Genomic DNA, 57671 nt, shown 5'->3' with positions numbered 1-57671 from the left:
CAACCAACAATGCCGCAGAAAGAGCTATTCGTCCAGCTGTGATATGGCGGCGTACCAGTTTTGGTACCCAAACTTTAGCAGGTAGTACTTTTGTGGCACGAATGTTGACTGTAGTTACTACCCTTAAATCTCAACAACGTAATATTTTGGAGTTTATGACAACTGCTGTTACAAATGCTCGTGAAGGTAAATCTGCTCCTTCTTTACTTCCAGAAGTCAAATACTCGTGAAAATGCTCCTTGAACTTTTAATCTAGCTTTATATAGTTAATCCTTTATTCACAATAAGTGAGGTAAGGAAATTGGTTCAATAGTCACGAGATTTTGTGCTGATGTTCTTGTTGGCTTGCACGCAGATCTGAAAAATATCGTTGCTCAAATTTCTCTTCAGGGGGTGCGCCGCAGGCGCACCCCCTGAACGGTTACCCGCTAGGGCAGTGTGTGGTAGTTCACCCAAGCTTTAATCTGTTGCCTGACTTTTCCTTTTTGATTTAGTTTCTGGAGTAGGGCTTTATGGTTGATGCGGTCAAAAGTGGGTAGCTAGCCAGCCAGGTCTCCCTATGGCTCCTTTTCCGACTAGCCCCCTGGTGAACCGTGCTTGCGAGATTTCCAGGCACACGGCTCTCCAGTATTCCTATTCCGTGATGTGCCTAAAAATAGGTTTGCCAGCATGGATGGCGTCATGGCATTGGCGACAAACGATCAAAGTCTTCCGTCTGCGTGCAGACATAATCTGCATCCAGAGCGGTTTAGACTTCCTTCCCTTTACCTTGAGGTCTTTGAGAGCGCGAACGTGGTGAACTTCAATGTCACCTTTCGCCCCACAGACCTCACACTCGTCCGCAAGGAGCCGTTTTATCAGCTCGTTTGTTTCTGGCGGCTTTCGGGTCAAGGGCAGGTCTGGAATGGTTGCTTTTGGGTTACGTTTTAGCGATAGACCACCAAAACGAGCCACGAGTGGTTTCTTACCAAGACAAAGGTTGAAAGCCCCCTCTAAGAGGGGGGATGAAAACCGGTGGCGGGTTTTAACCCGCCTGTCCCCTCACTTAGGTTCAGGGAGTTTAGCAATGATTGACCTAACGAGTTCGCAATTAGTCATCCCTCTACGAATGGCTTCTTGTCTCAACTGATTATACTCGTATTCTCTCATCCGTACTTCTACTTTTTTGGTTTTCATCATGATTTGGCGCATGACATCTGATATGATACTAGCAAGGGGGTGACACCAAATGTATGGATGCCAGCAAGTTCTGTTAAACCCCAACCAAGAGCTAGCGGCGATATTAGAATTCGTTTGTTCAGAGGCCAACAAATTAACCAACTGTGGCATCTACCATGCCAGACAAGTTTGGTTCAAGTGCCGCCGCATAATTGGCAAGTATGACTTAGAAAAAAAGTAGAAAAAGCACTTTCAGGCTTTATATTCTCAAGCTGCACAGCAGGTACTTAGGTCGGTAGCTGAAGCGTTTAAATCGTTTAGTGAACTAAACGCTTTCATCGCGGGAAATGTAGCAGATAAGCCAAAACCACCAAAGTACAAAAAGAAAGGTGGCTATTCTGTAGTTAGCTATCCCAAGCAGGCTTTGAAGCTTAAGGATGGATAGATCCGAGTACCGCTCGGAACCTTGATAAAAACCTGGTTTCAAGTAGCGGATTTTTTTGTTACCATGCCGTATAACTTAAAGTTAAATGAAATAAAGGAGTTACAGATATTGCCCAGAAATGGCTGCTTTTATGCTGAGTTTGTCTACTTGCTGCCATCAATAAAAGCTGATGTGGCTCTCGATCGGGCGTTAGGAATAGATCCTGGATTAGACAATTGGCTGACCAGGGTTTGCAATGTTGGCATCAGCTTTATTGTTGACGGACGCAAGCTGAAAAGTTTAAATCAGTTTTACAACAAGCGGGTGGCAATTCTGAAGTCAGGTAAGTCACAAGGATTTTGGAATGATGAGTTGGCACGTATTGCTGAAAAGCGAAATCGGCAAATAAGGGATGCTGTCAACAAAGCTGCTAGATTGGTTGTCAATCGTTGTTTAACTCATCGTATTGGCACTGTTGTGTTTGGTTGGAACCAGGGCAATAAAAACGGCATTGAACTGGGGAAGAAAAACAATCAAGAATTTGTCCAAATCCCTACCGCGCGACTCAAGGAAAGAATCAAGCAATTATGCGAACAATATGGAATCCGATTCGTAGAAACAGAAGAAAGCTATACAAGCAAAGCTAGTTTTCTGGAGCGCGACTTCTTGCCTGTATTCGGCTCTAAGCCGGAAGGGTGGAAGCCGAGCGGGAAGCGGTTAAAACGTGGTATGTACCAGACTAAAAACGGGCAATTTGTTAATGCGGATGCCAATGGTGCTGTAAACATCTTGCGAGTGCGACTCGTTCCGTCGAAATGGACTAAGTACCCTAGAACAGTTCAGGGATGACGGGCAAGGAAAAGAAGGGATAAAACCCAACAGAACCTTGACAACTGAATGCTCATGTAGGTGTAAGTCCTACCGCGCAGGCGCAGCGTTGAAAGCATCACCCTTGGGGTAGCGAATGGTCTTCAATCCTCAAAGCAGGGTGAAAAGGTGTCCCTACTGGAAGCCCAATCCGGTACACATCAAGCAAGAGTCCATGAGTAATGCGAAAGCGTGAAGGTACGTCTGAACCATCGTGATGTTGGACCAGCCAAATAAGGCTGACAGGCTGGAGCCAAAAGGCAAAGGTAATGGTGATGGCAAAATGTCAGTTGACCATCAAGCGCTACCAATAAACCCGATGGATAGTACCACTCTAAAGACTCAAACAATGAGCATTCGGAACGAGGTAACCCCAAGGTATCTCTCCTGAAGGTCGATTCAGGTAGTAGTCAACCTTGACGCAACATCTGGGAAACCAGGAAACCTTGGGGCAGGATTGAGTCAAAAGCGAAAGCCTTGGGTAATGCCAAGGATATGCTGACAGACTCACGATTGTTTGGAAGATAGAGGTGGAGTCAAGCAATGAATAAGCTTAAAGCCGTACAAAAGTACAGGATGAGATGGGACAAGGACATACCAATCTGTACAGGGTTCGAATACCAATATTCTACAGAATGGCGGGATATTCCCTGGAAGAAACTGGAACGACGAGTCCACAAGTTGCAAAAACGCATCTATCAAGCCTGTCAACGTGGTGACATTAAGGCAGTTCGCAGACTCCAGAAAACTCTGATCAGGTCTTGGTCAGCCAAGTGTCTCGCGGTCAGAAGGGGTAAAAACAGTTTCAAAAAACCTACCTATTTCTCCTTAAACCTACTCACTTCAGATGAGATTGAGTTGTATTGACAGTGGTAGTAGAATGTAATTACGCTTGATTAATGCGGGTTGTTAAGGCTTAGATGGCGTGAAAACCATAAAACACCTAACACAAATTAATCGTATACTACAACCCAATAGCTCATACCTCAAGGTCGCAAACTCTAACTGGGGAAAAGTGGTCAGGGCTTATGGTTGAGCGCAAGCCGAGCCATCAGCAATCCGCCATTACGCGCTTCTTTTTACCTTGAGGAAGTTACACCTTTGACTTGGACTTGCACTAATTCTGTTCGGCATGAGTAGATTTAGGTAGGTTGTTAGAAGCGGTGACACAAGACAATACTGGCCGCAAGAAGGCTGGTGTGGATGGCATCAAAAAGCTAACCCCAAAGCAACGTCTCACCTTGGTTGCCAATATGAAATTAAGCTCCAAAGCAAAGCCGACACGACGGGTTTGGATACCCAAGCCAGGAACGGATGAGAAACGACCTTTGGGGATACCCACAATGAACGACCGCGCCTTGCCAGCGCTAGTCAAACTGGCACTAGAACCAGAATGGGAAGCGCGATTTGAACCCAACAGCTATGGATTGGGACCAGGACGTTCATGTCAAGATGCGATTGCAGCAATATTTATAGCAATCAATCAGAAACCAAAGTATGTGTTGGATGCTGATATATCAAAATGCTTCGACCAAATCGACCACAAGAAACTGCTCAAAAAACTAAATAAATCTCCCACCATCAACCGACAAATTCAGGCATGGTTAAAAAGTGGAGTACTAGACCTTGGGGAGTTTCAAGAGACATCTCAGGGTACGCCACAGGGCGGAGTTATTTCGCCGTTATTGGCAAACATTGCCCTGCACGGGATGGCAGAACGGATAAAACAATACGCCGAAACCTTCAAGGGTTGCCAGCGGGATAACCGCAAGGCGCTAAACCTAATACGTTATGCCGATGACTTCGTGATTCTCGCGCGTTGACATAACCGTAGTCCAAAGATGCCAGCAAATCATTGCTGAGTGGTTAAAAGACATTGGACTGGAATTAAAACCTAGTAAAACCAGAATTGCTCACACCCTCCAAGAATACGAAAGGGAAAAACCCGGATTTAACTTCTTGGGGTTTTATGTCGGACAATACGTTGGAAAAAACCAATCGGGGACAAATGCATTTGGCAAAAAGCTAGGCTACAAAACCCTCATCAAACCAAGTAGCGAGAAAGTAAGGGAACACTACAAACAGTTGGCAGATCTTATTGAATCCCACAAAACATCATCTCAGACGGCGCTCATCAGCCGACTCAATCCGGTGATAAAAGGGTGGACTAATTACTACGCAACTGTCACAAGCTCGGAAATCTTTTCCGAATTAGACCACAAACTTTACCTGAAACTCAGAACTTGGGCATATCGTCGCCATCCCCATAAAAATAGAGGATGGATAGTCAAGAAGTATTGGCATACCATCGGCGGAGATAACTGGGTCTTCTCAACTAGGGAAAATAATAACCCTTTAAAGCTGTGGCAACACAGCGAAACCAAGATAAAGAAACACATCAAGGTTAAAGGTGAAAATTATCCCTACGACGGAAACACAGCATACTGGAGTACAAGAATGGGCAAGTACCCAGAAATTGACCCCACAGTAGCCAAACTACTTAAAAGGCAAAAAGGGAAATGCGCCCACTGCGGACTAGCTTTCAAAGAAGGAGATATCTGGGAAAAAGACCATAAAGTGCCTAAATCGAAAGGTGGGAAGCATTCGATGGAAAATCTAGAGCTACTTCACAGACACTGCCACGATGAAAAAACAAGGCAAGATGGGAGCCAAGGAGGTAGACACAAGGACAAGTCCCAAGCAATTGAGGAGCCGTGTGAGACGAAAGTCTCAAGCACGGTTTTGAAGACGAGCGGCTCTCGTGAGGGAGTCGCTTAGTTTACCAAAGTAGAGATACAGCTAGGTTTAGATCTAGCCAAGATCTGTAGGGCGTTTTTGACTGCGCCATCTTTGGTTTTTCTCTGGAACTCTAAAAAGGAAAAGCTCAGCAATGTGTCAAGAGACCATTGCTGAGCCGACCCTTAGAATCCCCCGTCATTTATGCGGGGGAGAAGTCAACTTCCCTATTGACGGTAATTTCCACCCATTTGCGCCGACCTTGTGGGAGCTTGACCGTCTTATGGTACTTGGAGCAGATTTTCGCCACGCTAGTTTTGTGTTTACAGGCGAGTGTTTTCATCAGGGAACGCCACATGACCCATTGAAGTTTTGAAAGCCATGGGATGTTCTGGGCCAGACTGTAGAATTGCACGTACCCTCTGTATTCTGACTGATAGATGCTGACGATTGTGAAGTCCTCATCATTAATCAGTTCCGGGCGATGAATGGGTTTGCCATTCCTCTTGTATTGGGCGCACTTTTCTTGCACAAAACGAGTAGGAATTCCCAGTCCAATAATGCCGTTCAGCGAACGCCTACCTTGAGTGTGCAAAAGTCCGACTGTTGAACAACGACCGAGTACCCCAAGAACTTTGCCGCTCCTTTCTGAGCATTTGTAATCAAGGTCTTTTCAGAGGACATATCGAGCTTCAAGTTATCAGCTAAGAATGTTCTCAGTTTTTCCTTGATTTCCTTTGCCTCTGCAACTGACCCTATAAAGCCAAGTAAAAAGTCATCGGCATAGCGTACATAAGACAGCCTTCTGTACTCAGGGTCACGAACATCTTTGTCAGGCATTTTCTGGTATTTTATTTCCAGTTCACGCGCTTTTAAAGTTTGTCCGGTTTTCCTGTAGTACCAAGCGAGTTTCTGGAGTTTGGCATACTCCTTATTTTCGGCTCTTCTTTGACCGCGCGTATATTCTGGAATTAGACTCTCCCAGACAAACTTATCCAACTTGTCGAGATAAATATTGGCGAGAATGGGTGAAACGATTGCGCCTTGAGGCGTACCACTGAGAGTATAATGATACTTCCATTGCTCGCAATAACCTGCTTTGAGCAGATTTTCCATCAGCCTGAGAAAGCGGTTATCTTTAATTTTCTCACGCAGTATTGACATCAAGATTTTATGGTCTATGTTGTCAAAACAACCGCGAATGTCTCCTTCGATGAACCACTTGGTTCCTTGCCAGGTACGGTCTATAGTAGTTAAAGCCGTGTGGCATCCGCGCTCTGGCTCCAAACCGTGACTGCTGTCAGAAAACTGAGGTTCGTAGTATGCCTCAAGCATCGAGCGTACCACTTCTTGAACCAGTTTGTCTATCCAAGTAGGGACACCAAGCCGTCGAGTTTTTCCATTCTTTTTGGGAATGTTAACTCGTCGTACTGGTGTCCATCGAAAGCGTTGATAGCGAATATCTTCTATGAGGATCTCAATCTTTTTGACAGACATTCCATCAGCAGTTTCCTCAGTAATTCCTCGCGTCATTGCCCCATCATTTTTGTAGATGCGACTGTACGCTCGGAGTTACAAATTCGGGTTGAATAGTTGTCTTTTGACATCTTTTCCCAGAGGCAACCCTCGTTGGCCTCTGTCGAGGATTACATTAAGAACCGTTTCGGCATCCCGCATCTCGCGTACCTCTTGGTTTTAGTGTGAGGAATACCTGTTCTCCAATGCCTGAGTGGACGGCTTTCGGGTCCTCAGACTACTATGAGAACTCTGTAGCCATAGGACTCGCGTCCTATGGCCATCCCGTGCTTCATCAACTCGGTACGTAATAGTGTGATTTAGGTGTCCCACTCATTCTTTGAGCCGTCTCATTGATGGCCGACATCGTTTGAAGAAGTTGTGTTGCTCAAATGTTTAAAACTACACACAAAAGATTATTCCTGTTAGACGTTGTAGGAATAGGCAATCGCCTATGCCGTCAGAATTGGGCTTCAAGTAGTCTAACTTTCACCTTGTCACACAAGCCTTGCAAGGCAATGGTTTAAACGTCTTCTCTCCATCCCCTGCTTTACCAACGTGCTGTTTTCCCTTTTGTCTTTCGACTCTAGTAGTTATCTTTGCTTTTGGCGGTGGCGCTTTTGGCTTGACTAGATTTCCTCACCTGTATGGATATTGAGTTGTCATTGTTAGGGGATATAAGTGCGAACTCAATCCGAAGATTACCCTAACAAAGCTCGGCATCTCCTCTTTCGAGTTTCGCCGAAACGAATCCCACGAGAACTTCCATCGCGGTACTCTGAGTGTGGGACACTTTGATCTTCCCGCTACGGCTGTTTATCGTCAGGAACAGTCCCAGGCCGACGCGCTTGATATTAATCGCGGCTTTAATGTCGCGATCTACTAGCAATTGTGCAATTTCATGCCAATATTCGCGGATTTCGCAGTCCGTGAATACTTTTTCGTCTCGATACGAGAGAAATTGAGAAGTGTAGTTTGGTTTGACTGCCACCACCTGAGCCAGTGCTTTTTCGGCTATGTATTCCAAGGTTTTGAAAAAGGTTCCTATTGCGGCATCATTCCAGGATTTGTTCAGTCCAGACTTGGCAGACTGACCATAGGGAAGAAACTTTCCGGTTTCATCCAGATGAGCTTTGTTCCGTTTGGTCAAATTCTTGAGGTCTAGATCCTCGTGAAACGTAACCGTTCAGGGGGTGCGCCTTTGGCGCACCACCCGGCAAGCAAGGTTGTAAAGATTTGAGAGTATTTGCGTGGGCTTCAAAAACCAGCGCTCAATTCTGCTAATTTGAGACTCATGGAAGATCCGCGCAAGAGCATCATAGAGCAAATCCCCCCGGATGATTGGGAGAAAACTCCAGCCAGCGTCAAAAAAATGGTGGAGTTAATGGCGCAGCGGATTGACTCATTAGAACAACAGGCTCTTGAATTACTCTCACTCCAGCAGCAACTATTAGAAAAAGTTAATAAAACATCAAAAAACTCATCATCACCACCCTCAAGTGACCCACCAGGAAAAGGCCAGAAATCCCGCAAAAAAAGTACTAAGAAACGGGGTGGTCAGCCTGGTCATGAGGGGAAAAGCCGCAACTTATATCCAGTAGAAAAATGTAGCTCGGTGATCGACCATCATCCAGTAACATGCCGATGTTGTGGAGAAAGCCTTAAGCGAGAGGATACTTTCCCCTATCGCCACCAAATAGTTGAGATTCCACCCATTGAACCAATAGTCATAGAACATCGTCTGCATCAATTGACTTGTGAGCGATGTGGAACTGCGACTCGTGCAACATTGCCCGACAACGTCAGCCCAAGTCGATACGGTGTAAGAACTGTGGCAACGGTAGCATTATTAAGTGGATTATACCGTAACAGCCACCCCATGGTACAAAGCGCCCTGGCGGACTTGTTTGGCATCTCAATTTCTTTGGGAACAGTAAACAAACTAAGGCTGGAAGCGAGTAATGCAGTTGCCGATTGTGTGAATGAAGCAAAAGTTTACATCCAGCAGCAAGAAATTGTCGCCGCGGATGAAACAGGTTTCAATCAAGCCAATATCGACGGTGGCAATCCTCAACACAGACAAGCTTGGTTGTGGGTAGCGGTCACACCGAAGCGTGACATTTTTTGAGGTGGCACTGACTCGTTGCACTACTGCTGCTCAAAACCTTTTGGGTGAAAATTTTGGCGGAATTTTAACCTCGGATAGACATGGTGCATACAACTGGGTAGACATCGAGCGTCGGCAATTGTGTTGGGGGCATCTGAAACGAGAATTTATTAAAATCTCGGAACGTCCTGGGGTATCAAAAGAATTAGGAACTAGATTAGTCCAACAACAAGAAAAGTTATTTGAGTTATGGCAGAGGGTAAGGGATGGAACTCTTGCTCGTGGTGATTTTGTGGAATTAGTCACAGATATTCGTCGCCAGATCGTATCACTGTTACAACAAGGCGCCGATTACGAGATTACATCCAAAGAAAAAACCCCTTTGGCGAAAACGGTTCGCACTTGTCGTCAACTACTTAAGGTTGAGGGTGCGATGTGGTTATTTGTGACAACTCCAGGTGTTGAGCCAACCAACAATGCTGCCCTTTGAGCTATTCGTCCGGCTGTAATATGGCGGCGTACCAGTTTTGGTTCCCAAACTAAAGCAGGGAGTACTTTTGTGGCACGAATGCTAACTGTAGTTACTACACTTAAATCGCAACAACGCAATATCTTGGAGTTTATCACAACTGCTGTTGTAAATGCCCGTGAAGGTAAATCTGCTCCTTCAAAGCTGCCAAAATTCGAATGATCGTGAAATGACGCTTGAATTTTTAACCTAGCTTAATATAGTTAGTTCCTTGCTCAGAATAACTGATGCTCTTAAATTGGCTATTGAGCCAATTTGTTTGTGATGAAGTTCTTATTGGCTGACGCCACACTCTGAAAAATATTTAGCTGACAACTCCTCTTGGGGTGGTGCGCCGCAGGCGCACCCCCTGAACGGTTACTTATTACATTTAACATCACTAAAATTTCGGTCACCGTCGTTGGGTAAGATTGTTCTAACAGTTCTTCCTTTGTTTGGCCTTTCATGTCCTTTGCTATTTCTTTTGCTTTAGGCCAACGTTCTAACTCCTCAATGATTTGTTCAACTGAGTATTTCATCACGGCTGAATCGGCTTTTTGGGCAGCAGAACTCATAATAAATTCCATTTCTTTTTCTGAGGTTTCCCTGTCAATCTTGAGGAGTTCATTAACTTGTTTTGCTAGCACTGACGTTAGTATGCCGATTACCTCTGACATCACTAAAATTCGGCTCACCGGCAATGGGTGAAATTCTTGTAACAGTTCTTCCGTTTTGTTTGTCATGTTCTTCAACCAATTTCTCAATATTTTCCATAACCGCTGATTTTTGTGGCTTTTTTTCGTAACTGCTCACCGCAACTGCGTTGCGGTATTGCCAATGATGTCAGACTTCGCTACGCACTAGAGTTATAGGTGGTATTCCAGAAAAAGTTGCCACAAGCAAGACGGAAGTTTTTGGAAAACTGGTTGATTCAATTTCTTTCAATGAAAAGATCAGTTGAATTGTAAGCCTGGAGGGCTACGACCAGCTAAAGACAGTAACTCATATAATTGTGCGATCGCGAAGCGGAAGGGAGGCATATCGCTTCCCCACCAGGCAACCGAACTGTTTCTAAAAAGCTAAACATTTGGGCTACAAACCCTCGCGCCCCAATCGCTTCGCGCTCCTCCAGTTACTTTCCGATGCACGACCACCGGACTATTGCTCGTTCAGCATCATTGTTGTCAGGTTTAACTTCTGGATAGTCTAAAAAAGTGAACCATTCTATCCAATAACGTTGAATTCGGTTGGCTAATCTTTGGGCATCGGCAGGCCATCCCTTTTCAGGTGGATTGTTTAAAACTGCAAGCAATTGAGCCTCAATTACCGGACGCTGACCAGCGATTTGAAAGCGGCTCAATTGACCAGCATGGTAGTCGCGATACCAACTTCTGGCGGTGGCTAAAATCTCACCCACAGCTTGAGCGAAGAGACGATTCTCCTCAAAACGACTGGTATTGAGCGCTTCCAAGTCACGTTCGAGATGGGTTAAACACTTCTGTGCAAGCCGCCGCCGATTGGGGATTGTAAGCACTAAAACAATCACTGCTAAGAATGCCAGAAAAATCTTCTCCCAATAGCTGTTTTAGTTCAGCACTACTACGGGTGGGAGCTAACAAAAGTACACAAACTTGGTCACTGGTTGCCACCCACAACCAATACTTAATGCCATCAATACAGTAAGTGGTTTCATCAACGCAGCGCACACCTGGTTGTTGCACGTAGCTCAACCATTGCTGATAGATTGGCTGCCAGCTTTCTTGGAAGTAACGCTGCATCTTGGCTAAACTCCCTTGAGAGATAGGAACTCCCAAGACATGTTCCACGAAATATTCTTGTTTTCGCCAAGGCAAGTTACCCCCATATCCTAGCCAACCAACCACACTACATAATCTGCCACCATAGCTGAATCCTTCCCTTACTACCGGTGGTAATTGAGAGTATCCCGACCAGCCACAATCGTTACACTGGCATAAGCGACGACGATATTCTCTAATTTCTACGGGTTGCTCTATTAGTTCGGCTACTTGTTGTACTTTCTTCTTTGCTGCTGTCACTGGATCTACTGCTGCCTGACATATCGGACATGTTTCCAGTTCTAGCTCAATGATTTTGTCCGGATCTCCAAATCCATTGCGTGTCTTGCCTGGATGGTCATATTTGGGGCCGCGTTTTTTCCCTTTTTTTCGCTTACTTTTGTCGCTGGGCTTTTTGAGCAGGTCTGCTGATGGGGGAGTCGAACTGTTTGATGAGTTGCGGTTTTTTAGCTTGTCGAGTACTTCTTTTAACTGTTCAATCTCCTGTTGCTGCTGTTCTATTAACTGCTGTTTTTCTTGGAGTTTTCTTTGTTGCTGTTGTAGCTGCTGCTGTTGCTTGAGTAGCCATTCTGCTAACGACAGCATTGCCTGCGCCATCTTCTCTACGGCAATGGCTATCTCTATCGGTTCGCTGGTCAGTGTAGCTTTCTTGAGCATGGAAGCTACTATACTCTATTTTTGCCTATTTGGCTCAAACCCTTACCAAGCTTCCTCCCTGGTCAGATATGAGCCTCCATTGGCGATACCGCAACGCAGTTGCGGTGAGCAGTTACCAAAAGTCAAAAGTCAATTCCTCATTTTCCCAATCCCCAGTCACTATTAACTCAAGTTGCTAGTTATAAGCTTTGGCCTTGCCAGCTTGCAAGCTTGCTAATTGCTAATATAAGATTTTTACCAATCTCGCCATTAGCCATTAGCCATTAGCCCCAAGCATAGAGATAACTAGCAACTTACGTTATTATGTGAAAATTGATACTAACTTGTCCGCTCCCATCCTCCCCACCCCATGTACAGTTCCTATTACCAAGTTGGTGGCTCTCTTGCCAACGATCACCCCAGTTATGTAGAACGAAAGGCAGACACAGAACTTTATGAAGCCGTAAAACAAGGGGAATTTTGTTACGTCCTCAACTGTCGTCAGATGGGCAAATCCTCTCTTGCAGTCCGCACCAGATATCGACTGCAAGAGGAAGGATTTCTCTGTACAACTGTGGATCTGACTCGCGTCGGCAGCGAAATGGTTACGCCCCAGCAATGGTATAAAGGAATCGCCACCGATTTATGTCTGGGTTTAGGTATATTTAAAAAAGTTAAGCTCAAATCTTGGTGGCAAGAGAAAGAAGAATTATCTTTACTTCAGCGATTAGGATATTTTCTCGAAGATATTTTATTAGCTCAAATCCCTGACCAGAACATCGTCATCTTCCTGGATGAAATTGATAGCATCCTCAGTTTAGGCTTTCCAGTTGATGATTTTTTTGCCCTGATTCGGTTTTGTTATAACCAAAGAAAGATAAATCCGGAATACAATCGCATCACTTGGGTGATTTGTGGAGTGGCGACTCCCAGCGATCTGATTCAAAATCGCCAGCGAACTCCCTTTAATATCGGGAAAGCCATCGATTTGCAAGGCTTTACCCTGGAAGAAGCGGAACCTTTAGTCCCAGGATTAAAAGCCTGGTTTGAGAACTCAAGGAAGATTTTGCAAGAGATATTAGCTTGGACAGGCGGGCAACCATTTCTCACCCAAAAACTGTGTAATCTACTTATAGAATTTAGCCAAAAAGCCGAGACTAATTTTAGCGAAATTGTTACGGGCAATGAAAGCTTTTGGGTAGAAAAGTTAGTCAAATCGTCGCTGATTGAAAATTGGGAAGATCGGGATGAACCGGAGCATTTGAAAACCATTCGCAACCGCCTGCTGCATAAAGAGAAGTGGGCGGGGAGGTTGTTGGGAATTTATCAGCAAATTTTACAAGGAGTCGAGATACCCCTTGACCAAAGCCACGAACAAGGCGAACTTTTAATATCAGGTTTGGTGGTAAAAAGTCAAGGATTATTGAAGGTGAAAAACCCGATTTATCAAGCAGTTTTTAACCTGGAATGGGTGGAAAGAAAATTAAATGCACTCCGACCCTATTCCCAATTATTAGAAGCTTGGGTCGCTGCCGATCGAGTCGATCCTTCCCGGCTATTACGGGGACAAGCTTTGCGGGATGCTCAAGCTTGGGCGCAAGGCAAAAGTTTGAGCGATTTGGATTATCAGTTTTTAGCAGCGAGTGAGGAATTAGACCGCAAAGAAGTACAACAGGCATTAGAAGCAGCGCGGATTAAAGAAGTAGAGGCGCGACTGATTGAAGAAGGAAAAAGACTTGCAGAAGAACAAAAAAATGCCCAAAGGCAAAAGATATTTATTGCCACACTAAGTACGGCTCTATTTATTGCCACTGGGTTAGGAATAACTGCTTTCTGGCAGTATAGGAAAGCAGTGCAGAGCGAAAATATTGCCAGAATCAACGAAATTCAGGCGTTGGCATCTTCTTCTGAAGGTCTATTTGCCTCTAATCGGCGTTTAGATGCCCTAATTGAAGCTTTGCGAGCCAGAAAAAAAATGCTGTCGTTAGGTGAAGTGGATGCTGACACGAAAAGCCAGGTGGAATTAGTCCTTCAGCAAGCTATTTTAGGAGCCGATGAATATAACCGCCTATCCAAACCTGCGTCAGGACTCTACGGTATCGCCTTTAGTCCAGATGGGAAGAAGATCGCAGCAACAGGCATAGATAATACCGTCAACCTGTGGACAAGAGAGGGTAAACTGCTGAAAATGTTTAAAGGAAATCAAGCATCAGTCAGTGGCGTTGTCTTCAGTCGAGATGGTCAACTGATTGCTTCCGGTAGTAGCGATCGCACTCTCAAACTGTGGCGACTAGATGGCACATTAATCCACACTTTCAAGGGTCATCAAGCCATCATTAATAATATTGATATCAGCCCCAATGAGCAATTTCTGGCTTCTGTGAGTGAAGATGGCACAATCAAACTGTGGCGACGGGATGGTACCCTACTGAAAACCTTGAATCTAGGTAGGGCTTTAAATTGGGCAGTTGTATTTACTCGAGATAGCCGAAAAATCCTGGTGGGGAAGGGAAATGGGGATCTCACAGTCTGGCAAGTTGACGGTCAACAGTTAGCAACCATCCCCGCTCACGCCGGGGCGATCCTGGGTATTGCCATTACCCGTCAAGGAGATACCATCGCCTCTGCTTCTACAGATGGCACGATTAAACTCTGGAAATTTTCCGGAAATATCCCTGTTCTCCTGACTACCCTGAAAGGACACAACGGCATAGTATTCGGTGTCGCCTTTAGTCCCGATGGTACACAGCTAGCTTCCGTATCTGATGACAAAACCGTGAAACTTTGGCAGCGCGTCGGTAAAACTTGGGACAATCCCCAACTCCTGCGTAGCTTTGCTGGACACAGTGCCATGATTATGGATGTCGAGTTTAGTCCCGATGGTAAAACGATTGCTTCTCAAGCTTGGGATAATACAGTCAGACTTTGGAAACCTGACAACCCGTTACTCAAATCTCTCAATGGTCATCAAGCATTGATTTTTGGCATCGCCTTCAGTCCCGATAGCCAAATGCTCGCTTCTGTTGGTATGGATAAAACCGTCAAGCTGTGGGAAATTGGGGATAGAGCTACGTTGGGTGTCATCCTACGCAGCTGGAAAACAGATCAAGGTTTGATGGGAGTCAGCTTTAGTCCCGATGGCAAACGGTTGGCTGTTGCCAATACCAATGGCATCCTGCAACTTTGGACAAGGGAGGGAAAATTCCTCGCCACCCTCACAGGACATACAGGGACAGTGAGAAGGCTCCAGTTTAGCCCCGATGGTACTTTACTTGCCTCTGGGAGTGGAGATGGCACGGTAGGATTGTGGAATGTTGCCGGGAAAACTCCGGTTTTACTGGCAAAATTAACAGGACATCAAGCCGGAGTTTGGGTGGCGAGTTTTAGTCTTGATGGTCAAATCATCGCCTCCTGTAGTGGGGATGGCACGATCAAACTCTGGACAAAAAACGGTAAGTTATTGCACACGATTAAAGCCCATCAAAGCGTGATTCGGTCAATTGCCTTTAGTCCTGATGGTCAACTCTTAGCCAGTGGCAGCGATGACAAAACCGTGAAACTTTGGCGACTTGATGGAACTCTGGTGAAAACTTTAGCAGAGCATCAGGATGCAGTGCGGACAGTCGCATTTAGTCCCGACGGCAAACTCCTCGCTGCTGGCAGTGGGGATGGCATCATTAAATTGTCGCAACCAGACGGCACTTTATTAACTACCCTGAAAGTCCATACTGGCGGCATTTGGCAGGTGGCTTTTAGTCCCGATGGCAAGCAACTCGCCTCTGCTGGCGAAGATCGTAGCGTGATGTTATGGAATGTCGAGAAAGTGCGATCGCTCGATGGCATCGTTGCCTCTGGTTGCGATTGGATACAAGATTATTTACGCACAAACGGGGAATTGTCGCAAAATCCCAGCCAACCTTTTGGCGACGGCGAAACTCGCCATCTGTGCGATGATGTCACAGGGCAGAGGGGCAGGGGAGCAGAGGGGCAGTGGAGAAAGCAATAATTAGGGCAGGGGAGCAGGGGGGCAGTGGAGAAAGCAATAATTGCCCAAAGAAACCGGGTTTCAAGGAATTATCGTCACTTTAGAGCCAGAGAGCTTCCCAGAAACCCGGTTTCTAGTAACTCTTGTGGGGTGGGCATCTTGCCCGCGGTTTCTAGTAACTCTTGTGGGGTGGGCATCTTGCCCGCCCCATCTTTTTATAGCGTTTCTAGTAACTCTTGTGGGGTGGGCATCTTGCCCGCCCCATCTTTTTATAGCGGGAAAGCGACTTGCTGGAATACAGCCTTTGTGGCGCATTTTGTATAGCGGCACCCTTAAGGGTGCCGCTATACAAAATGCGCCCGTCTACACGGGCTATTACTCCCATCCCGCTAGAAAATTATGTACTTCTTCTTTTCTCTTCCTTCCTGTTCTTCGCGTCTAAGCGCTGGCGCGCACGCTACGCGAACGCGGTTCATTCAGTACAAATTCTTCCGGCACCGAAGGGAGTAACTTACGAAAAATCAAGTGTATTCTATTAAGTCACAATCCGCTATATAGCAGATTGCAGGCGCAAGAGGTACACCTTGGCAGCAGTGTGCGGGCAGCAAAAATGGCAGCCCGCACACTGCTGCCAAAAGGCTGTACTTCACACGAAAAGCAATCCGCTGTATTTGCACCTAATTCCTAAAATAATCTTGATACAACTGACAACTCACAGTAGCCGCCGTTTCCTTGAGATCGATCAAACCTAAACTATTTAACTTAAATGCCCACACTTGATCTAATACCACAGGTGCTTTCCCCCTCAAAACTCGCTGAAAAGCTGACTCTAACTCAGGATACTTTTGCAGATAACTTAATTGTTCGTGCAGGTGTTGGCGGAAAATTCCGGTTTCGCTTGCGGCTGTAGTTAATAATTCAGTTAAAGGTATATTGTCCATCACAGTATGATAAAGCGCTAAACTCACTAAATAAGGGAATCCTCCTAATAAACTCATTAACTGCGCCAATTCCGTTGATGATAGCTGAACTCCATACTTTCGGGCTAATTCTTCTACCTGGGCAGCGGTAAACCGTGGTAAATCAAAGGCTAAACCGACATTAAACGGCGATCTATTTACATCTAAGGGAATATAACAATCTGTAGAATTAACGATAACAAGCCTCAGTTTTTGCCAAATCAAATTGTACTTACTTTCCTCATGCCAGCCGCGCAACAAAGCGAAAAAATCACGGCTTAAGGCGGGAAACTCAAACAACTGATTCGCTTCATCTAATACCAGCAGCATCGGGGAATCGATTTCTGGCAGCAGATATTCTTGGAAATAGGCGGTACAACTCACTAAAGTTCCGATATCCTCATCCCAGTATTCATCTAGCTGAGAAGCTAAATTTAGCTGTCGAGTTACGTTGGCACAAAACCAGCGCAAGAATTTTGCCGTAGAAGTGCATATTTGAATCTCTACTGAATTTAAGCTCAGGTACACAGTTGCGTAATTGTATTGTTTAGCCACGGCGATAATTCTTTTAGAGAGAGATGTTTTTCCCATCTTTCTGGGAGATTTAATCCGCATTAATGCCCCGGGATTAATAATTTCTTGATAACACCTATATTCGATGGGAAAGCGCTCGATATAAAAAGGCGAATCTAAAGCAATTGGACTATCTGTAAATGGACATTCAATCTGCTGTTTGGTTTTGATAAACTGAAAATTATCTAATTTTTTCTCTTTTTCTAGTATGCTGCATAACTGGGAGTAACAATTTTTCTTGCTAATTCTTCTTCCCCAAATATCAGAAAGCATTTGCCATAATTGCGGCGCCATCGTATGACTAATATATTCTGAAGAATATTTTTGTTCCTGGGCAATTTGTCCATAGCTTTTTTTGGGGTTTTTTAGTGTTTCCCGGAGTAAGACTTTCTGGATATAATTCAGTTCTTTTTGAGTTTTATTTTTGATTGATTCAACCACGAACTCAAGAATTTCCTCAGCAGAAGCACTCGTCATAGCACAACAAATCAAACAGGTTTTTACTTGAATACAAATATTTTATCAAATTTACCCGGTCTAAAATAGCTAACTTGAAACCCAAAAATAGCTAATTTTATCCCTTGATAAACGCGCAAAAATATGTTTTAAATTTAATTTCTAAGAATAAATTAAGTTTTCCGGAAAATTCGTTTAAGGAATCACTTCCGCAATAGCTAACTTTATGTATTTTTTGATGCCCGTAATATTGCTAAGGTACTTTTGGGTGTAAAAAAGTACAGAGTTTCACCCCGAAAAAGTAGGAGAACGGCAATAATATCATGTCCGCTTGAATACCCATAGTTACGACTGATGCTCCTGACACGGGGACGGGAGGACGCTCTGAGTTTTAATTAATGGTGAAAAGCCTGACATGATATAACTCGCTGCTCTGAAAATTAGGCTAGCTGATAGGTAATTTTGCTGGGAGATTTTTTGAGAAAAAATGATTGAATACCCCAAGGAATTTGAAGTTAGTATCTCCCCAGATTTAACCGCCTGGTTAGCCACACAAAATATCAGTCTAGCCTGCACCACTTACCAAACTAATCGCCTGATTTTTATTGGTCATAAATCCAATGGGCGCTTGAGTATCCATGAGCGTTTATTTGATAAACCAATGGGCTTATATGGGGCGGATGATTCTCTTTACATGAGTACCCGCTATCAAATTTGGCGGTTTGATAATTGCCTCGCACCAGGAGAAAAGTATGGGGAATGCGATCGCCTCTACATCCCCCGTACCGCCCAGATTACCGGAGATCTTAACGTCCATGATGTAGTACTTGACAATTCACAACAAGTGATTTTTGTCAATACTGACTTTAGTTGTTTAGCTACTCTCAGTCCAGATTACAGTTTTGTACCCCTCTGGAAACCCTCATTTATCTCTAAATTAGTAGCAGAAGATCGTTGTCATCTCAATGGATTGGCGATGGTAAATGGGAAACCTGCTTATGTCACCGCCTGTAGTAGCACCGATACAGCCGCCGGGTGGCGTAATCATCGGCTTGATGGGGGAGTAGTCATCGATGTTAACCATAACGAAATCATCGCTACTGGCTTATCTATGCCCCATTCTCCCCGTTGGTATCGGGGGAAATTATGGATACTCAATTCCGGTACTGGGGAATTAGGTTACATCGAGGGAAATCAATTTGTACCCATTACCTTCTGTCCTGGATTTGTGCGCGGGTTAGCGTTTTGGGGAAATTTCGCCTTCGTCGGGCTATCTCAATTACGTTCCCATAATTTTACGGGATTAGCTCTGGAAAAACGCTTAATGGCTGAGGGAAATCAGCCCCAATGTGGCTTGATGGTAATTGATTTGCAAACGGGGAAACCGCTGCATTGGCTGTATTTTCAGAGTGTAATTGAAGAACTATTTGATGTGGTGGTTTTGCCGGGAGTGTCGCAACCACAGGCGATTGGGTTACAGGGGGATGAAATACAGCGCTTGGTGACGTTTCCTGATAGTGGGGGAATTGTTACCACTAAACCCACTGCCCAACGTCCTAGTTTAGGTATAGCACCCCCTGTTGCGGGATTACCGACCTCTCCCCCAGCCCCTCTCCTGCAAGGAGAGGGGAGTAAGACTACAAGACCGACCTCTCCCCCAGCCCCTCTCCTGCAAGGAGAGGGGAGTAATCATGCTCCCCCCTTCCCTACTAGGGAAGGGGGGTTGGGGGGGTTAGGTCAGACCGTCCGTTACCAACGGGTGTATCATCTCAATACCAGCAATGCCAAAGATTACGATGAATTCACCTTTCCTCGCTTACAGAAACGCTGGCAAACCCAACCACCCCAAGGAGAATTAACTGGACTTTCGGCTTCCGTAGCAGGTTCAATGGTGGGATTTGCTATTGCTGAACGTATTAACTCCACACAAGCTGAAATTATCTCTCTATTTGTCTTACCTGAATACCGCCATCAAGGAATTGGGACAAGATTAGTAGCCTATTTAGAACGAGAATTAGCGCAACAAGGATGTGTGGAATTAATCCTCAGCTATTCCACCACTTCACTTACCAATACAGGATTAGAACCGCTACTGCAAAAGCTGCAATGGCAAACTCCCCAAACTACCCTGGTGCTAGGCAAAACCGCTACAGAAAAAATTGCCCAAGCCCCCTGGTTAAACAAGTTTCCCCTACCTCCAACCTTTGAGGTGTTTCCTTGGTTTGAAGCCGCAGGATTACCCCTGCCGCCAACAGCCAAGGATAGCCCCTTAGAACCCCTAACTAGCCTGGGATTGCGCTATCGGGGGGAAGTAATTGGTTGGGTGTTAACCCATCGGGTGGCACCTGACACAATTCGCTACACCACTCTGGAAATGGCTGAACCATTCCAGAAGCGGGGGCGAGGGGTTTCTCTGTTAGCTGAGGCGATACGTCGTCAAGTTAACAGTGATGTCAGCTACCTCACAGGTTCGGTTTCGGTTCAATATCCGCGCCTGTGGCAGTTTGTCGGACGACACCTGATGCCCTATTTAACTGGGGTGGGGGAAGTCCGTCAGACACATAAGTTGATTAACCGTATATCTAACTCAGGAGAAAAGTAATCATGCCACCAGTCAATACAACAGATCCGCAATTCTCATCACCCCAAACCAACCCCAACGGACTGATGAATGTGGGGATTTATGCTAAACCCACCTTTGCCGATATCGATAATGATGGGGACTTGGATGCTTTTGTGGGTAATAATGCAGGCAATACCCTGTTCTACCGCAACACGGGAACCACATCTGCTCCCAGCTTCACTCTTGAGGCCACCAACCCCTTTGGACTGACGGATGTGGGGAATTCTGCTGCACCCATCTTTGCCGATATCGATAACGATGGGGACTTGGATGCTTTTGTGGGTAATCGTGACGGCAATACCCTGTTCTACCGCAACACGGGAACCACATCTGCTCCCAGCTTCGCCGCTCCCGTCACCAACCCCTTTGGACTGACGGATGTGGGGGATTATGCTAAACCCACCTTAGTCGATATTGATGGGGATGGGGACTTGGATGCTTTTGTGGGTAATTATGACGGCGATACCCTGTTCTACCGCAACACGGGAACCACATCTGCTCCCAGCTTCGCCGCTCCCGTCACCAACCCCTTTGGACTGACGAATGTGGGGACTTCTGTTGCACCCACCTTTGCCGATATTGATAATGATGGGGACTTGGATGCTTTTGTGGGGGAAGCATACGGCAATATCCAGTTCTTTGAGAATATATCTGCGACTACCCCAGTTAACGATGCCCCTGTAGCAGTAAACGATAGTTACAGCATCAATGAAGATGCCAGCTTCCCAGCTATCATCGCTAACTTGCTGGATAACGACAGTGACCTAAATGGGGATGTCATTACCATTACCAATTCTGACTTTACTGGTTTCCTTGGAGACTTTGGGTTCAGCTCTAACGGCACATTTCAATATGGTCCTGGCAGTAACTTTCAAAGTTTAGCTGTCGGGGAAACCGCAACGACTAGCTTCACCTACACCATCAGCGATAACAATGGCGGCACGGATACCGCTACTGTTACTGTTACTATCAATGGGGTCAATGATGCTCCTGTTGGTTCACCCACTGCTACTTTAGCCAATACCGCTGAAGATACTGCGATTACCATTAATAGTTCTGACTTATTAGCAGGTTTCAGCGATGTCGATGGCGATACTCTCTCTGTTGCCAACTTAACTGCCAGCAACGGCACATTGGTGAACAACAATAACGGTACTTATACCTTCACCCCCAATGCCAACTTTAATGGTGCAGTGAATCTCACCTACGATGTCACTGATGGCACAGCCACCTTAGCAGGACAAACCCAAACCTTCTCAGTCGCCGCTGTTAATGATGCTCCTGTTGCCATTGCAGACAGCGTTACCACCGCTCAAAATACCCCCCTCACCATTGCTACCAGCACCCTGATCGCCAACGATACCGATGTCGATAACCCAACTGGGGATTTGCGGATTACTGGTGTTAGCGGCGCAGTAGGCGGAACTGTCACTCTCAACAATAATGGCACTCCCGCCAACTTTAGCGATGACTCGATCCTGTTCACCCCAGACAATAGTTTCACAGGTAACGCCAGCTTTAACTACACCCTCAGCGATGGTAGTCTCACCAGTACGGGTGCTGTGACGGTAGCAGTGACTCCCGTTACCGGACTGAATCTCAACGGCGGTAACGGTAGCGATCTCCTCAACGGTGGCGCCGGGGATGACTACCTCAACGGTGGCAATGCTCAAGACACCCTCAACGGTTTTGCTGGCAACGATACCTTAGTGGGTGGCACTGGTGTGGATATCCTCAACGGCGGTGATGGTCATGACTTGCTGCTGGGAGACGATCTCCAGATCGGTGCTGGCGGCGATGACATTCTCAACGGCGGTGCGGGTAACGATACCCTCAATGGTGGCAAAGGTGCTGACCAACTGCGGGGCGGTGCTGGTAATGACATCTTAACAGGTGGCAATGGCCCAGATACCTTTATCTTTGCCCCTGGGGAAGGCACCGATACTGTAAGTGACTTCCAGCTAGGTCCAGATTTGATTGGTCTAACGGGTGGTTTGACCTTTGCACAACTGAGTTTCTCTGGAAATCAGATTGTGGTGACTTCCACCAATGAAATTTTGGCAACCCTGACGGGTATTAATACCACGACGCTGACGGCTGCTAGTTTCGTAACTATTTAGCTTGTCTAGGGTGTAGGATGTGGGGTCTCTTGCCCGCGTAAGTGTTTACTCAGGGAAAAAGAGGAGCAAATTCCCCTCTCTGTACCGAGGGTTGTTCACCCATCGGGTAGCACCGGACACCATTCCCTACACCAATCTCTCAATCGCTGAACGCTAACAGAGAAAGGGGCGAGGGGTTTCTCTGTTAGCAGAAGCGATATCTCGCCAAGTTATATCGAATCAAAGAGATTCAACCCCAAACCAAAGAGAAACTAACAACAAAGGTAATAGCCATGACAACAGTAATCAATTTTGACGAGTTCCTTGGTTCTTTTCAATCGCTTGGCGATCCGTACCAAGAAGCAACATTTTCAACCGATCCATGGGGAGAGGTCCTAGTCACATCCAACAACGGTATCGCAGCCGCAAACGGCAAAGATTTAAATGGAAACCTTTACGTAGATTTTGCTCAAGCTGTTAATAATCTCTCGTTTACAGTAAGTGGCGATTTCGTCACGGGTACAGGGGCTCTAATTGATGTCTATACGATGGGGGAGTTTGCTGGACAGGTTAATCTCGTCACGGATGGCAATCCCGACACCTTAGATGTCGTGAATTTATCATCATACAGCAACATTACCAGTATTAAGATCGATGCGTCCGACTCGTTCGGCCTGGTGTATGATAACTTTCAATTTGCGGAAGCTACTACCCCAAACAATGCACCTGTAGCCAATGCAGACAGCGTTACCACCGCTCAAAATACCCCCCTCACCATTGCTACCAGCACCCTGATCGCCAACGATACCGATGTCGATAACCCAACTGGGGATTTGCGGATTACTGGTGTTAGCGGCGCAGTAGGCGGAACTGTCACTCTCAATGATGCTGGCACTCCCTCCAACTTTAGCGATGACTTGATCCTGTTCACCCCAGACAATAGTTTCACAGGCAACGCCAGCTTTAACTACACCCTCAGCGATGGCAGTCTCACCAGTACGGGTGCTGTGACGGTAGCAGTGACTCCCGTTACCGGACTGAATCTCAACGGCGGTAACGGTAGCGATCTCCTCAACGGTGGCGCCGGGGATGACTTCCTCAACGGTGGCAATGGTCAAGACACCCTCAACGGTTTTGCTGGCAACGATACCTTAGTTGGTGGCACTGGTGTGGATATCCTCAACGGCGGTGATGGTCATGACTTGCTGCTGGGAGATGATCTCCAGATCGGTGCTGGCGGCGATGACATTCTCAACGGCGGTGCGGGTAACGATACCCTCAATGGTGGCAAAGGTGCTGACCAACTGCGCGGCGGTGCTGGTAATGACATCTTAACAGGTGGCAATGGCCCAGATACCTTTATCTTTGCCCCTGGGGAAGGCACCGATACTGTAAGTGACTTCCAGCTAGGTCCAGATTTGATTGGTCTTTCTGGTGGTTTGACCTTCAGTTCGCTAACCTTTAGTGGCAATGAAATCCGCTTTGGTAGTGAAGTTCTCGCCATTCTGAATGGGGTGAATACAACCACTCTCACAGCAGCGAATTTCGTGAATGTTTAATCTTAGAAGTTCAGAAACCGGGTTTCTTCGTTGATCTCTGGTTTCCCAAGCCACGTTTTTTCAGAGAAACCCGGTTTCTGTGAGTCGCAGTTCAGAAACCGGGTTTCTTCCTTGATCTCTGGTTTCCCAAGCCACGTTTTTTCAGAGAAACCCGGTTTCTTTGCGTAAGTAAGCTGCTACGCATTTAAATCCAATAAAGAGGCGGGCAAGATGCCCACCCCACAAGAAGAAGGGAAAATTTGGCTCTCAAATTAGGTGCGTAGCAGCTTATCAACGATCCTTGTAGGGAACATCAATCAGCTTTGCCCTTAGCGAGAAGGTTTTCTCCCGTGCCCCTACAACCAATTTTAATTATTCCGATGCAACCGGATTTGATCTAACGACAAGGTCTGAAGACACGGGTTTTTCGCGGACTAGCCTATAAAAATACCAGTAGCGCCACGGCATCAATCAGCTTTGCCCTTAGGGAGAAGGTTTTCTCCCGCCGTGCTGCTGCAACTATAAAAATACCAGTACCCCACCCCCATAAATCCCAGTACCCCAACCTAAAAATACTCGCACCCCTACCCCAAAGATTTTTGCAACATCTATCTGCTTGGGGTTTCCAGCCTTGAGTACAACCTTAATAAATTTAATTAAGATAGATCGAGTGCAACGAAATAACTCACCCATGGCAAGGCTGATAAAAAGGTAATAGATTCCAACAGAGAGATCAAAACAATTTGGGTAGCCTTATGTCACCGATAGAAACATTCTTCACCTTTAGCTGTGCTTCCATTGTTGCAGTCGCTGCACTAGCCACTTGGCTGCGTTTCACCGAACGGCGTTCTCATACAAAACGGATTTAAAATTTCTTTGGTGGAAAGACAAAACCGAACAAGATCGGATGCGTAAAAATCTAATATGCCAATCTGCGAGTCAAAAAAAACACCCCTCTTCTTGCAGGAGAGGGGGTGGGGGTGAGGTTTGACTCGCAGTTTCTTAGACAGGACTATTAGACTTCGACCATATCTCTTGTGGGGTGGGCATCCTGCCTGCCCTTGAGGTTGTTTTTTGAACAGGTCTATTACAGGCGCGTCAACAAACTGCGACCGTGAGTATCCGTACCGCAGGTGTTAAGCAATCCATAAAATGCACTTAATTTCTGCATCAGTTGGGTTTGCTTGGGACTGGGACGCCAGGGGGTAGGATTATCGTAGGCGTAGTAAGTTTCAACTCCGTCGATGCCGAGTTTGGCAGCTTCGTGGATTAGGTCGTCAGGCGATCGCCGATACCGTGCCGGGTGCGCCAGTACCGCCAAACCCCCCGCAGCTTGGATAGCCCCAATGACGTTACCTGCCTTTGCTAGATCGCCCTTAGCACCGGATTCTTGCAAATAAGGTTGTAGCGATGGGTGTTTTGGATCGAAGGCATAACCGAGAATGTGGACATCTGTATTCAACAAGTCGGCGTTAATTTCTACCCCCGTCCACAGGTGCGGAATTGGGTATTGGGAGCGATCTTGATACCATTGTTTCCACTCTTGTAGCCAGCAACTCGCTTGCAGATAGCCGTTTACGCTGTGGTGATCGGTAATGGCAAGCCCTTGCAAACCGTTGGCGATCGCTTGCTCGATCAACTCCTGGGGTCTCAGCTTACCATCCGAGGCGATCGTGTGCATGTGAAAATTATACGAGCGCGGACAACTTTCCGGATCGATTGTCTCGAACACCTGTTTGAGTGCCGATACATCTCGTGCTGCTACTTGGGTTGACTCTAAGGGTTGAAGATTAACTGCCATAACCGCCATAGAATTTTGCTGGGATTGTTTACTATAGTCCAACCCAACCGCAGCAAGGTGTCAGTGTGGCAAAGACTGCCACGACAAGTTATGCGCCCTTGACGATGGGCTGACTAGAACCAACTGTGTATAACTGTTAAGACTAAGTTAGCAAACTTAAACACTCTAAGCACTAACGTATTTATACCTAATTTCAATCAGAGTCATAAGTGGTAATGGGTAATGGGTAATGAGTAATAAATACTCATTACCCATCTCAACGGCGGGGTACTCCCGCCAGAACGGTACTCCGTTTGGCGGTGAGGGGGATAGCAGGGCAATGAGGAATCCCACCCCCGACCAATTTTGACCACCGCTCAAAGAGGTGAGTGGGGTGGGTGACGAATTGCCAATTACTCTGCAATCTCGCTCTGATTCTCAACATATTTTCTAACTTGGTCAAGGGTAACACCTCCGCAACTGGCAACGAAATAAGCACCTGTCCAGAACACGGGCTTGCTATAAATAAGGGATACAACATCAGTAAACTCTTTACGAATTAATCGACTTGAAACAGTTTTAAGATTGTTAACTAGCTTGCTGATTTCAACATCTGGTGGAAAATCAATCACCAAATGAACGTGGTCGGATTCGCCGTTGAAATCTGTTAATTTTCTATTCCACTTTTCACAAGTGCCAGCAAGTATTTCATGTAATCTTAAGAGAATCTCTTGGTTGATGACCTTGCGCCGATATTTGGTTACTAGCACCAAATGAATATTAAGGGAGTAAACACATCGATAGCCCTTGTTGCACTGCATAGCGCCAAGCGCGATACAATGATTCTATGCTACTCACTTATCAGTACCGATTGCAACCAACTCCTGACCAGGCGGCGATCTTGAGCCACTGGGGTGAATTGCTGCGTCGGCATTGGAACTATGCTCTTGGACAAAGATTAGATTACCTTCGCCGCACCCGTTCTTCAGTCGATAGATGTAGCTTAGTCTCTGAGCCAATTGGAGATATTCCAAACCAAGTAGATTACTATTCACAAGCTGCCGATCTAAAGGAGACAAAATTATTATTTACTGAATATAAAAATATTTATGCTGACTGCCAACAGCAGAATTTAATGCGGTTGGATAAGGCTTGGAAACGGTGGCTAATTCCCGATAAAGCGGGCAAGAGAGGAGGTAAGCCAAGGTTTAAAAAACCGGGCGACATTTGCTCTTTCACCTTTCCTAGAGTCAACAGCCCTAAAGCTGGATCCACTCTGGTTGACAACACTTTAAAGTTGTCTAAAATCGGTGAGATACCAGTTATCTTGCACCGTCCCATCCCCAACGGTTTCGAGATTAAACAAGCAACAATTATCAGTAAAGCCGATGGTTGGTACGTCAGTTTTTCGCTAGAAGATAACACTGTTCCAACTTCAGTACCTGTTGATGAAATTAAATCTGTTTGCGGAATTGATGTGGGGTTAGAGAAATTCTTAACTACTAGCGATGCCCAAGCAGTTGCCGTTCCACAGTTTTATCGCAAGTCTCAAGTGGTTTTAGCCCGTCAACAACGGCAATTATCTAGAAAGAAAAAAGGATATAACAATTATCACAAACAAGCGAATAAAGTAGCAAGAGGGCATCTGCATATTGCTAGACAAAGAAAAGATTTTCATTACTTGGTGGTTCATTGGCTATGTGCAACATACGATTTAATTGGGTTCGAGAAATTAAACATCAAAGGACTGGCTAGAACTAAACTAGCTAAATCGATACTGGATGTCGCTTGGGGCGCATTTTTGAATATATTGCAAGCTTTCTTCGGTAAGACGCGGTAAGCATACTCAAGAAGTAGATGCTAAAGGCACGAGTATCGAGTGTTTTAATTGTGGCGAAAGAGTCATCAAAGATTTGTCTGTCAGAGTTCATAATTGTCCTAATTGTGGAGTCAGTTTAGACAGGGATTTGAACGCAAGTTTAAATGTTTTGAAACGGACGGTAGGACAACCGTTTGCTGCTTGTGGAGGCAAGCGTGGATGCACAGCCGATGAAGCAAGAACTCTCATTTGTGAATTTGAGAAGCCCCCGCTATACCGCTTGCGGTTAGCGGTGGGAGTTGTCACTACCCGTATCCTGTGAGGTTTCATATTGTTTGACCCGCAGTAGTGCTGCTGTTACGAATTTCCCAAGCTTTGTCTAATAATTGCGACCAGCGCTTTTGCACCTGTTTGGGCGTCCATTTGAGTAAGGAGGCGATCGCGCGATCGGTTTCTGACTCGCGTTTTAGCTGCAACAGTTGCCGCAGAGGCGGTTCGAGTTGTTGCCAAAAGGTTTCCCACTGTTTTTCATTCATCCCCAGCTTTTCATCTAGATCGGCACCCAACCACTGATGTACCAATTGCCACTCTTGCTGGCGGGCGAATTTTTCTACATGGTACTTGAACCGCTGTTGTAGGTAGTCGCGCTGACGGGGTTTTAAGCCCAGAATTTCGTCAATTTCTTTGGCAGAGAGGTCTTGCAACTTTAAAATCAAATAATCTACGCAGTCAGATTGTTTTTGATCTGCCAGGTATTTGATTAAGGCTTCAATCACGCGATCGCGCAACACCGACTCGGTTGGATCGACCGCCTCGGATACCATCGAAGCTCGTACTTGCTGCATCGCCGATGAGTTCCCATGCGCTTGCGCTTCGTCGCTTTTGGCAGATTCGGCAGCCAGTTCTATATCCATCGTCGTTTCCGCAGGCTGGCGGCGGACAAACCCTTGCGCCCTCAACACTATTAGCTGCTGCGAACCACCGCTACGGAGTCCGATCCGACGACGAGCATATTGTTCGGTAAAAGTCAAGTACTCGGCGATTTGGAGTTGGGTGCGAGGAGTGTAGTTGGGAGCGGTTTGATTTTCGCGGCGGAAAGCTGAGAGGGACTCGATGTAGAAGTTTTGCAGGAAGTCTTCTAGCATGTGATAGCGACCTTGGAAGCTAGAGGGGGATCGCATCGGTGTCATATAGCGATAAACCATCGCACCCAGCGTGCTGTGCAGTTCGATGCGCGCCTGTTTTGCACCGAGGTGATAGTACTTGAGACACTTGGAAATGCGGTGCCGTGCCAAACCAAGTTGCCAAGAACCGATACAGCCAGATTTTTGGATGCGGGGACTAGCAGCGCAAATGCGATCTACTTCCTTAGCAATGCGAGTAGCGACCGCTTCAATAGTGGGAGAATCTAAGGCAATTTCTGCTTCTAGTTCTTTGGCGAGGAGGTTGGCGAGAACATCTACATCGAATGCGGTGGCGATAGCTGGTTCGTTGATATTGTTATAAGCGGACTCTAGGGAAAAATTTGTATATGCAGCTTTCATAATTTCACCTACCTGTGGGACGCAGCACCTAGTCAGCCAATTGCGGAAAGCGAGTCACTTAACTCTCTCTACACTTTGACTTTAGGGCTTTACCATTAGCCACGGGTAAGGCGATGTGGCACTGTTATAACCTGTCAAATTTAGGTAAAAAATACTATGGTTCCCCCTGGCAGAGGTGCCGGGGATAAAAGCAGGCTCAACCCCAATATGGGCGGGAGTTTTGGGCATTTAGAGACGGTGACTTCGCACCACAACCGTCCTCCCATAAACTCCTCCTCCGAGTGGACAATCGAACAACTGGATAAAAAAGGTTTTGTTATGCGGATTTTAAATTTGAGAACGGGTAAGTTACCTTTTCTGGCTTGATGGGTGAGTCTAACCCCCCAAGCCTCCCTATAATTGCATAGCCGCCATAGCCTCCCAACCCAGTCCCTGGCGCACTACAACTGGCTCTTCTCCCGTTAAATCCAGAATCGTTGACACTTCAAAACCCGGTTCCGAGCCATCGTCCACCATGACATCCACCAGTTTGTGCATACTGTCAAACAGTTCCTCCTTGGAGTAAAAGCCGTTCGTTTCCAAGTTACCCTTCGGGAAGGTTTCATCCTCGCTGACTAAATGAGCCGAAGTCGAAATAATCGGATTGTCTAACGCCTGCAACAGCGCCTGACAAACCGGATGATCTGGCACCCGAATCCCGGTAGTTTTGCGCTTGGGATTCATCACCAGCTGGGGGACTAACTTGGTTGCCGGTAGCAGGAACGTGTATGGACCAGGTATTAAATGCTTCATCATCCGATAAGCAGAGTCGCTTACCCAAGCGTAGGTTGCCACATCGGATAAAGACGGACACAAAAACGTCAGCGGCTTGTCGTTGGATAGCTGTTTAATCCGCCTCACCCGTTGTACGCCGGATTTAGATTTGAGATCGCAACCGATCGCATATACCGTATCGGTAGGGTACAGCATCACTGCTCCTTCCTGAAGGGCTTCCTTAATTTGTTCTATACTGCGAGCTTGGGGTGTATCCGGATGAACCCTATAAATTGTAGCCATTGGAACCTCGACGGGTGACTGTCATAGCAGATATTACCGACAAGCGGTTGCGGTTGTCTGTAAGGGGAAAAACAAAAATTTTGCAATCTATCGTTAGACAGAAAAAGTTCTTTGATCTGTGGCAAAATTGGAATGGAAACGTTGCTGCGAACTCTGCTGTAAGCGAATTAAATATAGCTGAATCAGCTTTCTATTATGAACAAACTCGCCTACCTCGAATGTCCCACCGGCATTGCCGGTGATATGTGTTTGGGAGCGCTGGTAGATGCTGGTGTTCCAATTGATTACATAGTAGAAAAGCTCAGCAGTTTGGGCATCGCCCACGAGTATGAATTACGAGCTGAACAATTAAAACATAATGGTCAACAAGCTACAAAAGTGCATGTTGAACTATTAGACCATCACCACCATCACCACGACGACGAGGGAGAGGCCCACGTCCACGGACGCTACCTGCCAGAAATTGAGCAAATGATTAGCAGCGCCAAATTGCCAGCGCGGGTGGAAGGGATGAGTTTAGCAGTATTTCGTAAACTGGCAGATGCCGAGGGTGCAGTACACGGAATTTCGCCAGAAAAAGTTCATTTCCACGAAGTTGGTGCGACGGATGCAATTGTAGATATCGTCGGTACTTGTTTGGGATTGGATTGGTTGGGAATAGAACAACTTTATTGTTCCGCAATGCCAACGGGTGGCGGGACAGTAAAAGCTGCCCACGGTGTAATGCCGGTGCCAGTGCCAGCGGTATTAAAATTGTGGGAAATCAGGGGAGGCGTACCAGTTTACAGCAACGGCATTGAGAAAGAATTGTGTACCCCTACCGGAGTTGCGATCGCCACCACCCTAGCCACCGCCTTTGGTCCCCCACCCCCCATGACCATCCACCGCGTCGCCAAAGGCGCAGGAACCCTAAAATTACCCATTCCCAACATCCTGCGATTATGGATTGGCGAAACAGCCAACGACCAATTACCCTCGTTCCCTGGCTCTGCCTGGGAAGGCCATTACCCTCGTTCCCTGGCTCTGTCTGGGAACGCCATTACCAATTTAGAAACCATTTCGGTGTTGGAAACGCAAATCGATGACTTGAGTCCGCAAGCGATCGCATACACCTTTGACGCCTTATTTAATGCCGGTGCATTGGATGTTTTTTCCCAACCTATCGTGATGAAAAAGTCAAGAGCAGGAATACTCTTGACAGTTATTTGTTATCCCGAAAAACAATCAGCCTGCGAAGCAGTTTTATTTCAGGAAACAACAACTTTAGGAATTCGCCGCTCGACTCAGCAACGAACTATTTTGCCACGAGAAATTCAGCAGGTGCAAACGCCTTTTGGCGAAGTGCGCGTCAAAGTTGCTTATCACCAAGGTTCCCTAACCAACGTCCAACCCGAATACGAAGATTGTGCAGCATTGGCAAAGCAACATCAGAAAAGTTGGCGCGAAATTCATCGCCTAGCTCTACAAAGTTGGTACAAACAAATTGGTAATTGGTAATTGGTAATTGGTAATTGGATTCATTGGCAGTAGGGGGGTTTAACGAGGCCATCACCAAAGTTTCGACCTATATCTCTTTCCTTGCTCAACAATTTTTCAGGTGAAACCCGGTTTCTTGCCACAGATTGATTGGTAAAACCCGCCCCTACTTTTGACAATTACCCTCGTTTCCACGGCTCTGCCTGGGAACGCCATTACCAGCGCCAAGGGATGTAACTAACGCAAGTTGCTAGTTATAAACTTTGGCGTTGCAAGCTTGCTAATTGCTAATTGCTAATCTAGGATTTTTAGCAATCTCGCCATTAGCCATTAGCCATTAGCCGCTGTGAGAGAAATTGCAAGCTTGCTAATTGCTAATTGCTAATCTAGGATTTTTAGCAATCTCGCCATTAGCCATTAGCCATTAGCCGCTGTGAGAGAAATAACTAGCAACTTGAGTTAACTAACAACTTGAGTTATTAGACCCCTAGTAAAAGGCATACTGGATTGTCCAGTATGTAACGCAAGTTGCTAGTTACATCAAGCGGTACTGGTAATGGCTAATGGCTAATGGCTAATGGGTAGTTGTCAAGAAGGCAAAAGCCTGTTAACCCAATTAGCAATTAGCCATTAGCAATTAGCAAGCGAGCAATTACCGCTGTCACAAGTTATAACTAGCAACTTGGGTTATGTAGGAGATTTCTTATGTCAACTATTTCCTCCTCCACATCTGGACCTATCGCTCTGGAAAACCTCTTTTACCCAGATTTTTATGACGAAAACAGTCTAGATTTGGCTGGTTTTAGCGATTGGCAAGCATTAGAGCAATCGAGAAATTATAGCGATTGGCAAGCATTAGAGCAATCGAGAAATTATAGCGGATTGCAGGCGCATGAGGTACACTTTCGTTTGTATAGCGGCAGCATTAATGCTGCCGCTATACAAACGAAGCCAGAAGGCTTGACTTCACTCGCTGGCAATCCGCTGTACAGTCTAGCCCCACCGTTAGTCGATAGCAAGTGAGTTTTAACCAGATTGAATTATCCCCAATCTTTGGATAGATCCGGGATTTATCAATTGCATAAAACCTCGGCTTTTATTGACCTTAATTCCTCCAAAAAAAATAATTTTGATAATAGTCAACTGATGAATCAACCCTTGAGTTTTGGTTTAAACCAAGGTCAAGCTGTTTCTCGCTTTGTAGAAGTGCGGCAGAATTTCAGCTCTTCTGGGTTGAATGAAAAACCTGCTTTATCCCAGCATCCTTTTAATAGTAACTTTGGCTATGGTTTGGTCGATGCCGCAGGGGCGGTAGCCGCCGCCATTGGAAGAAGTCCTTTTGCCGAAGTCCCCGCTCTAGGAGGAAATAATTGGGGATTGGATGCAATTAAAGCGCCAGAAGTTTGGCATCAGGGATACAGGGGACAAGGAACTGTAGTCGCTGTAATTGATACGGGAGTTGACTACACCCATAGTGATTTGGATCGCAATATTTGGGTTAACCCAAACGAAATTCCTGGAAATAACCTGGATGATGACCGCAATGGTTTTGTTGATGATGTCCGGGGTTGGGATTTCGTAACTGATGATAGCGCTCCGATGGATGAACAAGGACACGGCACTCACGTAGCGGGAATAATTGCAGCAGAAAATAATGGCTTTGGCACAACTGGAGTCGCTTTTAATGCCAAAATTATGCCCGTGAGAGTGTTAGGTGAATCCGGAGGCTCCCAATCAGATATTGCTGCCGGAATTCGTTATGCTGTCGATAACGGTGCTGATGTAATTAACCTCAGTCTGGGAGGCGATTTTACTTCTCGTCAAGAAGCTAACGCGATTAGATATGCTGCTGAAAAAGGCGTTGTCGTTGTGATGGCAGCAGGCAACGAATCTAAATCCCAACCTGTATATCCGGCTCGCTATTCTACCAATTATGGGATTGCTGTTGGGGCAGTCAATCGAAATAATCAGATGCCTGGGTTTTGCAAGCCGGAAATACACAGTTAGATTATGTAGTTGCGCCTGGGGTTAATGTTTACTCTACTTGGACGGGTAATAGTTATGAATTCGCCACTGGCACATCGATGGCTTCACCTTATGTGGCGGGTGTCGCTGCTTTGACTTTAAGTGCCAATCCCAATCTGTCACCGGCGCAGGTAGAAACAATCCTGACTTCAACGGCTAATGGGACAATCGTGCAGTCTGCTGGTGTAAATTCAACAGCAGCAAAAGGTTTAAAGTCTAGTGCCGCAATGGTCGATAGCGTAACTGGAAATACTATCGATGCTGATTTTGATCGTTTTAGTTTGGAAGATGCTGCTGCGAAGGATTTTAATGTAGATCCAGTGACGAGTGCGGCGGCGCCCAAGCACCTACTACGAACGGGTGCGATCGCGCAAAACACCCCTGAAAATAACATTGCTCCCAACATCTCTCCACAGCTAATGGCAAACGAGATCTTACTTGCGGGGGTAACCTGTCTTGTCACCAATTTCAAAAATAGTATCAATCTACCCCTCGAAACTGGTGTAGCTTCCATCCCGCTGGATTCTTGGGATAATTCTACCGGGTATATTATCCCCGAAAAACCAGGGCAGAACTCGCCGATTTTAGCTCCAATGTATGATAAAAACCTCAAGCTAGAAGATGGTTTTGCTACCTAATCGCAGGTAGAAATGCTGGACTTACGCACGACGATCCTATCACCAAAGTTTGTTGCTGCGAACGCGAGTGCTAGGGGTGTGCATATCTCTAGTTCTCTTGCGACGATTTTTCAGAGAAACTTTGGTGTTTGCGTCAGATCATGTCCTTAGGTATCGGTAGTGTATGGATGGCTAATTGCTAATTGCTAATTGCTCGCAATTCAATTGCCAGAGAGCCGCCATTAGCGATTAACTATTAGCAGTTACACAACCGTTGCTATTGGACATGATATCAGTCCTGAAATGTTTAGCGTCCCATCGCAAAAAGGAAATTTATCATACATAAAATCCCCACCAGAACCTGTAATATCGGTGGGGGAACCTAAGCTATTGAATCCAAAATGAGGCTAAATTCAAGTTCAGTCTTCGGTGCTAAATAACGCAAGTTGCTAGTTATAAACAAGGGCGTTGCTAATTGCTAATTGCTAATTGCTAATTGCTAATTGCTAATCTTGGATTTTTACCAATTTCGCCATTAGCCATTAGCCATTAGCCGCTCCCAGAGAGATAACTAGCAACTTGAGTTAAATAGCGAGTGGATTAATCCAAGCGATCCAATTCGCGGGACTTGTCTTTAGCATAGCTAGAAACATCATCCGCAGCTCGCTGAGCTTTATAAGCTGCATCTTGAGCATTTTCCTTCACATTAGATGCTGCTTGCTTGGCACTACTTTTCACGTCATAGGCGGCATCTTGAGTGTTTTCTTTGATGTTTTCAAGTCCCCGCTGAGTGCCCTTAGTAACTCCTTCGTTTACTTCTTTAACAGAAGAGCCTATATCCTCACCAAGGTTTTCAATTCTTTCGCCTAGAGGCGTGCCTGAACGGTAATTGTGAAAGTATTGTTCGGGGGTGTCAGCGCGCTTTTGGAGATTTTGTTCAGCTTTTTTTTCCAGATAATTTGCCTTTGCTTCAACTCCCGTTCTGTCGGCTCTGGGATCGACATCGCTAAATTGATTCATCCCACCTTCGCGGGGATTAGTGATGGCATTTTTCGGCACGTATTGTTCCGGATATGCCTTGGTATCTAGAGCTTTCGCTTGCACTGAGTTACTGGGGTTACAAGCAGTCGCGAAAAATAAGAAACTGCTTGCCAAAAACACCGTAACAATTCGGACAATCCGCATATTTTGCCAAAAAGAAATGATTCGTTTCATCGGAATATTTCCTCCCTTTTTTGAGTTTTGTTAGAGTTTAACTGCCAACGCATCCGAGGGCAAATCCATCTTTTCTTAAGTAACCGATTGTTGCATTATATTTCACATGATTGGCCAAAACATCGATTACTTATGCGTTTTGGTTACGGTGTTTATAGGTTCGCCTCCTTTTTGGATTTCTTCAGATTTATCTGTTAAGAATTCAGACGCTTCTGAGAAAGATTCCTGAACTTTTTCCAGACGGTCGCTGATGCGATCGCCTAAATTTTCCTGGCGCTGAATCAGCCCGCCCGGTTGAGGTTTTTCTGCGTCTTTTGCAGTTTTAATCGGTAATTTTTTTCCATTCTCGAACGTACCTGCCGGTGCTTCAGCCCCTGGATAAAGTAGCTCTTGATGCCCAGAAGCGACAATCAGCCGCTCGGAATTAAGCTGTAAATCTGCCCGCTCTTTACCAGTTTGGTTGTTAATGCGAGGGTCGGTAGATGAATTAAAATTGGTGTAACCATCTCCACCACCTTTGTAAGGGTTGTTTGCCCCACCCGCTTGCACTGGAGGGTTGTTCGGACGCGCCCCTCTGGCATCACCAGGGTTACAAGCGGTGCTAAGAAATACCAACGCACCTGCTAAAAACACAGTCAATATTTTACGCAGTTGCAGTTTTTTAAAGAACCCATTCAACTGTTTCATGGCTGACTCCCATATTTTTATCCAACGCTTGTTAAGGATAGAAAAAAAATCAAGATTAATTCCTCTAGCTGAGGTCGCATTATTGTGAAGGCAAGGGAGAATTTGCTTCTAACTTTAGAGAGAGAATGGTAACGCAACTAGCTAAAGGAATAAAACTAAAAAATACAGGTATTTAAACAAAAAACCCGTCGCAAAAATACCTGGGGCAGGCAGGATGCCTACCCCACATGATCAGAAAATATCTTGTGGGGTAGGGGGCAGGCAGGATGCCTACCCCACATGATCAGAAAATATCTTGTGGGGTAGGGGGCAGGCAGGATGCCTACCCCACAAAATCAGGAAAAATATTGTGGGGTGGGGGGCAGGCAGGATGCCTACCCCACAAAATCAGGAAAAATATTGTGGGGTGGGGGGCAGGCAGGATGCCTACCCCACAAAATCAGAAAATATCTTGTGGGGTAGGGGGCAGGCAGGATGCCTACCCCACAAAATCAGAAAATATCTTGTGGGGTAGGGGGCAGGCAGGATGCCTACCCCACAAAATCAGGAAACATCTTGTGGGGTAGGGGGCAGGCAGGATGCCTACCCCACAAAATCAGGAAATATCTTGTGGGGTAGGGGGCAGGCAGGATGCCTACCCCACAAAATCAGGAAACATCTTGTGGGGTAGGGGGCAGGCAGGATGCCTACCCCACAAAATCAGGAAACATCTTGTGGGGTAGGGGGCAGGCAGGATGCCTACCCCACAAAATCAGGAAACATCTTGTGGGGTGGGCGTCCCGCCCGCCCTTCAAATAGTTAGCTACAAAACTTTATTAAGTAATCGAAAGAAGGCTGTAGGCAAAACTCCTAAAGCCTTCTTGGTGGATAGGCGATCGCCCTTACCCAGAGAAACTCTATACCAAGAAACCCGGTTTCTGACCTCCGAAGTGCGTAAGTCCTGTTTTTAGAACCGCTGACCGGGAGTACCCACTTCATTGGGTTCGCGGTAACGCGCGGGTTCTTCGCGCTTCTTGGCTAAACCAGCCAAACCGATTAAACCAAGCAATCCCAGCCAACCCCAATCAAAGCCGCGGTCTTCGGTGCGATATTGGGTCCCGGTGCGACGGTCGGTGTCTACATTCGGATTGGTCGTCGTTTGAGCAGATACGGGTAAAACGGCGGGGACGCTCAAACTCAAGGCGAGAAGACTAGCTCCAACAAATTTAGAGAATTTCACAGTCAAGTTTCCTCCTTCTGTTTTAAAATTCCTGAAGATTCTTTGCTACAACTGTTATGGTGTGTGAGGGTAGGCAAGTGAGCGAGTCAACAAAACAACTCTTATTTATTACCTTATTGATTGGCAGTAAAACTACAATCATCCTGCGGCTAGAAACTTAGAATTTCTTAGACTATCACTAGAGATATAGACATCCCGCCCAGAGAGATTTGCACCTGCACCGGGCGTTCTCGTCCCCTGTGTTTTAGGAGCGGCTCAACGCCAGTAGTAAAACTTTTACATCGCCGTCAAAATGAAGAAAATTATTTCATCTCTAAAGCCTTACCTGCGCTGGGTAATTCTAGGCGGGACGCTGTTTTTTTTGGTCAAAACTTTTAAGGATAACTGGCAGGAAGTCGCTACAATCCGGATTACCAGTGCTGGATGGACAAATCTAGCGATCGCTTGGTTGGTCACTTTACTCGCTCACGTTTGGTCTGGTTGGGTTTGGAGTTGGATTCTCAGGGAATTAAACCAACCTTTGAGCGGGCCTTGGGGTGTCCGAGTTTACCTGATGACCAATTTTGCTAAGTATTTACCTGGTAATATTTGGCATTTTTACGGACGAGTGAGAGCGGTTAAAACTGCTGGTGCTTCCGGAGGTGCGGCTACTTTAAGCGTGTTGTTGGAACCGCTGCTAATGGCGGCGTCGGCGTTATTGATTGCTTTAATTTGTATCCAGATCGTCGGGATGGGGTTACCCCAGCAATACAGGTGGTGGCAATTTCTCGGTTTACCCGCCGTGCTGATGGCGGTTCATCCCTGGAGTTTGAACAAAGCGATCGCTTTGATGGGTCGTTTGAAGCTTCAGTCACAAGATTCTACCCCGCCTCATGGTACTGGTTTCAAAATGGAACATTATCCCCTCATACCTTTACTGGGAGAATTGGGTTTTGTCGGACTGCGAAGTGCTGGTTTTTTGTTTACTTGGATCGCTCTCCAACCTGTGGATCTCAACCAGATGATTTTGATTTTAGGGGATTTTAGTTTGGCTTGGATGTTGGGTTTGATTACCCCGGGCGCGCCGGGAGGTATTGGCGTGTTTGAAGTGACTGCGATCGCTCTCCTCGATCGATACTTTTCTGATGGTCTTATCCTCAGCGTCGTCGCCTTCAACCGCTTGGTCAGTATTTTAGCTGAAGCTGCTGGTGCTGCACTAGCTTTGCTGTACGAACGTTGGTTTCACCTGATTAAAAAGTAACGCCAGTTGCTAATTGCTAATTGCTAATTGCTCATCTAGCATTTTTCCTGATTGAGCCAAATTGATCGAGTAATTTTCTATGACCAATCTTCATAATTTTCGGCTTTTTTATCTTCCTTAAACTGGGAAAAAATTCGGTATCCATCCAGAGCCAAGCACGAATTCTTCTCCGCAGCATTAGCATTTGGCATCTGGACTAAATTGTATTCAACATCTTCAGTATAAATTGCCAATGTTACGTTTAAAATTTCTAAAAAATTAATCAACCATTGGCATTCGTCTTCTGGATATTTTTCGTAGTATTGGATCGCCACTGCCAGACAAGCTTCTAAATGCGCCCGCACGTTCTTACAAATTAGTACCAGTTTTACTAAAACCACGACTAAATTTAGTACGTGTCCTTGGGTCAGCAATAGAATGAATAGCTCAGAAGGTTCTTTCTTATTATTTGTAATTAAATATTCTATGACTCGATTACAAGTTCGGAATCTTAATGAATTCTCCAAACTTTCTTCATCATAATTTTCATAAATCCTTTCTAATTTACCTGCCAGGTTTTTACTTACAACCTTAGCAAAATTTTCATTTTCCACATCAAATATCAAATATTTTATCAGGTTTTTCTTAAAATACTTATAGGTTATATTTTGATTTTGTTTAACAAAAATATGTGCCAGGTTTGTATAGCTGAATGCGCCACGCCTGAGTACAATCGCTTTCACCAGAGGCAAAACCTCATCCCCCAATCCAGTTGGGTTTTTAATCCGGTGGTTATTAGCAACAGCAGATTGAGAACGCGCGGTGTACATAGCTAGTTCAAATTTAAACTGATCTTTCAATTGCTGCGAAAATATTTTGGCAGCTGACCGCTGTTCTACTGGATTATTCAAATCCACATATTGAGGGACTAATAGGTAAGAAGTGAAGCGATTTTTCCAATGGGATCTGACATTGTATTTTGCCACAAACAAATTAAGTTCTTGATAATCTTTGCTGTTAATAAAATTAACTATCCATTTTTGCAGACGGTCTAAGGTTGGCGAGCCAGTTTTTTCACCAATCTTATATTCAATGAAGATTTTAATTAGAGCGTTAATCCCTTGATATTGCCTGGTAGCATACCAGTTATTGAGCAGAATATAACAAGATCGCTTCAGGGTATTTCTAAACTCTAATTCATCATTCCCCAACAATAGTTCAGAGATAGCAATCAGCGCTTTTGAGTAACGGATTCCTCCAGAATAAATAAATATTTTTTTAAATTCTTGCAAAATCTCATCAGGCTCTTTTATCTTAACGCTATATAATAAATATTCATAAATAATACTTTGGTTGTATTGAATATTCTGTTGAGCTTTTTCAAGCTGAATCAGAGCCTTTGTCTGAGCAGCAGTTGGTCGAGCGTTATCGAAAATTTCAAGTAATAATGATTGCGTCATTTTCCTGTAATTAGGCGTTTAAAAACTAGAGGTTAACCTGAATCAACTTGAGAGCATTTCCCTATTTTTGATTTTAAATTATTTTAGCTGCACATAGGCGTGAAACTAATCACCCAAGCGGGTTATAGATATAGGATGCTTTGGCGACAAAACGCCGTGCCAGCTAAATCAGGACTTACGCAAAAAAACTTTGGCGATCCGAAAAATCGTGGGTTTACAGTCGCGAGATTGACGCATCACCGTTTTTGGCCGCGCGTGCGTCAGTGCTTTAAATGCAAAACTATGCACGTAACCTTGACAATTTAGAATTTGGCGACCTGGTTCGCCGAGTCGCCCATTCGTGCTGTGATGATAACCTCCGAATGCTGCTTTCAGATAAATTAGCAGCTGAAAATCCATTTGTAAAGATATGATTAAGCGAACCAAGTAGGTTGCCGTTTTTCTTTAAATGTACAGGACTGACGCAGGACGAGGCCAGAAACCCGGTTTCGACCGTCGTTCGCGCAGCGTGCCGGAGGCATATCTCTGGTTGCCAAACCCACTATTTTTCGGATCGCCCTTTGTTTCTTTGCGTAAGTCCTAATGTACTTGACAAAAGCTATTGACATACCCATTAAAAAAGGGTCAGTTCACAAACCGACCCTTCTGTAGTTATGGGGGTGGTGGGACTTAACCAACCCAATAGTTAAACATGGGCGGGAAGAGAATCGAACTCTTATTCCCTCGCGGGAGGTAGATTTTGAGTCTACTGCGTCTACCAGTTTCGCCACCCGCCCTTGGGTGAAGCTTTACCAGTATACACCATTTCTCCGTTTTGCAACAACAATTGATATTCTTTACTGCTCGCCCAGCGATCGATTTCTCTGGCTCGCAGTACCGGCACCGGGTGAGTCAGGGTGCTTGTTTGCGCCTGCTTGAGCATTTCGCCCAATTCGTTGTTGCTGATATTGTCGTAGGCACGGGCTTGGGCTAAAAACGCTTCTAAGTTCAATTGGGGGGCTAAAGTCGGCGAACCGCCTGCTAGCTTCATCAGGACAGAACTGACAACTTTGGGGTTTTGGGTAGCGAGTAACGCGGCGCGATCGCAGGTAAACTCAGCACAGCGCAACCACCGTAACATTTGTTCCCGCATCCCTTGCGCCACGATTCCCCCCCAATTGGGAAGTTGTCCGGCTGCCAGTACAATTAAATTCGCGATCGTCAAGTAAACCCCATGCTCGCACTTGAGGTGTCCCAACTCGTGAGCAATCACCGCTTGAATTTCCTCCGGCACGAGCAAGTCAATTAAAGACGTGTGCATGACGATAAAAGGCTGCTTCCCGCGCATCGCGAACGTGTAAGCATTGGGAACCGGATGTTGGCGCACGTAGAGTTGGGGCGGTTCCAAATCCAAAATTTGACAAGCTTCCAGCAACAACTTGTGTAACTGGGGCAGTTGTTTTTCGCCCACCAACACGCTTGCCGCAATATTTTCCAGATAGAAAAACTGTTCTGCCACTGGCCCCAACAAATTGCGTACCATCACATCAAGGCCAGATAATTGCTTAATCGCCTGAGTTGCCTCTAAATCCAGAGGATGGCGAAATTGGTCTGCTTTTAAACCGATCAGCGGCGTCTTAGGGAAATACATGTATCGTTTTTCAGATCTGGGTGCTTGAGCTTGGTTGGTTGCGACGCGGAGAATCGCAGCCAGTTGCTTCTAGAGATCTTAGTTCATCAGCTGAGAAACCGGGTTTCTGCATAGATCCAGGACTTACCCACGACGAGAAAAGAAACAAAGGTGAGACCGTCGATCTCTGGTTCCCTTTCCGCCGGATTTTTGCGAGAAACCCGGTTTCTTTGGCGAAAACCTGCGGCATTCTCTTCCTCTTCTTCTTTGCGTCCTACCCTTCTTCGCGGTTGATTTCAAACCCCTCCCCGTGTCGGGGAGGGGTTTGGGGAGAGGCGATCCAACTCCCGATTCAAGTTAGCAACCGTTTAGCCAACTTTATCAGTTTGAGCCACCAGAGGCGCATCGGCTTCAGTTTCTCCCTCAGCTGGAACGCGCTTAATTTTTGCTCCCAGTTTTTGCAGTTTCAATTCCAGGCTTTCATAACCCCGGTCGATATACCGCAATCCTTGGAGAGTTGTTTTGCCTTCCGCCGCCAATCCTGCCAACACCAACGCCGCACCCGCGCGGAGGTCAGTTGCCATTACAGGGGCACCCGATAGGAATGGCACGCCTCGGATGACCGCGTTGTTACCTTTGACGCGGATATCTGCGCCCATGCGGTTTAACTCGGCTACGTGGCGCAAACGGTTCTCGAACACGGTTTCCGTAATGATGCTATTGCCTTCGCACAGGCATAGCAGCGACATGAATGGTGCTTGCAGGTCGGTGGGGAAACCGGGATAGGGTAAAGTTTCGATATCCGTTGGCACGTGAGCGTTTGCCCCCTGGATGCGCAGGCAATCTGGTGCTTCGACGATAATTTTAGCGCCGATGGCTCGCAGCTTAGCGATCGCTGCCGTAATATGATCCGGCACCACTGACGATAAAATGATTTCCGAGCGCGTAATTGCTCCCGCGACTAAAAAAGTTCCCGACTCAATCCGGTCTGGAATCACGCTGTAGTCGGTAGAATGCAGACTGTTAACTCCATCGATCGCGATCGTATTAGTTCCGGCGCCGCGAATGCGCGCCCCCATTGCACGGCATAAATTAGCCAAATCTACAACTTCTGGCTCTTGTGCCGCGTTTTCGATCGTGGTTTCTCCGTCTGCTAGCGTTGCCGCCATCATCAAGGTTTCCGTCGCCCCAACGCTGGGGTAATCCAGGTATATATTTGCACCTTTCAAGCGGCGATTGCTACCGGGGATGTAGGCATTCACCATCCCGCGATCGATTTGCACATCCGCCCCCATCGCTTGCAGACCCCGCACGTGCAGATCCACGGGTCTGGCACCGATGGCACAACCTCCCGGTAGGGGAATTCTGGCTACCCCAAGTCTTGCCAATAAAGGCCCAATTACAAAGAAACTAGCGCGCAGCTGGCTGACTAGCTCGTAAGGCGCTTGGGATTGTCCGATGTCACGAGCATTGATGTCTAAAATATCACCGTGTCGCTCTACCTTCACGCCCAAGGCTGCCAAAATTAGAGCCAGACGATGCACGTCCACCAGTGAGGGAACGTTACGAAGGCGACAATCATCCGGGCAGAGTAAGGCGCCTGCCATGAGCGCGAGGGCAGAGTTTTTCGCCCCACTGATTTGGACGTGACCTTGCAGGGAAGACCGTCCCCAAATTTGCAAAACGGATTGGTCTTCTTCAGGCAAAGCGTGAGTGTCGGTTAGGTTAAGTGAGAAAGTAATTGTCTTACCCTCCACAATCAAGGGACAATTTTAGATTTCTTCAAATTTGGTTTAGATTCTACCCGAAAGATGTCAGTTGTCTAGTGTTTTGCTCAAAAATGGCATGGCTAATGGCTAATGGCTCATGGCTAATGGCTCATGGGCAGGCTGGATCTGCACCCTCACCGGCTGTTAAAAATTCCATTCCCCCCCTGTTGACAAATCAGATGACTTACGCCACAATAGTAAATCGGCGACAAAATTAAACAAACCTGCGGAACTGGCGGAATTGGTAGACGCGCTAGATTCAGGTTCTAGTGGCAGTAATGCCTTCGGGGTTCAAGTCCCCGGTTCCGCATTAAAATTTCAGATTGTAGATGGCAGATTTGAGATTGAATTATCGTTTAAATCTGCAATCTGCAATCTAAAATCTAAAATTACCCGATGTTGACCAGTCTGCAAAATCCGCTGGTAAAGGAAATCCGCAAGTTGCACGCTGCCAAGGAAAGGCACGAGAAGCAACTGTTTTTGTTGGAAGGGACGCACTTGGTTTCGGAAGCTTGCGCGGTAGGTTATCCCCTGGAAACGGTTTGTTATACTGCTCAATGGCAGGAGCGTTACCCAGAACTTTGGCAAGAAGTGAGTCAAAGCGCCTTGCGCGAGCAAATAGTAACACCAGAAGTCCTCAAAGCGATCGCTACCACCGTCCAACCCGATGGCGTTGTCGCAGTTGCGAAACGCCTGCAAATGCCTTTTCCTACTGTCCCCACATCTCTAGCATTGGGTTTGGAAACAATCCAAGACCCTGGTAACTTGGGGACTACGATCAGAACTGCCGCCGCTGCGGGTGCAACTGGTTTGTGGGTGAGTGCAGATAGCGTAGATTTAGATCATCCTAAAGTTCTCAGGGCGTCGGCGGGACAGTGGTTTAGATTACCAATGGCAACGGGTGAAAATTTAAAATCGCTGGTACAGTCCTGTCAGCAACAAGGAATGCAGGCGATCGCTACAGTACCCGATGCCAAGTTGACCTACTGGGAAATTGATTGGAATCAACCCGGTTTGATTCTGCTGGGTAACGAAGGTGCTGGACTATCTGCCGACTTAGTCGCCCTGGCAGATAGACAAGTTAGAATTCCCTTAAGTCCGGGAGTCGAGTCGTTGAACGTGGCGATCGCTGCCGCCTTGATATTGTACGAAGCACGACGGCAACGGCAGCGGAGGGAATTTTAAATATCAGATGTTAGATTTTGGATTTAAATCGAATTTCAATGTTTGATTGGCAATTCCAATCGTACTAACGCCTTCGCTGCTGCATGAAAGCTGCAATATCAGCAACTGCTTCCTCAAACGCGGCTAAGTCTAGATGGGATAAATGTTCTGCTGTTGGTTGTTCGGTGCGGCTATCTTCCAAAGGCTCTTGGGATGCAGATGCGGTATCGTCGTTTATTAACATCACTGCCAATTGGTGAAGAAACTCGATAAACGCTTGGTCAGCGGCACGACGATTGTTGATATGCGTCCATAATTAAGGTTGACTCTAAAAGTGCGGTATAAATCCAGGCTACTTGTGACGATGGGAGGCTATTTAATTAGTCATCAGCGTCTCCCAAACAGGTGCGGTTACGGTTCGCGTTCTTCGTGCAAAGCGGTTGCCGCACGTTAGCGTGCCCGCGGTGTGGGTATCGCTGCATTCACAAAAATTTAATCCGCGATCCCGCTGCATAAAATCAGATTGCCCAGATCTGGCTAGAAAAATTCCATCTCCCGGCAAAAATGTTGTCTAAATTGCTCCCTACAGTTGAGAATTAATAAGGGCAACGCGCAAGGCTGAGATATGGTGAGTCAGGCATTTGATTACGATCTAGCGATCGTTGGTGCAGGGGTAGGCGGACATGGTGCCGCGCTGCACGCAGTTAGTTGTGGTTTAAAAACGGCGATTATCGAAGCTGCCGATATGGGTGGAACCTGCGTCAATCGCGGTTGTATCCCTTCTAAGGCACTTCTGGCAGCTGCTGGAAGAGTGCGAGAGTTACGCAACGCCGACCATCTCAAAGCGCTGGGAATACAGGTAAAAAGTGTAGAATTTGACCGGGGCACGATCGCAAATCACGCGGCAAATATTGTCTCTAAGTTGCGAGGCGACTTAACCAACAGTCTCAAACGCTTGGGTGTAGATATTATTCAAGGTTGGGGTAAAGTAGCGGGCAGTCAAAAACTCACCATCGCCACCGATACTGGTGAAAAAACTATTACCGCTAAAGATATTATTCTCGCTCCCGGATCGATTCCTTGGGTTCCCCCCGGTATTGAAATCGACGGCAAAACCGTTTTTACTAGCGACGACGGTATCAAACTAGAATCGCTTCCCCCTTGGGTGGCAATTATTGGCAGCGGTTATATCGGTTTAGAATTTTCCGATGTCTACTCGGCACTCGGTTGCGAAATCACGATGATTGAAGCGCTGCCAGAGTTAATGCCCGGATTTGACCGCGATATTGCCAAAATCGCCGAACGGATTTTGATTACTCCCCGCGATATCGAAACCAAAGTAGGTGTTTTGGCACAAAAAGTGATTCCAGGTTCTCCGGTAGTCATCGAACTCGCCGACGCCAAAACTAAAGAAGTGGTAGATGTCCTGGAAGTCGATGCTTGTTTGGTAGCGACTGGACGCATTCCTTATACTCAAAATTTGGGTTTAGAATCCGTCGGCGTCGAAACCGATAGGCGCGGATTTATTCCAGTTAACGACAAGTTGGCAGTATTATCGGCAGGAGAACCAGTCCCGCACCTGTGGGCGATTGGAGATGCGACGGGCAAGATGATGCTGGCACACGCCGCATCGGCACAAGGGATTGCGACGGTAGAAAATATTTGCGGACGCGATCGCATCGTAGACTATCGCAGCATCCCCGCCGCCGCTTTTACCCACCCAGAAATCAGCTTTGTGGGATTAACCGAAACCGCAGCAAAAGAGTTGGGGAAAGAAGAAGGTTTTGAAGTCGCCGCCGTGCGGACTTATTTTAAAGGCAATTCTAAAGCAATCGCCGAAGGCGAAGCCGACGGTATCGCCAAAGTTGTCTATCGGAAAGATACGGGAGAAGTCCTCGGCGTCCACATCATCGGATTGCACGCTTCCGATTTAATTCACGAAGCATCGAATGCGATCGCTATCCGTCAATCCGTCCAATCCCTAGCTTATCTGGTTCACGCCCATCCCACACTTTCAGAAGTGCTGGATGAAGCATATAAACGCGCCGCTGGTCATGGCTAATAGGTAATAGTAAATAAAAACACCAATTACCAATTACCAATTACCAATTACCAATCACCCAAAATGCAGATTCGTCGTCGTCCCCCCAATCCCGCCGTTGCTGTCCAAGAATTGCGCTATCAGGTAGCAATGCCAGATTCATCCCCGCGCCATATCTTGGAAGAAATTGTCTGGTATAAAGAAACCGAAGTTACCCAAATGAGGGAACGTCTGGCGCTGTCGGAATTGCAGCGGAAAATAGCCGACGCGCCAGCACCCCGCGATTTTGTCGCCGCTTTGCGACAAGGTAAAACTAAACCAGCACTGATTGCGGAAGTCAAAAAAGCATCTCCGAGTAAAGGGGTAATCAGAGAAGATTTTGACCCAGTAGAGATCGCCACAGCTTACCAAACTGGCGGCGCGACTTGTCTTTCGGTTCTGACCGATGAAAAGTTTTTCTGTGGTAGCTTTGAAAACCTGGCTAAAATCCGCGCTGCGATTGACTTGCCTCTTTTGTGCAAAGAGTTTATTATTTACCCTTACCAGATCTACCTAGCTCGCCTTAAGGGTGCTGATGCCGTACTGCTGATCGCGGCGATACTTTCCGACCAAGATTTGCAGTACTTTGTTAAGATCGCCAATGCTTTAAGGATGACTGCCCTGATCGAGGTGCATACTTTAGAAGAGCTAGACCGCGTGTTAGCCTTGGACCGAGTTGACCTGGTTGGCATTAATAATCGCAACCTGCAAGATTTTTCTGTCAACCTGGAAACAACAAAGGAAATTTTGGCGGCGCGGGGTGACCAACTGCAAGACCGGGGTATTCTGGTCGTGAGCGAGTCGGGTTTGCATACACCCAATGACCTCAGCTTAGTAGCAGGTGCTGGTGCTGATGCCGTTTTAATCGGCGAGTCGTTGGTAAAGCAACCCGATTTAGCAGGCGCGATCGCGGCGCTGTTTGCTCCCGCGCAGTCTACCACCTAGATAATACGGGAAGCCAGACAGCTTCGTGGCAGCCCGAAGCGGGAACTTGGATTCCTGAAAGTGAGGCTATAAAACTGAGGTAAATTCGCATAAATGGAGCAAATACCCCTTCCCTCCCCGATTCACTACGAACTGGTTCTGCAAATGCTAGAACGACAAACCATGTTCGCGGTGACGGGGACTCCTGCTATGAGGGAAAAAGTGCAGCAACTGATTGTTACCATGCGGAAAGCAGCTGCCCAACAAAAACAACTGGAAGAAATTTTCCAGCAGGCAGGTTTACAAGTAGACTACCGTTGGTCGCTCAATCACGTCAATTCCGACCCTAATTCCCCGTCAGATCGCTTCCCCATGCGCCAAAGTCCGCCTGCTTAACTTCTGGTCAATTAACAGTACAATAAAAAGTTCCAAACAGGTCGCTCGCTCTCAAACGACCTCAACCTTTCTGCCCTGAGAAATATTAATTCAGATTTGAGAAACCAGGGAATCGGAAAATCTAGGGGCTAAGATTTGGAAACTCCAGAGCTAGATTAAATCGCCAGATTCTTTACTAAACTTACTTATAGTTACGCAACTTGAGTAAGTTATAAAGAAACCTATAGTTATTGATGGCGATTCACTTTTGTGCTATATTCCTGAACAATGCCGAAAACCAAGGCTAAAAAAATTGTCGCATTTTGTAAACCACAGTCGATTCAGAACTAGCCAGCCTATCAAAAGGTCGAACGGGAAACCACGATTCGTTAAATTGGCTGAAAATAATGGATGAACAATGGCTCTTAGCTTCAAAAGTAAAACGCTAAAAAGCTTCATAGGGTGGGCTACACCCAAATTGACGCCTGTGGACAAGAAGGAGCCGACTCCCTTGGTTGAAGCAGGAAGCAGACCCTCCAGAAACTGTTTCTGGTTGAATGGTGAACTTTAAGCAAGTTTAGCCAAGTTCTGTATAGCACTATCTCAGTGTTATAGGATCAAAATGAACGACAAGCTGATGCTGATGATACCGGGTCCTACACCCGTGCCAGAACAGGCATTACTCGCTTTAGCCAAGCACCCCATCGGTCACCGCAGCAGCGAGTTTGCTCCAATTATGGCGGAGTGTACCGAAAACCTCAAGTGGTTGCACCAAACGCAAAATGACGTGCTGATGCTGACCGCATCGGGGACGGGGGCGATGGAAGCGGGGATAATTAATTTCTTGAGTCCCGCGGATCGCATCTTGGTAGGATGCAATGGTAAGTTTGGCGATCGCTGGGCGGAAGTCGGCGAAGCTTACGGCCTCCATGTAGAAAAAGTTACCGCCGAATGGGGCAAACCCCTCGACCCAGAACAGTTCCGCGAAAAGCTGGAATCCGATAAAGAAAAGCAAATCAAAGCCGTCGTCGTCACCCACAGCGAAACTTCTACGGGTGTCCTAAATGACCTGGAAACGATCAACCGCCACGTCAAAGCGCATGGAGAAGCTTTGATAATTGTCGATACGGTCACCAGCATGGGCGCGGTCAACGTCCCCGTGGATGAATGGGGACTCGATGTGGTCGGTTCCGGTTCGCAAAAAGGCTACATGATTCCCCCCGGTTTGGGTTTTGTATCGGTAAGTGCCAAAGCTTGGGAAGCCTACAAAACCGCTAAACTGCCCCGGTACTATCTGGATTTAGGTAAATACCGCAAAGACGCTGCTAAAAATAGCACACCGTTTACCCCACCTGTGAATTTAATCATCGCGCTGCAAACAACGCTGCGGATGATGAAAGCGGAAGGGTTAGAAAACATCTTCGCGCGGCATACCCGCCAGATGAATGCGACTCGCGCCGCCGTGAAAGCGTTGAGTTTGCCACTATTTGCGCCAGATAGTGCCGCCTCGCCGGCGATTACCGCCGTCGCCCCAGTGCAAGTGGACGCGGAAAAAATTCGCTCGATCTTGAAGAAGAAATTCGACATCGCGATGGCGGGAGGACAAGACCACCTCAAGGGTAAGATATTCCGGATCGGGCATTTGGGATTTGTCAGCGATAGGGATATATTGAGTGCGATCGCTTCCCTAGAAGCTGCCCTAATTGAACTGGGATACGATGCCTTCACCCCCGGTGCAGGTGTCGCCGCCGCCGCTAGCGTCTTCGCCCAACGTTAAGCGGTCAAAACCTGTGGTGCGTTACTGTAGGGGCACGGCATTTAACAATTTTTTGGTATAAACCAAAACTTACTCCACGCCGTGCCCCTACAGGTTTGTTTTTTCCTGGCGAACCGGACAACCAACTGGCACCAATTCAGGGCGGTAAGGAGTCGCGGTGGGTGCTTCAGCAATCAGAACCACTTGGCCTTTTTCGTTAATTATCCAACCCGTTGCTTCCACTAGCTGAGTCGAGTTTGTTGTATCAGATGTAACCAACGATTCCTCAGTATTACCTCGGCTCCCCTGCTCCCCTGCTCCCCTGCTCCTCTGCTCTTGGGCGTCGAGGGTAACCAAATATACCAGTACCGTTTCGCCGCTCAAAGGTTCGTTGGGACTGGGGGGAATGCCCCCGCGTCCGGTGACGACAAAGCTACTGCCTTGACGCACGGGGGCGCAGCGGTCAACAATTAACCTGGAACTATCGACGATTTCCACTCCGTGTATCTGAGGCTGTTCGGTTTGGATATCTCCTTCGATGGTTAATTGCCCGCTGGCGTTGATGATACTATCCGGGGACTGGAAGATTGCTTCTGACTCATCCAAAGGGGAAATTCTAATATTACTTCCCCCATTGGGAGCAATGGCATCGGTTCTAATTTGGCTGGCTTCTAGCAGGACTAGCGTTTCTGTATTAATCCCAATATTACCTTCTATAGCTCCTGGGGCTGAGGCGGCAGAAATTACGCTTTGGCGGCGTAACTGTATATTTCTCCCTTGCAGATTAATATTGCCGCCCCTACCTGTTGAAGAAGCGGCGGTTAAAGTGCCTTGGTTATCCAAACGCAGATGGCGAGATGTGACGTCTAGGTTGCCCGGATTTCCTTGCCCTTGACTGCTGACGCCCAGTTGAGCGCGATCGCCCACGGTTAATCTGTCAGCATTTACAGTAACCGTTCCCCCATTTCCCCTGGCGGTGGCAAAAACTTCAGCTGACAAGCGACTGGGTGCAAAACTATTTCGATTTGGGCGAAGGAAAACTCCCACATTTTCCAAACCCGCCACACCGCCGATTACTTCCACTCGCGATGCCTCAACGTTCACAAAACCTGCATTGCCGAAACCAAAAGTAGCGGCTGATATTTCTGCCCCATCTCGGAGAGTCAGTCCTCGAGTTGCAATCGAGATCGTTCCTCCATTACCAGTGGTGTTGACACCAACTTGACTGGATATGGTGCTGAGATTGAGAAGTGTTGATGATGAGATGCCAAACAGTTCGACTGACTCGGATGCCCTGATGAAAATATTTCCCGCATTACCCCCGCCTTGAGGTGGAATTGGTTTACCAGGCGTAGGTTGCCAATCGGGGAGCGGTTGTTCAATCGGTCTAAAGGCAGTACCCGATGAGATTTCTGCACCATTCGCCACCACTAGGCGTCCCGTTTCAATTCTGATATCTCCACCTCTACCCTGATCCAGACTTTGAGTCGTGATGCTACTGCGATCCAATAAACCAAACTGACCTGTTCCTATCAGTTCAATATCTGTAGCGCGAATGGCGATCGCACCAGCATCGCCCCTGCCCAAAGTAGCAGCTGAGATCTCTGCCCCATCGCGGACAATCAACCGCCCGGTTTCAATTGATATATTGCCCCCAGCACCAGTAGCTGTTTCGCCAACACGAGCTGACAACCCACCGGGTAACATACTATTGGGGATAGTACCGCTCAATTCCACATCTTGAGCGCGAATGCGGATCGAACCAGCTGCGCCACTGCCACTAATAGCCGCAGTTGAGATTTTTCCCCCATCTCGAACTGTTAACCTTGGGGTTGCAATCCTGATGTCGCCACCCTTGCCGGAACCAGTAGTTAAAGCCAACAAGTCGCTGCCTGCTTCAAATGACTCGTTACCTATATTTACGGTTGATGTGCCGCTCAACTCCACAGACTCAGAGGCATCGATCGTCAAATTGCCTGCCTCACCTGTTCCTTGGGTACTGACATCGGCGCTGGCTCCATTTTGGATCGTCAACCTTCTCGTATTAATCGTGATCTCGCCAGCATTTCCACTACTTTGAGGATGAGTGCCAACAAACAAGGTGCTGGGATACCCCGCTGGGGTTATGCCAATCAGTTCCACAGACTCAGAGGCGTTCACCGTTACGGTTCCCGCCTTACCCTCAGCAAAAGTTAAACCGCCTACGACTGCCCCATCCCTAGTCGTTAACCTTGCAGTGCGAATCGTTACGTTACCGGCATTGCCCCGTCCAAAAGTAACTAACTGGATGCCGCTACTAACACCGGAGAGGTTGATATCCCTAGCGCTGATGACAATATCTCCTGCATTGCCGGAACTAGCGGTTAAAGATTGAGCGATCGCACCCGACGAAACATGAAACGAATCTGCATTGATAAAAATATTACCGCCATTGCCTAAAGCTAATGGCGCTACCTCATTGTGCAAACCCGTGGCGGCGAGACTCTCTTCCAGAATCTCTTCGATGGGAGAATCAGGAGTAATAACAGAACCAGTACCAACGATACTGACTTTCTGCGCATTAATTCGGATATCGCCAAGATTGCCAGTGCTACCCCCTACAGCTCGATTGTACAAACCACTGCCAGAGTTCGCTCCTCGACCAGAAAGGCTGAACTCGTTAGCGTTAACTGTAATATCTCCACTCTTACCAACTCCTCTAGTACCTGCGGCTAACATCCCACCATTTGTAGCCGTAAAGTTATTCGCATTGACGATAATATCGCCGCCTCCGTCCCCTACTACATTGACCAGTGCATCATTGGTTAGGAATACATTGGCTCTTGTAATATCTGGGGGAAAACTTAAATTCAGGGTATTGCCGTTTACTGCTAATCCCACCGTCCCTGATGTTGCCAGTCCTCCCAGTTCTACGCGACCCCCCGCAGCAATCAATCGACCCCCATCCAGGTTGAGTCCGCCGCCTACTAAGACTAAACTTCTCCCCGGCGACACTTGGAGTCCGCTGAGACGACCTTGATTATCGATTGCACTGCCTTGCTTGACGATACTCCCTGGATTGGTTCCAATTTGCAAGCCGATGGGAACATCGATCGTTAACAAAGGTGCAGCTTGAGGATTTGTAGCGCTAAATTCTACCCCATCGGCAAACTTGAAACTACTCGCCGTAGTTGCTAGAAACGAGCCACCAATATTCAGCCTTGCATTAGCGCCAAAGATAATTCCACTGGGATTGAGCAAGAATAAATTAGCATTACCCTTGGCTCGAATTAAACCATCAATATTAGAAATTGTTCCACCAGTGACGCGACTGAATATATTTTGAATTTCTTCGGCATTATTAAAAAAAGCTTCTCCACCTGTAGGAACTGAAAACTCGCGAAAGCTGTGGAAAAGATTGTTTCCGACTCGGTTGCCGTCGTTTATTGTAAAGTTAAGATTATTTGTAGTTGTAACATTGGTAGAGAGCGTCCCATCTGGGGCAATTTGCGAATAAACTGGGCTAGTCTGGCTCAGACAGGCGAGGGTAATACTGGCTAAAATCCAGAGTGAGTCTGGGAAAAAACCCGTGCTGCGGCTATCATCCTGTTGCATAAATTAACTATCTTAAACGAATAATTTTTATAAGAACTTATATACGCTTGTTGCTAGTTATAAACAAGGGCGTTGCTAATGGCTAATTGCTAATTGCTAATCTTGGATTTTTACTGATTTCGCCGAGTTCCCAGCCATGAGCCTGGGAACTCGGCGACTGCCTGGGAACGCCATTAGCCATTAGCCGCTCTGAGAGAGATAACTAGCAACTTGAGTTATATACTGAAATTTGAGTTTTTTACATCTACCTTAAGATAGAAATTGAAAGTGCTAGTAATGGTAGGGTGCGTTAGCGCAGAGTACGGCACCGGAAGTAAGCCTACAAACCCTCACTCCCCTACAACAGTAGGCAATAGATCGGGAATTTCATAAACACCCCAATCTTCAGGATACAAACCCTGTGCCACAAAGCGATGCAGGCTAGAAAATTGCCATTCTCTCGGTGTTTTGCACAAACCGTGTTTCACAGGATTGTAATGAATATAATCCCAGTGGTTAGCAAAATATTTTTCATTCCGAATCAAATGCTGCCAAAATCTTATTTGCCAGAGGTTTCTTTCCTTGCGCTTTTGTCGTGATTTCGTAATCTTTGCATCAATTCCCAGATTATACCCACAATTTTTAGTCACAAAATTTTTAATTAATCGCAAACGAGTCGCATAGTCACCGTCTCCGGGGGGGAGTGTACAAATACAATGAATATGATCGGGTAGCAAAACCAGGGCATCAATGGAAAATGGAGATTTTTTCCGGACTTTATTGATGGATTCTCTCAAGGTTTGACGGGCAATTTCGGTGCAAAGCCAGGGGCGACGTTGGTACGTGACTATTGTGAAAAAGTAAGTAGCGCCGGGGATAATTAGTCTTCTGTAGTTGGGCATCTGTTTTTGAGGATTGGTGATTGATTGTAGGATACCCATTAGATTTCTCCGAAATATCAATAGGAAACCGCGCTACTGTTTGGGTTGGTCTGGTGCCGTACTCTGCGCGAAGATCGCACCCTACTGTTTGGGTTGGTTTGGTGCCGTACTCTGCGCGAAGATCGCACCCTACTGTTTGGGTTTTATAGCCAATTGCCAACTAAAACAAAAGGCGCCCAGTAATAGGGATGCTTGAAATTCTCTGACAAAGATATTTGGGCGCGGCGCAATGCTTCTGACTTGCCATGAGTTGCTAATTCTCGGTAAAACTGGGGCATCATGGTAGCGGTTGCTACATCTTGCACGGGCCAAAGCGTTGCCAAGGTGCTGCGCGCACCGGCGCGCACTGCTACGCCAGCGATGCCTAAAGTCGCGCGCCTGTCTCCAGTTGCGGTTTCGCAGGCACTCAAAACTAGCAGTTCAATTGCTCGACCTCTGGCTTGGTTTCTGACGCGCAGGAAGGTATCAAATTGCTTGACGTTGATGCGACCATCCCAGGTGAGAATAAAGGTATTGTCGGCAGTGGAACTGAATTTACCGTGGGTGGCTAGGTGGACGACGGGGTAGGGTGCGGCGTTGATTTGCTGGCGCAAACTCTCCCCGGTAAATTCCTGATTCAAAAGTACTGTACCAGGCACGATCGCTTTAATTTGTTGCAATTCCTTCTCCACGGCAGGTAGGGGTGGAAATCCGTCGCGAGACTCGCTTAATCCCAGCATTAAAGCTTTCAATTGGACTTGTCCCAAGGATTGTGGTTCTAGCAATTGCAACCCGGGCGCTAGTGCAAGGTTATACTGCTGCAATAGGTGTTGGTTGCCGTCATGGAGAACCGCCATCGGGATATTCCGCAAAGTACCATCTAACACAAATACCAAGGTTTTAACGCCGCTGTTTTTGATTTCTGTCTCTCCGGGTCGAATTAACCAATCATAAACTTGTTGGGCAAGGCGCAAGATTTGTTGCCTGCTGGAACTCGGTCTTCCTAGTTGTTGTCGCAGTTGTTCTAAGGTTTCTTCAATTTGGTTTTGGGTCAGGTTGGTGCTGTAATGGCGCAAAGGTTGTTGCGGCAGACTGAGGATAACATCTAAGCGATATGACAAAATAATTGGGTAGATTACTGCTGCGGTTCTGTCTACTTGGTCGATTAATTCTGGTTTGGCATTCAGGCAAGCTTCTTGAAAGAAATTATCGAGTTCTGCTAGTTGTAGAGATTCGATCAGATTGCGCGCTTGAATCAGGTTATTTTGGTTAACATTATCTCCATTTTGCAACAGTAACCCGACTAATTGGCGATAAACGGGTTCGACACTTTCGCGAAACGAAAATTGCACATCTGGGTTGATCGCCGTTAAGTCGCTGCGGAGGGATTTTAAGGTGTTCACGGCTTCGGTGTATGCTGCGATCGCTGCCTCTTTTTCTCCTTGTGCTTTCAGTACCCTTCCCAATTGCCACTGCCAACGATAGGCAATATCCGAACCATCAATTGCCTGCGCCAACAGCAGCGCTTGCTGGGTTACGGTTTGAGCGCTTGACAATTGTTGATTTATCTCGTATAATTCGCCCAAACTTCCCAAAGCTAAAGATTCGGCGCGTCGGTCTTCCAGGTTTTTGGCTTCCTGAACGGCTTTAGCCAAAATTTGAGCAATAGTTGTTAGTTGTGGGTTGGTATTAACAGCTGACTGTTTGATCAAGCTTTGCGCCAAATTAATGCGAGCATAGACTGAAGTACGACTGGCGGGTAAGTCGTTGAGTTCTTGTTGGATGGTAGGCAATAAAGTTTGGGCTTCTGAATTTTGTTGAGTTTCGACCAACAAACTAAGGTGATTAATTAACGCTTGAATGCGAGTATTGCGAGATTGGGAAGTCGCTGCTTGTCGGTATAATTCTAAAGCAGCTTGAGTTTCATTCTGGGGGGTTTGTATTCTATTTAATGTTGCGGTTTTTTTAGCTAAAGCGCGTTTGGTATTGCCTAAACTGAGTTGAATCGAAGTAGTTGCACCGCGCAATCCTAGTTTTTGGGCAATCTCCAAACTTTGCTGCAAAACTTGTTGAGATTTATCTAAATTACCTACAACGCGCAGGGTATTGCCCAGATTGAGCAATCCGGTTACTTTAATAATTGAATCGGGTGATGCAAGGAGGCTGGTTTCTACTTGTTCTAAAGTATTGGCAGCGCGACGGTAGAATCCCAATGCTTGCATCGCCTGGGATTGGTTAATTAAATTGGCGATAATACCAGGTTGATCGCCTGCTTTTTTATAAGCCGCCGCTGCTTTTTGCAAAGTATTGAGGGCATTTTCTGCTTGTCCTAAAGATAATTGTAAGAAACCTTGAATATTCAAAGTTTGAGCCAAGATTAGCGGTGAGGAATCGGTGTTGAGGAGGGAAAGGCTATTTGCGATTGCATCTTTCGCTTGATTCCACAATCCCAATTGCTGGTAAGTTAAAGATAAATTGCTCAAAGCCGAAGCTTGATTGAGTTTATCCCCAGCAGCAGCAAAAGCATCAGCAGCTTGCTGCCAAATTTTTGCCGCATCAGAAAACTGTCCCGCCTCATACAAAGCTTTCCCTTGTTGCACCAGTACGTTCGTAGTAAGGACTTGGGTCCTCATCCTATCTGTTGCCAAAATTGCCTTTGCCGAGAGGGATTGAACGCCCAAAAAAGTTATCAATCCTAACAGGGAAAACAGAATGAAGGTAAATAATCGCTGGTAAAAAATTCGTTTAACTAACATTTTGCACGATTCTCACTAAATCCGATAACCTGCCCGGAAATCAATTTCCGGGCTGATAGCCAAAGTCCACTAAACTGGACTGGAAATATTTAGTCTACTTTCGCCTCGTTATCAGGCTCTTGCCTGGTGCCTCCTGTGCCTCGTTACCAGGCAAGAGCCTGGTAACGCAGATCGAGTCGCCTCGTTATCAGGCTCTTGCCTGGTGCCTCCTGTGCCTCGTTACCAGGCAAGAGCCTGGTAACGCAGATCCAGTCGCCTCCTGTGCCTCGTTACCAGGCAAGAGCCTGGTAACGCAGATCGAGTCGCCTCGTTACCAGGCAAGAGCCTGGTGCCTCCTGTGCCTCGTGGCTAACGCAGATCCAGTCGCCTCCTGTGCCTCGTTACCAGGCAAGAGCCTGGTAACGCAGATCGAGTCGCCTCGTTACCAGGCAAGAGCCTGGTGCCTCCTGTGCCTCGTTACCAGGCAAGAGCCTGGTAACGCAGATCGAGTCGCCTCCTGTGCCTCGTTACCAGGCAAGAGCCTGGTAACGCAGATCGAGTCGCCTCGTTACCAGGCAAGAGCCTGGTAACGCAGATCGAGTCGCCTCGTTACCAGGCAAGAGCCTGGTAACGCAGATCGAGTCGCCT

At 46.6% G+C, this 57671-nt stretch carries 39 protein-coding genes, 2 tRNA genes and 7 pseudogenes (1 of these 48 running past the window's edge); 25 read left to right on the top strand and 23 right to left on the bottom strand.

What is annotated here, in order from left to right:
• Window positions 1–230, top strand: a pseudogene (gene tnpC, locus MiSe_RS16335) (IS66 family transposase) (it extends 1279 nt beyond the left edge of the window).
• A 403-nt stretch (window positions 231–633) separates the two neighbouring features.
• Here the strand turns inward: tnpC (MiSe_RS16335) and MiSe_RS52705 are convergent.
• Window positions 634–954 (bottom strand): HNH endonuclease, encoded by a 321-nt coding sequence (locus MiSe_RS52705; protein ID WP_373872803.1) that lies wholly within the window; start codon window positions 952–954, stop codon window positions 634–636.
• A gap of 274 nt (window positions 955–1228) precedes the next feature.
• Here MiSe_RS52705 and MiSe_RS53830 point away from each other — a divergent pair.
• The 3 genes and pseudogenes from MiSe_RS53830 to ltrA form a co-directional block, all read left to right on the top strand.
• A pseudogene (locus MiSe_RS53830) lies at window positions 1229–2377 on the top strand (RNA-guided endonuclease InsQ/TnpB family protein); the annotation flags it as partial.
• Between the two features lie 615 nt (window positions 2378–2992).
• On the top strand, window positions 2993–3316 hold the full coding sequence (locus MiSe_RS16325) for a reverse transcriptase N-terminal domain-containing protein (RefSeq protein WP_226581899.1): 324 nt from the start codon (window positions 2993–2995) through the stop codon (window positions 3314–3316).
• Window positions 3317–3612: 296 nt separating this feature from the next.
• Window positions 3613–5227: pseudogene (ltrA, locus tag MiSe_RS53825) on the top strand (group II intron reverse transcriptase/maturase); the annotation flags it as partial.
• A 160-nt stretch (window positions 5228–5387) separates the two neighbouring features.
• Here ltrA and MiSe_RS16315 read toward each other — a convergent pair.
• From MiSe_RS16315 to MiSe_RS16305, 3 genes and pseudogenes are all read right to left on the bottom strand, one after another.
• Entirely contained in the window at window positions 5388–5780 is a 393-nt protein-coding gene (locus MiSe_RS16315; protein ID WP_226581895.1) for a group II intron reverse transcriptase/maturase, read from the bottom strand.
• The gene (locus MiSe_RS16310; RefSeq protein WP_226581893.1) at window positions 5753–6718 is read right to left on the bottom strand and encodes a reverse transcriptase/maturase family protein; all 966 of its coding nucleotides are present in this window, start codon (window positions 6716–6718) and stop codon (window positions 5753–5755) included. Before MiSe_RS16310 ends, MiSe_RS16315 begins: the two co-directional genes overlap by 28 nt.
• A 688-nt stretch (window positions 6719–7406) precedes the next feature.
• Window positions 7407–7883, bottom strand: a pseudogene (locus tag MiSe_RS16305) (zinc ribbon domain-containing protein); the annotation flags it as partial.
• 111 nt (window positions 7884–7994) lie between these two features.
• On the opposite strand from MiSe_RS16305, the pseudogene tnpC (MiSe_RS16300) reads away from it, so the two are divergent.
• A pseudogene (gene tnpC, locus MiSe_RS16300) lies at window positions 7995–9498 on the top strand (IS66 family transposase).
• 80 nt (window positions 9499–9578) lie between these two features.
• Here tnpC (MiSe_RS16300) and MiSe_RS16295 read toward each other — a convergent pair.
• Together MiSe_RS16295 and tnpC (MiSe_RS16290) are read right to left on the bottom strand one after the other, a co-directional pair.
• A complete protein-coding gene (locus MiSe_RS16295; RefSeq protein ID WP_226581887.1) occupies window positions 9579–10058 on the bottom strand; it encodes a hypothetical protein in 480 nt (159 codons plus the stop codon).
• A gap of 210 nt (window positions 10059–10268) precedes the next feature.
• Window positions 10269–11789, bottom strand: a pseudogene (gene tnpC, locus MiSe_RS16290) (IS66 family transposase).
• Between the two features lie 349 nt (window positions 11790–12138).
• Between tnpC (MiSe_RS16290) and MiSe_RS16285 the strand changes: the two are divergent.
• On the top strand, window positions 12139–15774 hold the full coding sequence (locus MiSe_RS16285) for a WD40 domain-containing protein (RefSeq protein WP_226581884.1): 3636 nt from the start codon (window positions 12139–12141) through the stop codon (window positions 15772–15774).
• Window positions 15775–15834: 60 nt separating this feature from the next.
• On the opposite strand, the gene MiSe_RS16280 is transcribed toward MiSe_RS16285, so the two are convergent.
• Both MiSe_RS16280 and MiSe_RS16275 read right to left on the bottom strand, forming a co-directional pair.
• Window positions 15835–16083, bottom strand: coding sequence for a hypothetical protein (locus MiSe_RS16280; protein ID WP_226581881.1), 249 nt, complete (start codon window positions 16081–16083; stop codon window positions 15835–15837).
• Window positions 16084–16430: 347 nt separating this feature from the next.
• Window positions 16431–17762 (bottom strand): AAA-like domain-containing protein, encoded by a 1332-nt coding sequence (locus MiSe_RS16275; protein WP_226581880.1) that lies wholly within the window; start codon window positions 17760–17762, stop codon window positions 16431–16433.
• Between the two features lie 466 nt (window positions 17763–18228).
• On the opposite strand from MiSe_RS16275, the gene MiSe_RS16270 reads away from it, so the two are divergent.
• From MiSe_RS16270 to MiSe_RS16260, 3 genes are all read left to right on the top strand, one after another.
• The gene (locus tag MiSe_RS16270) at window positions 18229–20343 is read left to right on the top strand and encodes a TIGR03032 family protein (RefSeq protein ID WP_226581877.1); all 2115 of its coding nucleotides are present in this window, start codon (window positions 18229–18231) and stop codon (window positions 20341–20343) included.
• A 2-nt stretch (window positions 20344–20345) separates the two neighbouring features.
• On the top strand, window positions 20346–22484 hold the full coding sequence (locus MiSe_RS16265) for a cadherin-like domain-containing protein (protein ID WP_226581874.1): 2139 nt from the start codon (window positions 20346–20348) through the stop codon (window positions 22482–22484).
• Window positions 22485–22756: 272 nt separating this feature from the next.
• Window positions 22757–24022, top strand: a complete 1266-nt coding sequence (locus MiSe_RS16260; RefSeq protein WP_226581873.1) for a calcium-binding protein — start codon at window positions 22757–22759, stop codon at window positions 24020–24022.
• 1066 nt (window positions 24023–25088) lie between these two features.
• Here MiSe_RS16260 and MiSe_RS16255 read toward each other — a convergent pair.
• Together MiSe_RS16255 and tnpA are read right to left on the bottom strand one after the other, a co-directional pair.
• A complete protein-coding gene (locus MiSe_RS16255) occupies window positions 25089–25802 on the bottom strand; it encodes a PHP domain-containing protein (RefSeq protein WP_226581870.1) in 714 nt (237 codons plus the stop codon).
• A 392-nt stretch (window positions 25803–26194) separates the two neighbouring features.
• Window positions 26195–26602 carry an IS200/IS605 family transposase gene (tnpA, locus tag MiSe_RS16250; RefSeq protein WP_226581867.1) on the bottom strand — a complete coding sequence of 136 codons (408 nt, stop codon included), beginning with the start codon at window positions 26600–26602 and terminating at the stop codon, window positions 26195–26197.
• A gap of 26 nt (window positions 26603–26628) precedes the next feature.
• Between tnpA and MiSe_RS16245 the strand changes: the two are divergent.
• Window positions 26629–27890: pseudogene (locus MiSe_RS16245) on the top strand (RNA-guided endonuclease InsQ/TnpB family protein).
• A gap of 36 nt (window positions 27891–27926) precedes the next feature.
• Here the strand turns inward: MiSe_RS16245 and MiSe_RS16240 are convergent.
• A complete protein-coding gene (locus tag MiSe_RS16240) occupies window positions 27927–29144 on the bottom strand; it encodes a hypothetical protein (RefSeq protein WP_226581864.1) in 1218 nt (405 codons plus the stop codon).
• Between the two features lie 156 nt (window positions 29145–29300).
• Between MiSe_RS16240 and MiSe_RS16235 the strand changes: the two genes are divergently transcribed.
• The gene (locus MiSe_RS16235) at window positions 29301–29510 is read left to right on the top strand and encodes a hypothetical protein (protein ID WP_226581861.1); all 210 of its coding nucleotides are present in this window, start codon (window positions 29301–29303) and stop codon (window positions 29508–29510) included.
• 27 nt (window positions 29511–29537) lie between these two features.
• On the opposite strand, the gene MiSe_RS16230 is transcribed toward MiSe_RS16235, so the two are convergent.
• Window positions 29538–30200 carry an L-threonylcarbamoyladenylate synthase gene (locus MiSe_RS16230; RefSeq protein WP_226581859.1) on the bottom strand — a complete coding sequence of 221 codons (663 nt, stop codon included), beginning with the start codon at window positions 30198–30200 and terminating at the stop codon, window positions 29538–29540.
• Window positions 30201–30395: 195 nt separating this feature from the next.
• On the opposite strand from MiSe_RS16230, the gene larC reads away from it, so the two are divergent.
• The 4 genes from larC (at window position 30396) to MiSe_RS50970 (ending at window position 34339) form a co-directional block, all read left to right on the top strand.
• Window positions 30396–31697 (top strand): nickel pincer cofactor biosynthesis protein LarC, encoded by a 1302-nt coding sequence (larC, locus tag MiSe_RS16225; protein ID WP_226581837.1) that lies wholly within the window; start codon window positions 30396–30398, stop codon window positions 31695–31697.
• Between the two features lie 684 nt (window positions 31698–32381).
• Entirely contained in the window at window positions 32382–32699 is a 318-nt protein-coding gene (locus tag MiSe_RS16220; protein ID WP_226581830.1) for a hypothetical protein, read from the top strand.
• A gap of 12 nt (window positions 32700–32711) precedes the next feature.
• On the top strand, window positions 32712–33683 hold the full coding sequence (locus MiSe_RS50975; protein ID WP_264196518.1) for a S8 family serine peptidase: 972 nt from the start codon (window positions 32712–32714) through the stop codon (window positions 33681–33683).
• Window positions 33659–34339, top strand: a complete 681-nt coding sequence (locus MiSe_RS50970) for a S8 family serine peptidase (RefSeq protein ID WP_264196517.1) — start codon at window positions 33659–33661, stop codon at window positions 34337–34339. The genes MiSe_RS50975 and MiSe_RS50970 overlap by 25 nt, the downstream gene beginning before the upstream one ends.
• A gap of 579 nt (window positions 34340–34918) precedes the next feature.
• On the opposite strand, the gene MiSe_RS16210 is transcribed toward MiSe_RS50970, so the two are convergent.
• Complete coding sequence (locus MiSe_RS16210; protein ID WP_226581823.1) at window positions 34919–35533, bottom strand: DUF6658 family protein; 615 nt, start codon at window positions 35531–35533, stop codon at window positions 34919–34921.
• A gap of 126 nt (window positions 35534–35659) precedes the next feature.
• The gene (locus MiSe_RS16205; protein ID WP_226581819.1) at window positions 35660–36220 is read right to left on the bottom strand and encodes a DUF6658 family protein; all 561 of its coding nucleotides are present in this window, start codon (window positions 36218–36220) and stop codon (window positions 35660–35662) included.
• 266 nt (window positions 36221–36486) lie between these two features.
• Between MiSe_RS16205 and MiSe_RS16200 the strand changes: the two genes are divergently transcribed.
• Genes MiSe_RS16200 through MiSe_RS16190 form a run of 3 tightly spaced genes read left to right on the top strand, consistent with a single transcriptional unit; the run spans window position 36487 to window position 37170 of the window.
• A complete protein-coding gene (locus MiSe_RS16200) occupies window positions 36487–36786 on the top strand; it encodes a hypothetical protein (RefSeq protein ID WP_226581809.1) in 300 nt (99 codons plus the stop codon).
• A 12-nt stretch (window positions 36787–36798) separates the two neighbouring features.
• The gene (locus MiSe_RS16195) at window positions 36799–36942 is read left to right on the top strand and encodes a hypothetical protein (RefSeq protein WP_226581791.1); all 144 of its coding nucleotides are present in this window, start codon (window positions 36799–36801) and stop codon (window positions 36940–36942) included.
• Window positions 36943–36954: 12 nt separating this feature from the next.
• Window positions 36955–37170 (top strand): hypothetical protein, encoded by a 216-nt coding sequence (locus MiSe_RS16190; RefSeq protein WP_226581784.1) that lies wholly within the window; start codon window positions 36955–36957, stop codon window positions 37168–37170.
• Here the strand turns inward: MiSe_RS16190 and MiSe_RS16185 are convergent.
• Window positions 37167–37439, bottom strand: a complete 273-nt coding sequence (locus MiSe_RS16185) for a WGxxGxxG family protein (protein ID WP_226581774.1) — start codon at window positions 37437–37439, stop codon at window positions 37167–37169. The genes MiSe_RS16190 and MiSe_RS16185 overlap by 4 nt on opposite strands.
• A 292-nt stretch (window positions 37440–37731) precedes the next feature.
• Between MiSe_RS16185 and MiSe_RS16180 the strand changes: the two genes are divergently transcribed.
• Window positions 37732–38679, top strand: a complete 948-nt coding sequence (locus MiSe_RS16180; RefSeq protein ID WP_226581766.1) for a lysylphosphatidylglycerol synthase transmembrane domain-containing protein — start codon at window positions 37732–37734, stop codon at window positions 38677–38679.
• A gap of 77 nt (window positions 38680–38756) precedes the next feature.
• Here MiSe_RS16180 and MiSe_RS16175 read toward each other — a convergent pair whose 3' ends face one another.
• The 4 genes from MiSe_RS16175 to murA all read right to left on the bottom strand — a co-directional run bounded on the left by MiSe_RS16175 (window position 38757) and on the right by murA (window position 43433).
• Window positions 38757–40118 (bottom strand): Sll1247 family protein, encoded by a 1362-nt coding sequence (locus tag MiSe_RS16175; RefSeq protein WP_226581746.1) that lies wholly within the window; start codon window positions 40116–40118, stop codon window positions 38757–38759.
• 692 nt (window positions 40119–40810) lie between these two features.
• Window positions 40811–40894, bottom strand: a tRNA-Leu gene (locus MiSe_RS16170).
• Window positions 40873–41748 (bottom strand): M48 family metallopeptidase, encoded by an 876-nt coding sequence (locus MiSe_RS16165; RefSeq protein ID WP_226581739.1) that lies wholly within the window; start codon window positions 41746–41748, stop codon window positions 40873–40875. The genes MiSe_RS16170 and MiSe_RS16165 overlap by 22 nt, the downstream gene beginning before the upstream one ends.
• A gap of 347 nt (window positions 41749–42095) precedes the next feature.
• Window positions 42096–43433 (bottom strand): UDP-N-acetylglucosamine 1-carboxyvinyltransferase, encoded by a 1338-nt coding sequence (gene murA / locus MiSe_RS16160; RefSeq protein ID WP_226581730.1) that lies wholly within the window; start codon window positions 43431–43433, stop codon window positions 42096–42098.
• A 289-nt stretch (window positions 43434–43722) separates the two neighbouring features.
• Here murA and MiSe_RS16155 point away from each other — a divergent pair.
• Together MiSe_RS16155 and MiSe_RS16150 are read left to right on the top strand one after the other, a co-directional pair.
• A tRNA-Leu gene (locus MiSe_RS16155) sits at window positions 43723–43806 on the top strand.
• Between the two features lie 86 nt (window positions 43807–43892).
• On the top strand, window positions 43893–44681 hold the full coding sequence (locus MiSe_RS16150; protein ID WP_226581713.1) for a TrmH family RNA methyltransferase: 789 nt from the start codon (window positions 43893–43895) through the stop codon (window positions 44679–44681).
• A 64-nt stretch (window positions 44682–44745) separates the two neighbouring features.
• Here the strand turns inward: MiSe_RS16150 and MiSe_RS16145 are convergent, their stop codons facing one another.
• Window positions 44746–44904 (bottom strand): hypothetical protein, encoded by a 159-nt coding sequence (locus MiSe_RS16145; RefSeq protein ID WP_226581704.1) that lies wholly within the window; start codon window positions 44902–44904, stop codon window positions 44746–44748.
• 384 nt (window positions 44905–45288) lie between these two features.
• Here MiSe_RS16145 and lpdA point away from each other — a divergent pair, with 384 nt between their 5' ends.
• The 4 genes from lpdA (at window position 45289) to MiSe_RS16125 (ending at window position 49816) form a co-directional block, all read left to right on the top strand.
• Window positions 45289–46722: a dihydrolipoyl dehydrogenase gene (gene lpdA, locus MiSe_RS16140; protein ID WP_226581911.1), complete on the top strand. Its 1434-nt coding sequence runs from the start codon at window positions 45289–45291 to the stop codon at window positions 46720–46722.
• 63 nt (window positions 46723–46785) lie between these two features.
• Entirely contained in the window at window positions 46786–47685 is a 900-nt protein-coding gene (trpC, locus tag MiSe_RS16135; protein WP_226581698.1) for an indole-3-glycerol phosphate synthase TrpC, read from the top strand.
• Window positions 47686–47778: 93 nt separating this feature from the next.
• Window positions 47779–48060, top strand: coding sequence for a DUF5340 domain-containing protein (locus tag MiSe_RS16130; RefSeq protein ID WP_226581690.1), 282 nt, complete (start codon window positions 47779–47781; stop codon window positions 48058–48060).
• Window positions 48061–48661: 601 nt separating this feature from the next.
• A complete protein-coding gene (locus tag MiSe_RS16125; protein WP_226581678.1) occupies window positions 48662–49816 on the top strand; it encodes a pyridoxal-phosphate-dependent aminotransferase family protein in 1155 nt (384 codons plus the stop codon).
• Between the two features lie 87 nt (window positions 49817–49903).
• Here the strand turns inward: MiSe_RS16125 and MiSe_RS16120 are convergent, their stop codons facing one another.
• The 3 genes from MiSe_RS16120 to MiSe_RS16110 all read right to left on the bottom strand — a co-directional run bounded on the left by MiSe_RS16120 (window position 49904) and on the right by MiSe_RS16110 (window position 57044).
• Window positions 49904–53389, bottom strand: a complete 3486-nt coding sequence (locus MiSe_RS16120; RefSeq protein WP_226581669.1) for a two-partner secretion domain-containing protein — start codon at window positions 53387–53389, stop codon at window positions 49904–49906.
• A gap of 329 nt (window positions 53390–53718) precedes the next feature.
• Window positions 53719–54270 (bottom strand): REP-associated tyrosine transposase, encoded by a 552-nt coding sequence (locus MiSe_RS16115; RefSeq protein WP_444980509.1) that lies wholly within the window; start codon window positions 54268–54270, stop codon window positions 53719–53721.
• Between the two features lie 182 nt (window positions 54271–54452).
• On the bottom strand, window positions 54453–57044 hold the full coding sequence (locus MiSe_RS16110; protein ID WP_226581653.1) for a CHAT domain-containing protein: 2592 nt from the start codon (window positions 57042–57044) through the stop codon (window positions 54453–54455).
• Window positions 57045–57671: the final 627 nt, after the last annotated feature.

The sequence above is a fragment of the Microseira wollei NIES-4236 genome (assembly GCF_020521235.1).
Taxonomy (GTDB): domain Bacteria; phylum Cyanobacteriota; class Cyanobacteriia; order Cyanobacteriales; family Aerosakkonemataceae; genus Microseira; species Microseira wollei.
This window is presented reverse-complemented; position numbering and strand designations above follow the sequence as displayed.

Excerpts from the sequence above, each read along its gene's own strand:
- MiSe_RS16180 (WP_226581766.1), top strand. The coding sequence starts at position 37,732 with ATGAAGAAAATTATTTCATCTCTAAAGCCTTACCTGCGCTGGGTAATT.
- MiSe_RS16110 (WP_226581653.1), bottom strand. The coding sequence starts at position 57,044 with ATGTTAGTTAAACGAATTTTTTACCAGCGATTATTTACCTTCATTCTG.
- MiSe_RS16190 (WP_226581784.1), top strand. The coding sequence starts at position 36,955 with ATGCCTACCCCACAAAATCAGGAAACATCTTGTGGGGTGGGCGTCCCG.
- tnpA (WP_226581867.1), bottom strand. The coding sequence starts at position 26,602 with ATGCAGTGCAACAAGGGCTATCGATGTGTTTACTCCCTTAATATTCAT.
- MiSe_RS16195 (WP_226581791.1), top strand. The coding sequence starts at position 36,799 with ATGCCTACCCCACAAAATCAGGAAATATCTTGTGGGGTAGGGGGCAGG.
- MiSe_RS16125 (WP_226581678.1), top strand. The coding sequence starts at position 48,662 with ATGAACGACAAGCTGATGCTGATGATACCGGGTCCTACACCCGTGCCA.
- MiSe_RS16145 (WP_226581704.1), bottom strand. The coding sequence starts at position 44,904 with ATGTTAATAAACGACGATACCGCATCTGCATCCCAAGAGCCTTTGGAA.
- MiSe_RS16200 (WP_226581809.1), top strand. The coding sequence starts at position 36,487 with ATGCCTACCCCACATGATCAGAAAATATCTTGTGGGGTAGGGGGCAGG.
- MiSe_RS16165 (WP_226581739.1), bottom strand. The coding sequence starts at position 41,748 with ATGTATTTCCCTAAGACGCCGCTGATCGGTTTAAAAGCAGACCAATTT.
- MiSe_RS16240 (WP_226581864.1), bottom strand. The coding sequence starts at position 29,144 with ATGAAAGCTGCATATACAAATTTTTCCCTAGAGTCCGCTTATAACAAT.
- MiSe_RS16275 (WP_226581880.1), bottom strand. The coding sequence starts at position 17,762 with ATGACGAGTGCTTCTGCTGAGGAAATTCTTGAGTTCGTGGTTGAATCA.
- MiSe_RS16260 (WP_226581873.1), top strand. The coding sequence starts at position 22,757 with ATGACAACAGTAATCAATTTTGACGAGTTCCTTGGTTCTTTTCAATCG.
- MiSe_RS16120 (WP_226581669.1), bottom strand. The coding sequence starts at position 53,389 with ATGCAACAGGATGATAGCCGCAGCACGGGTTTTTTCCCAGACTCACTC.
- MiSe_RS16150 (WP_226581713.1), top strand. The coding sequence starts at position 43,893 with ATGTTGACCAGTCTGCAAAATCCGCTGGTAAAGGAAATCCGCAAGTTG.
- MiSe_RS16220 (WP_226581830.1), top strand. The coding sequence starts at position 32,382 with ATGTCAACTATTTCCTCCTCCACATCTGGACCTATCGCTCTGGAAAAC.
- MiSe_RS16270 (WP_226581877.1), top strand. The coding sequence starts at position 18,229 with ATGATTGAATACCCCAAGGAATTTGAAGTTAGTATCTCCCCAGATTTA.
- MiSe_RS16130 (WP_226581690.1), top strand. The coding sequence starts at position 47,779 with ATGGAGCAAATACCCCTTCCCTCCCCGATTCACTACGAACTGGTTCTG.
- MiSe_RS16265 (WP_226581874.1), top strand. The coding sequence starts at position 20,346 with ATGCCACCAGTCAATACAACAGATCCGCAATTCTCATCACCCCAAACC.
- MiSe_RS16285 (WP_226581884.1), top strand. The coding sequence starts at position 12,139 with ATGTACAGTTCCTATTACCAAGTTGGTGGCTCTCTTGCCAACGATCAC.
- MiSe_RS16205 (WP_226581819.1), bottom strand. The coding sequence starts at position 36,220 with ATGAAACAGTTGAATGGGTTCTTTAAAAAACTGCAACTGCGTAAAATA.
- trpC (WP_226581698.1), top strand. The coding sequence starts at position 46,786 with ATGCAGATTCGTCGTCGTCCCCCCAATCCCGCCGTTGCTGTCCAAGAA.
- MiSe_RS16230 (WP_226581859.1), bottom strand. The coding sequence starts at position 30,200 with ATGGCTACAATTTATAGGGTTCATCCGGATACACCCCAAGCTCGCAGT.
- MiSe_RS16235 (WP_226581861.1), top strand. The coding sequence starts at position 29,301 with ATGGTTCCCCCTGGCAGAGGTGCCGGGGATAAAAGCAGGCTCAACCCC.
- MiSe_RS16310 (WP_226581893.1), bottom strand. The coding sequence starts at position 6,718 with ATGACGCGAGGAATTACTGAGGAAACTGCTGATGGAATGTCTGTCAAA.
- MiSe_RS16175 (WP_226581746.1), bottom strand. The coding sequence starts at position 40,118 with ATGACGCAATCATTATTACTTGAAATTTTCGATAACGCTCGACCAACT.
- larC (WP_226581837.1), top strand. The coding sequence starts at position 30,396 with ATGAACAAACTCGCCTACCTCGAATGTCCCACCGGCATTGCCGGTGAT.
- MiSe_RS16210 (WP_226581823.1), bottom strand. The coding sequence starts at position 35,533 with ATGAAACGAATCATTTCTTTTTGGCAAAATATGCGGATTGTCCGAATT.
- MiSe_RS16295 (WP_226581887.1), bottom strand. The coding sequence starts at position 10,058 with ATGACAAACAAAACGGAAGAACTGTTACAAGAATTTCACCCATTGCCG.
- MiSe_RS16115 (WP_444980509.1), bottom strand. The coding sequence starts at position 54,270 with ATGCCCAACTACAGAAGACTAATTATCCCCGGCGCTACTTACTTTTTC.
- MiSe_RS16325 (WP_226581899.1), top strand. The coding sequence starts at position 2,993 with ATGAATAAGCTTAAAGCCGTACAAAAGTACAGGATGAGATGGGACAAG.
- MiSe_RS16255 (WP_226581870.1), bottom strand. The coding sequence starts at position 25,802 with ATGGCAGTTAATCTTCAACCCTTAGAGTCAACCCAAGTAGCAGCACGA.